Origin of the sequence: Streptomyces sp. NPDC088817, assembly GCF_044750345.1 — a bacterium.
Lineage (GTDB): Bacteria > Actinomycetota > Actinomycetes > Streptomycetales > Streptomycetaceae > Streptomyces.
In genome coordinates this window covers 284,452-341,059 of record NZ_JBIVJN010000002.1, presented here as the reverse complement: position 1 = coordinate 341,059, position 56,608 = coordinate 284,452, and the positions used below count along the sequence as shown (strand labels likewise).

The 56,608-nt window shown below is 73.2% G+C and carries 49 protein-coding genes (2 of these 49 running past the window's edge); 30 read left to right on the top strand and 19 right to left on the bottom strand.

Features of this window, described 5'->3' with window-relative positions; all coding sequences use genetic code 11:
- From ACIP4X_RS05195 to ACIP4X_RS05165, 7 genes are all read left to right on the top strand, one after another.
- Positions 1-1,307: the 3' portion of an acyclic terpene utilization AtuA family protein gene (locus tag ACIP4X_RS05195; protein ID WP_358730947.1), read on the top strand. It extends 412 nt beyond the left edge of the window; the window shows 1,307 of its 1,719 coding nt (coding positions 413-1,719); its start codon lies beyond the left edge, outside the window; its stop codon occupies positions 1,305-1,307.
- A complete protein-coding gene (locus ACIP4X_RS05190; protein WP_391454224.1) occupies positions 1,304-2,902 on the top strand; it encodes a carboxyl transferase domain-containing protein in 1,599 nt (532 codons plus the stop codon). Before ACIP4X_RS05195 ends, ACIP4X_RS05190 begins: the two co-directional genes overlap by 4 nt.
- Positions 2,903-2,910: 8 nt before the next feature.
- Positions 2,911-4,764: a biotin carboxylase N-terminal domain-containing protein gene (locus ACIP4X_RS05185; RefSeq protein ID WP_391454222.1), complete on the top strand. Its 1,854-nt coding sequence runs from the start codon at positions 2,911-2,913 to the stop codon at positions 4,762-4,764.
- A gap of 79 nt (positions 4,765-4,843) precedes the next feature.
- The gene (locus tag ACIP4X_RS05180; protein ID WP_401346708.1) at positions 4,844-6,004 is read left to right on the top strand and encodes an acyl-CoA dehydrogenase family protein; all 1,161 of its coding nucleotides are present in this window, start codon (positions 4,844-4,846) and stop codon (positions 6,002-6,004) included.
- 56 nt (positions 6,005-6,060) lie between these two features.
- Positions 6,061-6,795, top strand: coding sequence for an enoyl-CoA hydratase family protein (locus tag ACIP4X_RS05175; RefSeq protein WP_391454218.1), 735 nt, complete (start codon positions 6,061-6,063; stop codon positions 6,793-6,795).
- The gene (locus ACIP4X_RS05170) at positions 6,783-7,412 is read left to right on the top strand and encodes a TetR/AcrR family transcriptional regulator (protein WP_358730956.1); all 630 of its coding nucleotides are present in this window, start codon (positions 6,783-6,785) and stop codon (positions 7,410-7,412) included. The genes ACIP4X_RS05175 and ACIP4X_RS05170 overlap by 13 nt, the downstream gene beginning before the upstream one ends.
- A 246-nt stretch (positions 7,413-7,658) precedes the next feature.
- Positions 7,659-8,687, top strand: a complete 1,029-nt coding sequence (locus tag ACIP4X_RS05165) for a 2-oxoglutarate and iron-dependent oxygenase domain-containing protein (protein WP_358730958.1) — start codon at positions 7,659-7,661, stop codon at positions 8,685-8,687.
- A 45-nt stretch (positions 8,688-8,732) separates the two neighbouring features.
- Here ACIP4X_RS05165 and ACIP4X_RS05160 read toward each other — a convergent pair whose 3' ends face one another.
- Positions 8,733-9,833, bottom strand: a complete 1,101-nt coding sequence (locus tag ACIP4X_RS05160) for a citrate synthase (RefSeq protein WP_391454215.1) — start codon at positions 9,831-9,833, stop codon at positions 8,733-8,735.
- A gap of 197 nt (positions 9,834-10,030) precedes the next feature.
- Between ACIP4X_RS05160 and pdxH the strand changes: the two genes are divergently transcribed.
- From pdxH to ACIP4X_RS05135, 5 genes are all read left to right on the top strand, one after another.
- The gene (pdxH, locus tag ACIP4X_RS05155) at positions 10,031-10,708 is read left to right on the top strand and encodes a pyridoxamine 5'-phosphate oxidase (RefSeq protein ID WP_358730962.1); all 678 of its coding nucleotides are present in this window, start codon (positions 10,031-10,033) and stop codon (positions 10,706-10,708) included.
- 97 nt (positions 10,709-10,805) lie between these two features.
- Positions 10,806-11,561 (top strand): SIS domain-containing protein, encoded by a 756-nt coding sequence (locus ACIP4X_RS05150; RefSeq protein ID WP_358730963.1) that lies wholly within the window; start codon positions 10,806-10,808, stop codon positions 11,559-11,561.
- 189 nt (positions 11,562-11,750) lie between these two features.
- Positions 11,751-13,235: a PAS domain-containing protein gene (locus ACIP4X_RS05145; RefSeq protein WP_358730965.1), complete on the top strand. Its 1,485-nt coding sequence runs from the start codon at positions 11,751-11,753 to the stop codon at positions 13,233-13,235.
- A gap of 453 nt (positions 13,236-13,688) precedes the next feature.
- The gene (locus ACIP4X_RS05140) at positions 13,689-14,381 is read left to right on the top strand and encodes a metal-dependent transcriptional regulator (protein WP_358730967.1); all 693 of its coding nucleotides are present in this window, start codon (positions 13,689-13,691) and stop codon (positions 14,379-14,381) included.
- 457 nt (positions 14,382-14,838) lie between these two features.
- Positions 14,839-15,738 carry an alpha/beta hydrolase gene (locus ACIP4X_RS05135; protein WP_358730969.1) on the top strand — a complete coding sequence of 300 codons (900 nt, stop codon included), beginning with the start codon at positions 14,839-14,841 and terminating at the stop codon, positions 15,736-15,738.
- A 157-nt stretch (positions 15,739-15,895) separates the two neighbouring features.
- On the opposite strand, the gene ACIP4X_RS05130 is transcribed toward ACIP4X_RS05135, so the two are convergent.
- The 3 genes from ACIP4X_RS05130 to ACIP4X_RS05120 form a co-directional block, all read right to left on the bottom strand.
- The gene (locus ACIP4X_RS05130; RefSeq protein WP_358730972.1) at positions 15,896-17,500 is read right to left on the bottom strand and encodes a transporter; all 1,605 of its coding nucleotides are present in this window, start codon (positions 17,498-17,500) and stop codon (positions 15,896-15,898) included.
- Complete coding sequence (locus ACIP4X_RS05125; RefSeq protein ID WP_358731017.1) at positions 17,497-18,291, bottom strand: ABC transporter ATP-binding protein; 795 nt, start codon at positions 18,289-18,291, stop codon at positions 17,497-17,499. The genes ACIP4X_RS05130 and ACIP4X_RS05125 overlap by 4 nt, the downstream gene beginning before the upstream one ends.
- 113 nt (positions 18,292-18,404) lie before the next feature.
- Positions 18,405-19,082, bottom strand: a complete 678-nt coding sequence (locus tag ACIP4X_RS05120) for a bifunctional DNA primase/polymerase (protein ID WP_358730973.1) — start codon at positions 19,080-19,082, stop codon at positions 18,405-18,407.
- Positions 19,083-19,409: 327 nt separating this feature from the next.
- On the opposite strand from ACIP4X_RS05120, the gene ACIP4X_RS05115 reads away from it, so the two are divergent.
- Complete coding sequence (locus tag ACIP4X_RS05115) at positions 19,410-20,795, top strand: transcriptional regulator (RefSeq protein ID WP_358730975.1); 1,386 nt, start codon at positions 19,410-19,412, stop codon at positions 20,793-20,795.
- 166 nt (positions 20,796-20,961) lie between these two features.
- A complete protein-coding gene (locus tag ACIP4X_RS05110) occupies positions 20,962-22,509 on the top strand; it encodes a hypothetical protein (protein ID WP_358730976.1) in 1,548 nt (515 codons plus the stop codon).
- Positions 22,510-22,536: 27 nt separating this feature from the next.
- Here the strand turns inward: ACIP4X_RS05110 and ACIP4X_RS05105 are convergent, their stop codons facing one another.
- Positions 22,537-23,838, bottom strand: a complete 1,302-nt coding sequence (locus tag ACIP4X_RS05105) for an ABC transporter substrate-binding protein (protein WP_358730978.1) — start codon at positions 23,836-23,838, stop codon at positions 22,537-22,539.
- Between the two features lie 116 nt (positions 23,839-23,954).
- Here ACIP4X_RS05105 and ACIP4X_RS05100 point away from each other — a divergent pair, with 116 nt between their 5' ends.
- Together ACIP4X_RS05100 and purU are read left to right on the top strand one after the other, a co-directional pair.
- Positions 23,955-24,455: a hypothetical protein gene (locus ACIP4X_RS05100; RefSeq protein WP_358730980.1), complete on the top strand. Its 501-nt coding sequence runs from the start codon at positions 23,955-23,957 to the stop codon at positions 24,453-24,455.
- 46 nt (positions 24,456-24,501) lie between these two features.
- On the top strand, positions 24,502-25,386 hold the full coding sequence (gene purU / locus ACIP4X_RS05095) for a formyltetrahydrofolate deformylase (protein WP_358730981.1): 885 nt from the start codon (positions 24,502-24,504) through the stop codon (positions 25,384-25,386).
- 8 nt (positions 25,387-25,394) lie between these two features.
- Here purU and ACIP4X_RS05090 read toward each other — a convergent pair whose 3' ends face one another.
- Positions 25,395-26,558, bottom strand: a complete 1,164-nt coding sequence (locus ACIP4X_RS05090) for a maleylpyruvate isomerase N-terminal domain-containing protein (protein ID WP_358730983.1) — start codon at positions 26,556-26,558, stop codon at positions 25,395-25,397.
- Positions 26,555-27,136, bottom strand: coding sequence for a sigma factor (locus ACIP4X_RS05085; protein ID WP_358730984.1), 582 nt, complete (start codon positions 27,134-27,136; stop codon positions 26,555-26,557). The genes ACIP4X_RS05090 and ACIP4X_RS05085 overlap by 4 nt, the downstream gene beginning before the upstream one ends.
- Before the next feature lie 448 nt (positions 27,137-27,584).
- Here ACIP4X_RS05085 and ACIP4X_RS05080 point away from each other — a divergent pair, with 448 nt between their 5' ends.
- The 3 genes from ACIP4X_RS05080 (at position 27,585) to ACIP4X_RS05070 (ending at position 29,748) form a co-directional block, all read left to right on the top strand.
- Positions 27,585-27,953, top strand: coding sequence for an STAS domain-containing protein (locus ACIP4X_RS05080; RefSeq protein WP_100568943.1), 369 nt, complete (start codon positions 27,585-27,587; stop codon positions 27,951-27,953).
- A gap of 162 nt (positions 27,954-28,115) precedes the next feature.
- Positions 28,116-28,628, top strand: a complete 513-nt coding sequence (locus ACIP4X_RS05075; RefSeq protein ID WP_358730986.1) for an EF-hand domain-containing protein — start codon at positions 28,116-28,118, stop codon at positions 28,626-28,628.
- A gap of 610 nt (positions 28,629-29,238) precedes the next feature.
- Entirely contained in the window at positions 29,239-29,748 is a 510-nt protein-coding gene (locus ACIP4X_RS05070) for an ATP-binding protein (protein ID WP_358730988.1), read from the top strand.
- A 405-nt stretch (positions 29,749-30,153) separates the two neighbouring features.
- On the opposite strand, the gene ACIP4X_RS05065 is transcribed toward ACIP4X_RS05070, so the two are convergent.
- Positions 30,154-31,206: a helix-turn-helix domain-containing protein gene (locus ACIP4X_RS05065; RefSeq protein ID WP_358730990.1), complete on the bottom strand. Its 1,053-nt coding sequence runs from the start codon at positions 31,204-31,206 to the stop codon at positions 30,154-30,156.
- A gap of 72 nt (positions 31,207-31,278) precedes the next feature.
- Here ACIP4X_RS05065 and ACIP4X_RS05060 point away from each other — a divergent pair, with 72 nt between their 5' ends.
- Complete coding sequence (locus tag ACIP4X_RS05060; RefSeq protein ID WP_358730992.1) at positions 31,279-32,592, top strand: MFS transporter; 1,314 nt, start codon at positions 31,279-31,281, stop codon at positions 32,590-32,592.
- A 33-nt stretch (positions 32,593-32,625) separates the two neighbouring features.
- Here ACIP4X_RS05060 and ACIP4X_RS05055 read toward each other — a convergent pair whose 3' ends face one another.
- Positions 32,626-33,840 carry a flavin-containing monooxygenase gene (locus ACIP4X_RS05055; RefSeq protein WP_401346693.1) on the bottom strand — a complete coding sequence of 405 codons (1,215 nt, stop codon included), beginning with the start codon at positions 33,838-33,840 and terminating at the stop codon, positions 32,626-32,628.
- A gap of 119 nt (positions 33,841-33,959) precedes the next feature.
- Between ACIP4X_RS05055 and ACIP4X_RS05050 the strand changes: the two genes are divergently transcribed.
- Both ACIP4X_RS05050 and ACIP4X_RS05045 read left to right on the top strand, forming a co-directional pair.
- The gene (locus tag ACIP4X_RS05050; protein ID WP_391454199.1) at positions 33,960-34,562 is read left to right on the top strand and encodes a GNAT family N-acetyltransferase; all 603 of its coding nucleotides are present in this window, start codon (positions 33,960-33,962) and stop codon (positions 34,560-34,562) included.
- Positions 34,563-34,602: 40 nt separating this feature from the next.
- Complete coding sequence (locus ACIP4X_RS05045; protein ID WP_401346690.1) at positions 34,603-35,478, top strand: GNAT family N-acetyltransferase; 876 nt, start codon at positions 34,603-34,605, stop codon at positions 35,476-35,478.
- Between the two features lie 6 nt (positions 35,479-35,484).
- Here the strand turns inward: ACIP4X_RS05045 and ACIP4X_RS05040 are convergent, their stop codons facing one another.
- From ACIP4X_RS05040 to ACIP4X_RS05025, 4 genes are all read right to left on the bottom strand, one after another.
- The gene (locus ACIP4X_RS05040) at positions 35,485-36,150 is read right to left on the bottom strand and encodes a pyridoxal 5'-phosphate synthase (protein ID WP_358730999.1); all 666 of its coding nucleotides are present in this window, start codon (positions 36,148-36,150) and stop codon (positions 35,485-35,487) included.
- Positions 36,151-36,180: 30 nt separating this feature from the next.
- Complete coding sequence (locus ACIP4X_RS05035; RefSeq protein ID WP_391454193.1) at positions 36,181-37,317, bottom strand: WxL protein peptidoglycan domain-containing protein; 1,137 nt, start codon at positions 37,315-37,317, stop codon at positions 36,181-36,183.
- A 93-nt stretch (positions 37,318-37,410) separates the two neighbouring features.
- Positions 37,411-39,387 (bottom strand): fibronectin type III domain-containing protein, encoded by a 1,977-nt coding sequence (locus ACIP4X_RS05030; RefSeq protein WP_401346686.1) that lies wholly within the window; start codon positions 39,385-39,387, stop codon positions 37,411-37,413.
- A 125-nt stretch (positions 39,388-39,512) separates the two neighbouring features.
- Positions 39,513-40,724 carry a HupE/UreJ family protein gene (locus ACIP4X_RS05025; RefSeq protein WP_391454189.1) on the bottom strand — a complete coding sequence of 404 codons (1,212 nt, stop codon included), beginning with the start codon at positions 40,722-40,724 and terminating at the stop codon, positions 39,513-39,515.
- 171 nt (positions 40,725-40,895) lie between these two features.
- Here ACIP4X_RS05025 and ACIP4X_RS05020 point away from each other — a divergent pair, with 171 nt between their 5' ends.
- A complete protein-coding gene (locus ACIP4X_RS05020) occupies positions 40,896-41,567 on the top strand; it encodes a hypothetical protein (protein WP_358738379.1) in 672 nt (223 codons plus the stop codon).
- A gap of 112 nt (positions 41,568-41,679) precedes the next feature.
- On the opposite strand, the gene ACIP4X_RS05015 is transcribed toward ACIP4X_RS05020, so the two are convergent.
- Positions 41,680-42,312 carry a TetR family transcriptional regulator gene (locus ACIP4X_RS05015; protein WP_391454425.1) on the bottom strand — a complete coding sequence of 211 codons (633 nt, stop codon included), beginning with the start codon at positions 42,310-42,312 and terminating at the stop codon, positions 41,680-41,682.
- A 134-nt stretch (positions 42,313-42,446) separates the two neighbouring features.
- On the opposite strand from ACIP4X_RS05015, the gene ACIP4X_RS05010 reads away from it, so the two are divergent.
- Together ACIP4X_RS05010 and ACIP4X_RS05005 are read left to right on the top strand one after the other, a co-directional pair.
- The gene (locus ACIP4X_RS05010) at positions 42,447-43,172 is read left to right on the top strand and encodes a VOC family protein (protein WP_358736673.1); all 726 of its coding nucleotides are present in this window, start codon (positions 42,447-42,449) and stop codon (positions 43,170-43,172) included.
- Positions 43,173-43,384: 212 nt separating this feature from the next.
- Positions 43,385-45,706: a PQQ-binding-like beta-propeller repeat protein gene (locus ACIP4X_RS05005; RefSeq protein ID WP_401346683.1), complete on the top strand. Its 2,322-nt coding sequence runs from the start codon at positions 43,385-43,387 to the stop codon at positions 45,704-45,706.
- A 295-nt stretch (positions 45,707-46,001) separates the two neighbouring features.
- On the opposite strand, the gene ACIP4X_RS05000 is transcribed toward ACIP4X_RS05005, so the two are convergent.
- The 3 genes from ACIP4X_RS05000 to ACIP4X_RS04990 form a co-directional block, all read right to left on the bottom strand.
- Positions 46,002-46,190 carry a hypothetical protein gene (locus tag ACIP4X_RS05000; RefSeq protein WP_358736669.1) on the bottom strand — a complete coding sequence of 63 codons (189 nt, stop codon included), beginning with the start codon at positions 46,188-46,190 and terminating at the stop codon, positions 46,002-46,004.
- 234 nt (positions 46,191-46,424) lie between these two features.
- A complete protein-coding gene (locus ACIP4X_RS04995) occupies positions 46,425-49,370 on the bottom strand; it encodes a BTAD domain-containing putative transcriptional regulator (protein WP_391454185.1) in 2,946 nt (981 codons plus the stop codon).
- Positions 49,371-49,551: 181 nt separating this feature from the next.
- On the bottom strand, positions 49,552-51,024 hold the full coding sequence (locus tag ACIP4X_RS04990) for a CehA/McbA family metallohydrolase (protein ID WP_391454183.1): 1,473 nt from the start codon (positions 51,022-51,024) through the stop codon (positions 49,552-49,554).
- 97 nt (positions 51,025-51,121) lie between these two features.
- Here ACIP4X_RS04990 and ACIP4X_RS04985 point away from each other — a divergent pair, with 97 nt between their 5' ends.
- Positions 51,122-53,707 carry a bifunctional FO biosynthesis protein CofGH gene (locus ACIP4X_RS04985; protein WP_391454181.1) on the top strand — a complete coding sequence of 862 codons (2,586 nt, stop codon included), beginning with the start codon at positions 51,122-51,124 and terminating at the stop codon, positions 53,705-53,707.
- Between the two features lie 79 nt (positions 53,708-53,786).
- A complete protein-coding gene (locus ACIP4X_RS04980) occupies positions 53,787-54,359 on the top strand; it encodes a L,D-transpeptidase (protein WP_358736662.1) in 573 nt (190 codons plus the stop codon).
- Here the strand turns inward: ACIP4X_RS04980 and ACIP4X_RS04975 are convergent.
- Both ACIP4X_RS04975 and ACIP4X_RS04970 read right to left on the bottom strand, forming a co-directional pair.
- Entirely contained in the window at positions 54,352-54,546 is a 195-nt protein-coding gene (locus ACIP4X_RS04975) for a DUF397 domain-containing protein (RefSeq protein ID WP_358736660.1), read from the bottom strand. The genes ACIP4X_RS04980 and ACIP4X_RS04975 overlap by 8 nt on opposite strands.
- Positions 54,543-55,355: a Scr1 family TA system antitoxin-like transcriptional regulator gene (locus tag ACIP4X_RS04970; RefSeq protein WP_391454178.1), complete on the bottom strand. Its 813-nt coding sequence runs from the start codon at positions 55,353-55,355 to the stop codon at positions 54,543-54,545. The genes ACIP4X_RS04975 and ACIP4X_RS04970 overlap by 4 nt, the downstream gene beginning before the upstream one ends.
- 114 nt (positions 55,356-55,469) lie before the next feature.
- Between ACIP4X_RS04970 and ACIP4X_RS04965 the strand changes: the two genes are divergently transcribed.
- The 3 genes from ACIP4X_RS04965 to ACIP4X_RS04955 form a co-directional block, all read left to right on the top strand.
- A complete protein-coding gene (locus ACIP4X_RS04965; protein ID WP_391454176.1) occupies positions 55,470-55,904 on the top strand; it encodes an ATP-binding protein in 435 nt (144 codons plus the stop codon).
- 140 nt (positions 55,905-56,044) lie between these two features.
- On the top strand, positions 56,045-56,497 hold the full coding sequence (locus tag ACIP4X_RS04960) for a hypothetical protein (protein ID WP_401346673.1): 453 nt from the start codon (positions 56,045-56,047) through the stop codon (positions 56,495-56,497).
- A gap of 10 nt (positions 56,498-56,507) precedes the next feature.
- Positions 56,508-56,608 carry the beginning of a hypothetical protein gene (locus tag ACIP4X_RS04955; protein ID WP_358736652.1) on the top strand. Its footprint extends 166 nt past the window's final position, so only the first 101 of its 267 coding nucleotides appear in the window; it begins with the start codon at positions 56,508-56,510; its stop codon lies off the right edge, out of view.

The following is a 56,608-nucleotide window of genomic DNA, read 5'->3' as shown; positions in this document are numbered from 1 at the left end:
ACCTCGGCGGCTTCGGGATCGCCGCCTGCCTGCGCGCGGGCGCCGACGTCGTGGTCACCGGGCGGGTCACGGACGCGGCCCTGGTCACCGGGCCCGCCGCCGCCCACTTCGGCTGGCGGCCGGGGGAGTACGACCGGCTGGCGGGCGCCGTCGTCGCCGGGCACGTGCTGGAGTGCGGCGCCCAGGCCACCGGCGGCAACTACGCCTTCTTCGCCGACCACCCCCTCGACCGGCTGCGCCACCCCGGATTCCCGCTCGCCGAGCTCCACGAGGACGGGAGCTGCGTGATCACCAAGCACCCCGGCACGGGCGGTGTCGTGGACGTCGGCACGGTGACCGCCCAGCTCCTGTACGAGACGGGCGGTGCCCGGTACGCGGGCCCCGATGTCACGGCCCGGCTGGACACCGTACGGCTCGGCCAGGACGGGCCCGACCGGGTGCGCGTCGAGGGCGTGCGCGGGGAGCCGCCGCCGCCCGCCCTCAAGGTGGGCCTCAACCGCCTCGGCGGCTTCCGCAACGAGGTCGCCTTCGTCCTCACCGGCCTCGACATCGAGCGCAAGGCCGAACTGGTGCGCCGGCAGATGCGGGACGCGCTCGAAGCCGCCGTCCGGGCCCCCGCCGAGGTGCGCTGGGACCTCGTACGGACCGACCGGGCCGACGCCGGCACCGAGGAGACGGCGAGCGCCCTGCTCCGCCTGGTCGTACGGGACCGGGACCAGCGGGCCGTCGGACGGGCGTTCAGCGGGGCCGCCGTGGAGCTGGCGCTCGCCGGATACCCCGGCTTCCACATGCCGGCGCCGCCCGGCAAGGGCACGCCCTACGGCGTCTTCGAGGCGGTGTACGTCCCCCAGGACGCCGTCGAGCAGGTGGCCGTGCTCCCCGACGGCCGCCGTGTCTCCGTGCCACCGCCCGGACGGACGCGCGCACTCGCGGACGTGGAACGGCCACCGCTGCCGGAGCCCCTCCCGGACGGACCCACCCGGCGGGCCCCGCTCGGACTCGTCGCCGGGGCGCGCAGCGGCGACAAGGGCGGCGACGCCAACGTCGGCGTGTGGGCGCGCTCGGAGCAGGGCTGGCGATGGCTCGCGCACGCGCTGACCACCGGGACGTTCCGGCAACTCGTGCCCGAGAGCCGGGCGCTGGCCGTGGCACGGCACGTACTGCCCGGACTGCGCGCCCTCAACTTCGTCGTCGAGGGGATCCTCGGCGAGGGCGCCGCCGCCCAGCACCGCTTCGACCCGCAGGCCAAGGCCCTCGGCGAATGGCTGCGCTCCCGCCACCTGGACATACCGGAGGCCCTCCTGTGACGGTCCTTTCCACCGCCCTGGACACCGGATCCGCCGAGTACAGGGCCCACCGCGAGGCCATGCTCGGCAAGCTCGCCGCACTCGACGCCGAGCACGCCAAGGCGCTCGCGGGCGGCGGCGCGAAGTACGTCGACCGGCACCGGCGGCGCGGCAAACTGCTCGCCCGGGAGCGGATCGAGCTGCTGCTCGACCCCGACACGCCGTTCCTGGAGCTTTCGCCGCTGGCCGGGTGGGGCAGCGACTGGACGGTGGGCGCCTCGCTGGTCACCGGGATCGGGGTCGTCGAGGGCGTGGAGTGCCTGATCACCGCCAACGACCCGACCGTGCGCGGCGGCGCCGGCAATCCGTGGAGCCTGAGGAAGGCGCTGCGGGCCAACGACATCGCGCTCGCCAACCGGCTGCCGTGCGTCAGCCTCGTCGAGTCCGGCGGCGCCGATCTGCCGTCCCAGAAGGAGATCTTCATCCCCGGCGGTGCCGTCTTCCGGGACCTGACCCGGCTGTCGGCGGCCGGCATCCCGACCGTCGCCGTCGTCTTCGGCAACTCCACCGCCGGGGGTGCGTACGTCCCCGGCCTGTCCGACCACGTGATCATGGTCAAGGAGCGGGCCAAGGTGTTCCTCGGCGGTCCGCCGCTGGTGCGGATGGCCACCGGCGAGGAGAGCGACGACGAGTCCCTGGGCGGCGCCGAGATGCACGCGCGCGTGTCCGGCCTCGCCGACCACTTCGCCCTCGACGAGCCGGACGCCCTCCGCCGGGCCCGCCGGGTCGTCGCCCGGCTCAACCACCGCAAGGCGTACCCCGATCCGCCCGCCGCGGCGCCGCCGAAGTACGACGAGGAGGAGCTGCTGGGGATCGTCCCCGGCGATCTGCGGATCCCCTTCGACCCGCGCGAGGTCGTCGCCCGGATCGTCGACGCCTCCGACTTCGACGAGTTCAAGCCGCTGTACGGGACGAGCCTGGCCACCGGCTGGGCCACCCTGCACGGCTATCCGGTCGGCGTCCTCGCCAACGCCCGGGGCGTGCTGTTCAGCGAGGAGTCGCAGAAGGCGGCCCAGTTCATCCAGCTCGCCAACCAGCGGGACATACCGCTGCTGTTCCTGCACAACACCACCGGCTACATGGTCGGCCGCGAGTACGAGCAGGGCGGGATCATCAAGCACGGCGCGATGATGATCAACGCGGTGTCCAACTCGCGCGTCCCGCACCTGTCCGTCCTCATGGGGGCGTCCTACGGCGCCGGGCACTACGGCATGTGCGGACGGGCCTACGACCCCCGCTTCCTGTTCGCCTGGCCCAGCGCCAAGTCCGCCGTCATGGGGCCGCAGCAGCTCGCGGGCGTGCTGTCGATCGTGGCCCGGCAGTCGGCGGCCGCCAAGGGGCAGCCGTACGACGAGGAGGCGGACGCCGCGCTGCGCGCGATGGTGGAGCGGCAGATCGAGGCCGAGTCGCTGCCGGCGTTCCTGTCCGGGCGGCTGTACGACGACGGCGTCATCGACCCGCGCGACACCCGCACCGTTCTCGGCCTGTGCCTGTCGGCCGTCCACAACGCGCCCTTCGAGGGCGCGCGCGGCGGCTTCGGCGTCTTCCGGATGTGAGGGATCCCTTGATTTCCACGCTGCTCGTCGCCAACCGGGGCGAGATCGCCTGCCGTGTCTTCCGTACCTGCGCCGAACTGGGCATCCGGACGGTCGCCGTGCACTCGGACGCCGACGAGGACGCGCTGCACACGCGCGTGGCCGACCTCGCGGTGCGCCTGCCGGGCGTGACACCCGCCGAGACGTATCTGCGCGGCGACCTGATCGTGAAGGCGGCGGTGGCGGCCGGCGCGGACGCCGTCCACCCGGGCTACGGCTTCCTCGCCGAGAACGCCGGCTTCGCACGGGCCGTGCTCGACGCGGGCCTGGTCTGGATCGGGCCGCCGCCGGACGCCGTCGAGGCGATGGCGTCCAAGACCCGCGCCAAGGAGCTGCTGGGCGTGCCGCCGCTGCGCGAGGTCACCGAGGCCGACCTGCCGGTCCTCGTGAAGGCCGCCGCGGGCGGCGGCGGACGCGGGATGCGGATCGTACGGCGGCCGGCGGACCTGGACGCCGCACTGGAGGCGGCGCGCGCCGAGGCGTTGAGCGCCTTCGGCGACGGCGAGGTGTTCGCCGAGCCGTACCTCGGGGGCGAGGCGGGCGGGCGGCACGTGGAGGTGCAGGTCCTCGCCGACACCCACGGCACCGTGTGGACGCTGGGCACGCGCGACTGCTCCCTCCAGCGGCGCCACCAGAAGGTCGTCGAGGAGGCCCCGGCGCCCGGACTTCCCGCGGACACCGAGCGGGAGTTGCGTGAGCTGGCCGTACGGGCCGCGCGGGCCGTCGACTACACCGGCGCGGGCACCGTCGAGTTCCTGGTGGCCGACGGCCGTGCGCACTTCCTGGAGATGAACACCCGCCTCCAGGTGGAACACCCGGTCACGGAGGCCGTGTTCGGGGTGGACCTGGTCGCCCTGCAGATCCGTGTCGCCGAGGGGCACGCCCTGGACGCCGAACCGCCCGCCGCGCGCGGGCACGCGGTCGAGGCCCGCCTGTACGCCGAGGATCCGGCCCGCGACTGGGCCCCGCAGACCGGCACCCTGCACCGCCTGTCCGTTCCCGGCGTCCGCCTGGACACCGGCTACGGCGACGGGGACACCGTCGGCGTGCACTACGACCCGCTGCTCGCCAAGGCGGTCGCCCACGCGCCCACGCGCGCGGAGGCGCTGCGCAAGCTCGCCGGCGCGCTGGAGCGGGCCGCCGTGCACGGCCCGGTCACCAACCGGGACCTGCTGGTGCGGTCCCTGCGGCACGAGGAGTTCGCCACCGGCCGTATGGACACCGGCTTCTACGACCGCCATCTCGCCGAACTGACCGCGCCCGCCCCCGACCCGTACGCGCCTCTGGCCGCCGCGCTCGCCGACGCGCACGGCCGCTCCCGCTTCGGCGGCTGGCGCAACCTGCCCTCGCAGCCGCAGGTCAAGCGGTACCTGATGGCGGGCGCGGAGCACGAGGTGCGCTACCGGCACACCCGTACGGGCCCGGTCCCCGACGCCGTGGGGGTGCGGGTGGTGCACGTGGACGCGCACCGGGTCGTGCTCGAAGCCGGCGGTGTCCGGCGCGGGTACGGGATCGCCCGCTACGGCGAGCGGGTGTACGCCGGACCGACCGCGCTCACCGCCCTGCCCTGCTTTCCCGAACCCGTCGCCCTGCACGCCCCCGGATCACTGTTGGCCCCCATGCCCGGCACCGTCGTGCGCGTCGCCGAAGGAGTGGCGGTCGGCGACGCCGTACGCGCCGGACAACCACTGCTGTGGCTGGAGGCGATGAAGATGGAACACAGGATCGAGGCCCCGGTAACGGGCACACTCACGGCCCTGCACGCCACCCCTGGCCAACAGGTCGAGCCCGGCACACTACTGGCGGTAGTGCAAGCCCCTTAGGGGCGCGGGGCTGCATCGATATGCGGCTCCGCCGCGTGAGCGCGAGCAACCACAACCAACTCGCACCCGGGAGACGACAATGACCCCCGTCACCGAATCCGAGGAACACAGGGACCTGCGCGCCGCCGTAGCGGCCCTCGGCAAACGCTACGGCCGCGCCTACCTCACTCGCACGGTCGCCGAGGGGCGTCCCCCCACCGAACTCTGGTCGGAGGCGGGCAAGCTCGGCTACCTGGGCGTCAACCTGCCGGAGGCATACGGCGGGGGAGGCGGTGGCATCACCGAACTCGCCATCGTCCTGGAGGAGTTGGGCGCCGCCGGCTGCCCCCTGCTGATGATGGTCGTCTCGCCCGCCATCTGTGGCACCGTCATCGCCCGGTTCGGCACCCAGGAGCAGAAGCGCGTCTGGCTGCCCCCGCTGGCGAACGGCACCCGCGCCATGGCCTTCGGCATCACCGAACCCGACGCCGGCTCCAACTCCCACCGGATCACCACCACCGCCCGCCGCGACGGCGCCGACTGGGTGCTCACCGGCCGGAAGGTGTTCATCTCCGGCGTCGACATCGCCGACGCCGTCCTGATCGTCGGCCGCACCGAGGACGCGCGCACCGGCCGCCTCAAGCCCTGCCTGTTCATCGTCCCGCCGGGCGCGGACGGCTTCCAGCGGCGCCCCATCGACATGGAACTCATCGCCGCCGAGAAGCAGTTCGAGCTGATCCTGGACGAGGTGCGGCTGCCTGCGGACGCGCTCGTCGGCGAGGAGGACGCGGGCCTGCTGCAACTGTTCGCCGGGCTCAACCCCGAGCGCGTCATGACGGCCGCCTTCGCGATCGGCATGGGGCGGTACGCGCTCGGCCGGGCCGTGGAGTACGCGCGCGAACGCACCGTCTGGAACGCCCCCATCGGTTCCCACCAGGCCATCGCCCACCCGCTCGCGCAGGCACACATCGACCTGGAACTCGCCCGCCTGATGACGGACAGGGCGGCCCGCCTGTACGACGCGGGCGACGACGTGGGCGCGGGCGAGGCCGCCAACATGGCCAAGTACGCGGCCGGTGAGGCCTGTGCGCGGGCCGTCGACCAGGCCGTGCACACCCTCGGCGGCAACGGCCTCACACGCGAGTTCGGGATCGCCTCGCTGATAACGGCCTCCCGTGTGGCCCGTATCGCCCCGGTGAGCCGGGAGATGATCCTCAACTACGTCTCCCACCAGACCCTGGGCCTGCCCAAGTCGTACTGACCCGCCCGCCGGAAGCGAGGAGGAACCATGATCCGCGGCGAGTGCGAGCAGCGGCCATGACCCTGATCGGACGTACACGCGCGCGTGCCGTCGAGACGCTCGGCCTGGACTCGCCGGCCAACCGCAACGCCCTGTCGGCGGCGCTCGTCGGGGGACTGGCCGCCGCGCTCGCCGACTGCGCCGAGGACGACGGGGTCCGTACCGTCGTCCTCACCCACACCGGCAGCACCTTCAGCGCGGGAGCCGACCTGCGCGACCCTCCCCGGCCCGAGGCGCTGGTGGACCTGCTGCGGCAGATCGTCGAACTGCCCAAGCCGGTCGTCGCCCGGGTCACCGGACACGTCCGCGCGGGCGGTCTCGGGCTGCTCGCGGCCTGCGACATCGCCGTCGCCTCGCACCGGGCCTCGTTCGCGTTCACCGAGGTCCGCATCGGGGTGGCCCCCGCGGTCATCTCGCTGCCGCTGCTGCCCCGCGCCGACCCGCGCGCGCTGGCCCGCCACTGCCTCACCGGGGAACGGTTCGACGCGGCCGAGGCGGTACGGACCGGCCTGCTGACGGCGGCCGGTGACGACGCCGACGCCGTACTGGAGCCGATCCTCGACGGTCTGCGCCGCTCCTCGCCCCAGGCGCTGGCCGAGACGAAACGACTGCTCACGGCTAGGGTGCTGGAAGCCTTCGACCGGGACGCGGCCGCCCTGACCGCGCTCTCGGCCCGGCTGTTCTCCTCCGCGCAGGCGCGCGAGGGCATGACGGCCTTCCTCGAACGACGGGATCCCGAATGGGCGGTGTGACCACACACGACCGCGCGGAACGCGCCCCCAAGCAGGACCGCAGCCGGGCCACCCGGCAGCGGCTCCTGCAGGCCGCCGTGGCCTGCCTCGCCGAACACGGCTGGGCCGGCTCCACGGTCTCGGTGGTCGCCGAACGCGCCGGCGTCTCCCGAGGCGCCGCCCAGCACCACTTCCCCACCCGCGAGGACCTGTTCACCGCCGCCGTCGAGTACGTGGCCGAGGAACGCTCCACCGCCCTGCGCGACCTGTTCCCCGAGGGCGCGGCCGGCGACCGGCGGGCCGTGGTCACCGCCCTCGTCGACCTCTACACCGGGCCCCTCTTCCGCGCCGCGCTCCACCTGTGGGTGGCCGCCTCCAACGAGGACCAACTACGTCCGCGGGTGACCGAGTTGGAGGCCCACGTGGGCCGGGAGACGCACCGGATAGCGGTCGAGCTGCTGCGCGCGGACGAGGCCCGCCCCGGCGCCCGCGAAACCGTTCAGGGCCTCCTCGACATGGCCCGCGGCCTCGGCCTGGCCAACCTCCTCACCGACGACACCGCCCGCCGCGAAGGCGTGGTCGCCCAGTGGGCGGCCCTGCTGGAGGAGGCGCTGGGCCGCGGTCCGGCCACCGCGTGAACCGGGCCACACCGGTATCGCACGCCCCGCAGTACCCTGTGCGCATGTTCTTGCCGCTCGTGCGACGCCGCCACGTGGACTACGTGCGCGTCACGAGCATGGGCTGTCGGCGTTCCGCCTGACCCCGGCCCTTCCGCGGCGGCCGATCGCCCCGCACCTCTCACCCGGTTTCTCTCCTCCGGAACCCGTGCCGCGCGCCCACCCACGGCGGCTGCCCGGGACCCGTACACCCTGCGGACGTGACCCATGACGAACACGGCGACGAACCCGTCGTACGACCAGCTCCCCATCATCGACCTCGCCGCGGCCGACCGCGGTCCCCGGGAACGGGCGCTGCTGCACGAGCAGTTGCACGGCGCCGCCCACGACGTGGGCTTCTTCCAGCTCGTCGGGCACGGCGTCACCCGGGCCGAGACCGACGCGCTGCTCGACGCCATGCACGCCTTCTTCCGGCTCCCCGAGGCCGACCGCCTCGCCCTGGACAACGTCAACTCGCCCCACTTCCGCGGCTACACGCGCACCGGGGACGAGCGCACCGGCGGTGCCCGCGACTGGCGCGACCAGCTCGACATAGGCGCCGAGCGGCCCGCCCGCGTCCCCGGCCCCGGCGAGCCCGCGTACTGGTGGCTCCAGGGCCCCAACCAGTGGCCGGCCGCGCTGCCCGAGCTGCGCACCGCCGCGCTCGCCTGGATCGACCGGCTCGGCGCCGTCGCCCGCAGGCTGCTGCACGAACTGCTCACCGCCATCGGCGCGCCCGCCGGCTTCTACGACCCCGTCTTCGGCGACCACGCCCACCCGCATCTGAAGCTGGTCCGCTACCCGGGCAGCGCGGGCGACGGCACCGACCAGGGCGTCGGCGCCCACAAGGACTACGGCTTCCTCACCCTGCTGCTCCAGGACCGGATAGGCGGGCTCCAGGTGCAGCGCGCGGACGGGCTCTTCCACGACGTGCCGCCGATCGAGGGCGCGTTCGTGGTCAACCTCGGTGAGCTGCTGGAGGTCGCCACCAACGGCTACCTCGTCGCCACCAACCACCGGGTGGTCTCCCCGCCCGGCGCCACCGAGCGGTTCTCGGTGCCGTTCTTCTACAACCCGCGCCTGGACGCCCGTGTCGCCCCGCTGCCCTTCCCGCACGCCTCCACCGCGCCCGGTGTCACGGACGACCCGGGCAACCCGCTGTTCGCCGAGTACGGGTTCAACGAGCTGAAGGGAAAGGTCCGTGCCCACCCGCTGGTGGCCCAGCGGCACCACGCGGAGCTGCTCAGCCCCGCGTGATGCCGTGATGCCGCGCGTGCCGGCCGGGCGCGGTGAAGCGCCCGGTCAGTGCGAGATGTTGTCGTAGCCCGCGATCTCCCGCGGGCCGCGCGGGCCGGGACCGACGTAGCGGGCGGAGGGGCGCACCAGGCGGCCGGTGCGCTTCTGCTCCAGGATGTGCGCCGACCAGCCCGCGGTACGCGCGCACGTGAACATCGACGTGAACATGTGCGCCGGCACCTCGGCGAAGTCCAGCATGATCGCCGCCCAGAACTCGACGTTCGTGGCCAGCACCCGGTCCGGCCGCCGGTTGTGCAGCTCCTCCAGGGCGGCCTTCTCCAGGGCCTCGGCGACCTCGTAGCGCGGGGCGCCGAGCTCCCGGGCGGTGCGGCGCAGCACGCGCGCGCGTGGGTCCTCGGCCCGGTACACCCGGTGGCCGAATCCCATCAGCCGCTCACCGCGGTCCAGGGCGTTCTTGACGTAGCCCTCCGCGTCCCCGGTCCGCTCGATCTCCTCGATCATGCCGAGGACCCGGGAGGGCGCGCCGCCGTGCAGCGGGCCGGACATGGCGCCCACCGCGCCCGACAGGGCGGCCGCCACGTCGGCGCCGGTGGAGGCGATGACGCGGGCGGTGAACGTGGAGGCGTTCATGCCGTGCTCGGCGGCGGACGTCCAGTACGCGTCGACGGCGGCCACGTGCTTGGGGTCCGGCTCGCCCCGCCAGCGGATCATGAACCGCTCGGTGATGGAGCGGGCCTTGTCGATCTCCCGCTGCGGCACCATCGGCACGCCCTGCCCGCGCGCCGACTGGGCGACGTACGACAGCGCCATGACGGCGGCCCGCGCCAGATCGTCGCGCGCCTGCTCCACACCGATGTCCAGCAGCGGTTTCAGGCCCCACACCGGGGCGAGCATGGCCAGCGCCGACTGGACGTCCACGCGGATGTCACCGGAGTGCACGGGGATCGGGAACGGCTCGGCGGGCGGCAGGCCCGGATCGAAGGCGCCGTCGACCAGCAGCCCCCAGACGTTGCCGAAGGAGATCTGACCGACGAGTTCCTCGATGTCGACGCCCCGGTACCGAAGGGCGCCGCCCTCCTTGTCCGGTTCGGCGATCTCCGTCTCGAACGCGACGACCCCTTCGAGACCGGGTACGAAGTCGGACATCAGGCGGCTCCTTGTGGTCTGTGCGGGAGAGGGTGCGACAGACGCGCGGTGGGCTGTCACCCAACCGGATCGACAGCAGCACCATAACCCCGAGTGCCACAAAAGGGGAGTGGAGCGGCACTCAGTGCCATGCTCGATCCCGGTGGGCGGCGAGGGTACCCCGCAGGGGCGCCCGGTGGATACGGCAGGATGACCGCGTGACCGACCGAGAAGCCGGTGAGACCGCACCCTTCGACCTCGCCTCCATGCGCATGCACTACCGGGCCGAGGGACTGGCCGAGGACGAATTGGCCACCACCCCCGTCGCCCAGTTCGCCCGCTGGTTCCAGCAGGCCGCGACCGAGGCCCGGCTGTTCGAACCCAACGCCATGGTCGTCTCCACCGCGGACGCCGACGGCCGGCCCAGCTCCCGCACGGTGCTGCTGAAGTCCTTCGACGAGCAGGGCTTCGTCTTCTACACCAACTACGACTCCCGCAAGGGCCGCGACCTGGCCGCGAACCCGTACGTCTCCCTGCTCTTCCCCTGGCACCCCATGGCCCGCCAGGTCATCGTCCAGGGCGTGGCCCGCCGCACCGGCCGCGACGAGACCGCCGCGTACTTCCGCACCCGCCCGCACGGCTCCCAGCTCGGCGCCTGGGCCAGCGCCCAGTCCTCGGTGATCGCCGGCCGCGCGGAGCTCGACGCCTCCTACGCCGAGCTGGCCGACCGCTACCCCGAGGGCGAGCAGGTGCCCGTCCCGCCGCACTGGGGCGGCTTCCGGGTCGCCCCGCGCTCGGTGGAGTTCTGGCAGGGCCGCGAGAACCGCCTGCACGACCGCCTGCGGTACGTGGCCGAGCAGGACGGTGGCTGGCGCGTGGAGCGGCTGAGCCCCTGAGGCGGCGCTGTCATGGGCGGCGCCGTATTGACACGGCTCTGGTCCAGACCTCACCGTGATCCGCGACACACAGTCGCCCCGAAGGGACGGACCACGCATGAGCGACCGCACGCCGGCCGGCCAGTTCCTCGACGCCGCCATCGGCCTGCTCCAGCGGGTCCGGGACGAGGAGGCCGAGCGGATCGCGGCGGCCGGGACGCTCCTCGCGGACACCGTGACCGCAGGCGGCCGCCTGTTCGCCTTCGGCGCCGGCCACTCCTCCCTCGCCGCCCAGGACCTCGTCTACCGCGCCGGCGGGCTGGCCCTGATGAACCTGCTCGCCGTTCCCGGCACCGTCGGCGTCGACGTCGTGCCCGCCACCCTCGGCTCCGCCCTGGAACGCGTCGACGGCCTCGCCTCCGCCGTCCTGGACACCTCCCCGCTCCGTTCCGGCGACGCGCTGATCGTCATCTCGCTGTCCGGGCGCAACGCCCTGCCCGTGGAGATGGCCGTACGCGCCCGCGCCCTCGGCGTCCGGGTCGTCGGCGTGACCTCGGTGGCCTACGCGACCGAAACCACCTCACGGAACGCCTCGGGGACGTTCCTGAAGGACCACTGCGACATCGTCCTCGACTCCAAGATCGCGGTCGGCGACGCCGAACTCACCCTCGACACCGTCGCGGCCCCCTTCGCGCCCGCCTCCACCGTCGTGACCTCCGCCCTGCTCCAGGCGGTCATGGCCACCACCGCGAGCGTCCTCGCCGACCGCGGCGTCGAACCGCCGCTGCTGCGCTCGGGCAACGTCGACGGCGGCCACGAGTGGAACGCCCAGGTCTTCGACCGGTACGCCGACCGGATCTTCTACCGGCACTGACCCGCACCGATCGACCCGCCCCGCGATCGACCCGTCCCCCTGTCGAGTCCGTCGCGGGGAATTTCCGCGGACGGCAATTCCTTCAATGTTCTGGGAACCCGGTGTGTGCTGGGTCACGTTCGAGTTGAATGATGACCAGTGAGCGAAACGACGCGCCGTACGTGCGGACGCAGCCTGCAGGGGGTCCAGGTGAGTGCTTCCCGGCGTAGTGGGGCCACCGACGAACTGGGGCCCGACGAGCCCGAGCCGGAGCGGGACGGCCCGCGGGGCTCCGACATGCATGACGGCTCCGATCTGCTGGCCGCCCTCCTCGACGGCATGGACGCGGCCCTGTGCGCCTTCGACGCCGACGGCGTCGTCACCCACTGGAACCGCGAGGCCGAGCGCATCCTGGGCTGGACCGCCGCCGAGGCCGTCGGACGGCACGGCTTCGCCGGCTGGGCCGTGCGCAGCGCGGACGCCGAGGAGGTCGAGGGGCGGCTGATGTCCGCCATGCACGCCCCCGGACGCCAGGTGCACGAGTTCGCGCTGCTCACCAAGGACGGCGGCCGGGTCCTGGTGCGGACCCAGTCGGCGGCCGTGCACGGGCCCGACGGCAAGCCCGCCGGCCTGTACTGCGCCTTCAGCGAGGTGCACGCGCAGATCGACCTGGAGCGGTCCATCGCGCTCAGCGAGGCCCTGTTCGAGGAAGCGTTCTGGGGCGTCGTCCTCGTCGACGCCGACCTGCGGCCCGCCGTCGTCAACGCCTACGCCGCCCAGGCCCTCGGCACCGGCCGCGCGGCCGCCCTCGGCCGGCCGCTCGGCGAACTGCTCACCCAGGGTCTCGAGGAGCTGGAGAGCGCGCTCACCCATGTCCTGGCCGAGGGCGCCCCGCCCGCCCCCGCCGAGCTGTGGGTGGGCGTACGCACCCCGGAGGGCGACCGGCGGCGCTGCTGGCGCAGCGGGTTCGTCCGGCTCGCCTCGCCGCTCGCCGAGGAACCGGTGCCGCTCGGCGTCGCCTGGCTCTTCGCCGACGTCACCGAGGCCAAGCAGGGCGAACAGGAGGCCGCGCTGCTGCGGTTCCGCGGCAACCAGCTGCACCGGGCCGCCCGCGCCGCCGCCGAGTGCGAGGACCCGGCCGAGGCGGCCACGGTCCACCTCGACTTCGCCCTGGCCGGCTTCGCCGACCACGCCCTGATCGACCGTGTGGCGGGCGTGGCCCCGGCCGACCGCGTGACGGGCGGGGCCGCCCCGGCCGACCGTCTGGCCGGCGTGGTCCCGGCCGACTCCGGGACGGCGCCCCCGGTCCGGCTGGTCCGCGTCGCGGCCACCCCGTCCGGCGGTCCCGGGCCCAGCCTGCTCACCGGCCGGGCCGGGCTGCCCGTCCGCTACGGAACGGGCCACCCCGCCCTCCAGTGCGTCGAGCGCGCCGGCTCCGTCAGCGCCTCCGCCGGGACCGTGCCGGCCGACCGGGCACGCCAGTGGGCCGAGGCCCGGCAGTGGCCGGGGGACGCCGTGCACGCCCTGTGCGCGGTGCTGCGCAGCCGGGGCCGCACGCTCGGCGTCGTGACCTTCCTGCGCGGCTCCGCCCGCACCCCCTTCGAACGCGCCGACGCGGCCTACGCCGAGGACGTGGCCGCCCGCATCGCCACCTCCCTCGACCTGGCCCTTCTGTCGCACGACGGCCCCGCCTGACCGCATGAGAGGGGGGCCGGGCGCGACGGCGTCCCCACCGCGCTCGGAAAAACCTGTGCTCGGAAAACCTGTGCTCGATAAAACCTGTTGAGTATCGCCGGTCGGCTTCCTAGGGTGTTGTGCACACACGAAGGGAGGTGATCCGGTAGATGAGTGAGACCCGGACGCGTGAGGTGGCTGCGGGCTAGCGGCCCGTCACCCCACCCTGTGCGGTGCCGGACCAGCGCGTGACAGAAGCGTGCGGCCGGCCCAATTTCAAGCAGTCACCCGACCCGCGAGCTGCCGGTACGTCCGGCCGGCTCCTCCGCCGAGGCGGAGGGACCCAGCTCGCGGGTCGTCCGCGTTTCGCGCGGGCCGCCCGGTTGTCAGTGGGATGCGTCAGAATTGACTCCAGGGCCAGCGCACGCGCCGGGGAGCCGTCAGGCTCCCGGCCGAGGTAATCGAGGGGCACGTATGTCCGGACTGATCGACACCACGGAGATGTATCTCCGCACCATCCTCGAGCTGGAGGAGGAAGGCGTCGTCCCCATGCGCGCCCGGATCGCGGAGCGCCTGGACCAGAGCGGGCCGACGGTGAGCCAGACGGTCGCGCGGATGGAGCGCGACGGCCTGGTCTCGGTGGCGCCGGACCGGCACCTGGAGCTCACGGACGAGGGCCGCCGGCTGGCCACGCGCGTGATGCGCAAGCACCGGCTCGCCGAATGCCTGCTGGTCGACGTGATCGGCCTGGAGTGGGAGCAGGTGCACGCCGAGGCCTGCCGCTGGGAGCACGTGATGAGCGAGGCCGTGGAGCGCAGGGTGCTCGAGCTGCTGCGGCACCCGACCGAGTCGCCGTACGGCAACCCGATCCCGGGCCTGGAGGAGCTGGGCGAGAAGGACGGCGCCGACCCGTTCCTGGACGAGGGGATGGTGTCGCTCGCCGACCTGGACGCGGGCTCCGACGGCAAGACCGTGGTCGTCCGCCGGATCGGCGAGCCGATCCAGACGGACGCGCAGCTGATGTACACGCTGCGCCGCGCCGGCGTGCAGCCCGGCTCGGTGGTCAGCGTGACGGAGTCGGCGGGCGGGGTGCTGGTCGGCAGCAGCGGCGAGGCGGCGGAGCTGGACGCGGAGGTCGCCTCCCACGTGTTCGTCGCCAAGCGCTGAGCCGGCCGCCCGTCCGGCTCGCCGCTTTCCCCCGTCCGTGGTTCAGCGCGTCGAAGCGCAGCGCGCGGGCGCCGGGCGTGCGAGGCTGGGCCGGGAGGCATGGGGACCGAAGGGGTGGGGAGATGTGCCGCAGACATGGGGAGAGCCCCGGCGCCGTGCGGCGCCGGGGCCCGTCCTCCCCTTCGGCGACCCGGAGCCCCGAGCTCTCAGGGTCGTCCCCCTCGGACCTCTTTTCCCCGAGTGGTCCGCCTCCCGTTGAAGATCTCCCCATGGGAGCGGCGATCAATCCTGGCCAGGCGTCACTCGAACGAGGGGTGTTGACGGCAGGGCCAGCGTTTTCGAATACGTATTCGATAGCCTGAGTGTCCGCGTGCGGGTCCCACGGCCCGTGCGCGCTACAGAATGTGCACGACGGCATACGGAAGCTGAACACGGTTCCAGGGGGGTGCCAGGACCAATGGTGCGGCGCATCGACGTGACCGGGTCGGGCGGTGTACGGCTCGCCGCCTGGGAGTTCGCGGAGCCCCCGAAGGCCGTGCCGGGGCAGGGGAGGGAGCCGGCAGCCGGGCGGCCCGACGGATCGGGGCGGTCCGACGGCGTGCTGTTACTGCACGGTCTCATGGGTCGCGCCTCCCACTGGGCCGACACCGCCCGCTGGCTCTCGGGCCGGCACCGCGCCGTCGCCCTCGACCAGCGCGGACACGGCCAGAGCGAGAAGACACCACAGGCCGCCTACGGCCGTGAGGCCTACGTCGAGGACGCCGAGGCCGCCCTCGAACAGCTCGGCCTCGGCCCGGCGGTCGTCATCGGGCACGCGATGGGCGCGCTGACCGCCTGGCAGCTCGCCGCCCGCCGCCCCGACCTGGTGCGGGCGGTGATCATCTGCGACATGCGGGCCTCCGCGCTCGGCGCCGCCTCCCAGCGGGAGTGGGAGGACTGGTTCCGGGCCTGGCCGGTGCCCTTCGCCGCCCTCGCCGACGTACGGAAGTGGTTCGGCGAGGACGACCCATGGGTGGAGCGCCCCAACCCGGCCCGCGGGGAGTTCTACGCCGAGGTGATGCACGAGAGCGCCGACGGCTGGCGCCCCGTCTTCGAACCGCAGCAGATGCTCACCTCCCGCGAGGCCTGGGTGTACGACGCCCACTGGGAGGAGCTGGCCCAGGTCCGCTGCCCGGCCCTCGTGGTCCGCGGCCTCGACGGCGAGCTCGGCCGGGCCGAGGCACAGGAGATGGTCCGCGTCCTGCCGCGCGGCCAGTACGCGGAGGTGGCCGACGCCGGTCACCTCGTCCACTACGACCAGCCGGAGGCGTGGCGCATGGCCATCGAACCCTTCCTGGACGCGGTGCTCACCGGATGAGCGCCGCCCCCGCGGCTCCCGCCACGCCGCCCACCGTGCCCACTGCCGTCCAGGGGAGGCGGCCGGGCTCGCCGGGCCGGACGGGCGGGTTCCGTGCGGCTTCACCGTCCACGTGGTGACCGCGCGCCTGCGCTGAGCGGGCCCCTCCCGGGCCCGCTCAGCCCTTGCTCACCGCCGTGAGGATCTCCGGCAGCCGGGCCGCCGTGCGCGGAGCCGCCAGCCGCAGGCCGAGCAGCGTGATCGCCGCCCCGTAGGCCGCGCCCACCGGCAGCAGCACCCAGCTCCAGCTCTCGCCGCCGGCGCTGACGTTCGACCAGATGACCAGGGCGATGAACGGCAGGCACAGCAGGGCCGCCGCGACCATGCCGCCGAAGATGGAGACGAAGGCGAGACCGGCCTGACCGGGAGCCACGTTCTTGTGGCCCTCCTGCGGGATGGAGTAGGGGAAGCGGGCCGACGTCCACGCCCCGGTCGCCAGCATCGCGCCGAGCAGGGCGAAGGACAGACCGAGCACGTCGGGCAGCCGGCGCCACTCGCCGAGCAGGCCCGTCGTCAGCACCGTGACCAGGGTGGCGTACGGCAGGGTGATCAGCAGCAGCGCCAGCGCCCGCGCGCGCAGCTCGACGTAGGCGTCCCGCGGGGCCGAGATCGTCAGCGCGACCAGCCAGAACGCGGAGGTGTCCTGGCCGAACTGGTTGTACATCTGGATGCCGAGCATCCCGGCGGCGAAGCAGGAGAAGTACGGCGAGCCGGTGCCCTGCACCGCGTTGAACACCGGGACGATCAGCCCGATGGCGAGCGCGGTCACCCAGGCCGCCTTGGTCTTCGGGTCGCGCCAGATGTAGCGCAGGCTGCGCTCCATGGCGGTGCCGGTCCGGCCGTCCGGCAGCCACCGGGCCAGGCCGCCGCCCTCGCGGGCCCGGCCGCGCGCGGGAGCGTCGACGGGCTGGAGGGTCGAGGAGTCGGGCGTGGTCATCAGCCGGGTCAGGCTGCGCGCCCACAGCGCGAGGAGGGCGGCCAGGGCGGCCGCGGTCAGCGCGAGCTGGGCTACCGCGACGCCGTAGGAGCCCCTGCTCACCGAGTCCACCGCGCCCACCGCCGACGAGGGCGGCAGCCAGCGCAGCACGTCCGCCACCGGGTCGAGCTGCCCGAGACCGGCCGAGCCGAGGCGCCGCATGCCGAAGTTGACGACCTGCGCCCCGACCGCGACGACCAGTCCGCTCAGCACCGCGAGGTCCCGTCCCTTGCGGCTGGTCAGCAGGCGGATGTTGGCGGCGGCCACGGCCCGCGCCAGGGCCACGCACACCAGCAGCGTGAGGACGAGGGCGAGGACCGCGACGACGGACGCGGCCACCCCGTGCGCCACCGTGATCACGCAGCCCACCAGCAGCAGCACCGTGAACAGCGGCCCGATGCCGACCAGGGACGCCGCCAGCAGCGCGCCGACCAGCGGTCGCGGCCGCAGCGGCAGCATCACCAGCCGGGTCGGGTCGAGGGTCTCGTCGCCGGTGGGGAAGAACAGCGGCATCACCGCCCAGCCCAGCGCGAGCACGGCCACGCCCAGGACGGTCACGGAGCCGATGTGTGCATGGCCGCGCAGCGCGATCAGGCCCGCCATCTGCAACGCGCCGAACACCAGCGCGACGACGGCCGACGCGATGAACGCGGCCCGCCGGTCGCCGGACTGCCTCAGCCCGTTGCGCAGCAGCGACAGCTTCAGACGTACGACGACGGGCGTGATCGAGGGGGCCACGGCGCTCATCGGGAACCGCCGCCCAGCCAGTCCAGGTCGGAACCGGCGTCCCGGCCCTGCGCGCCGACGAGTTCGAGGAACGCCTGCTGAAGGGTGGGGGCCTCGCCGCGCACCTCGGCGAGGGTGCCCTGGGCGCGGATGCGCCCCGCGGCCATCACGGCCACCCAGTCGCACAGGGACTCGACCAGTTCCATGACGTGCGAGGAGAACACCACGGTGGCGCCGGAGGCGGTGTACCGCTCCAGGACGCCGCGGATGATCTGCGCGGACACCGGGTCGACGCCCTCGAAGGGCTCGTCGAGGAAGAGGACTTCCGGGTTGTGCAGCAGGGCGCAGGCGAGACCGATCTTCTTGCGCATGCCGGTCGAGTAGTCGACGACCAGCTTGTGCTGCGCGCCCGCGAGGTCCAGCACGTCCAGCAGCTGCGTGGTCCGCCGGTCCACCTCGTCCCCGGGCAGCCCGCGCAACCTCCCTGAGTACGACAGCAGTTCGCGACCCGACAGCCGCTCGAAGAGCCGAAGTCCCTCGGGCAGCACGCCTATCCGCGCCTTCACCGCCACCGGGTCGCGCCACACGTCGTGCCCGGCGATCTCGACGGTGCCCTGGTCGGGCCGCAGCAGCCCGGTGACCATGGAGAGCGTGGTGGTCTTCCCGGCTCCGTTCGGCCCGACCAGCCCGATGAACTTCCCGGCGGGCAGCTCGAGATCGATCCCGGCGACGGCGACCTGCTGCCCGAACCGCTTCCAGAGCCCCTGCACGCGTACGGCGCTTGTACCCACTGTCACTGCTCCCTCCGTCAGCACGAACCCTACGGGGGACACCCTGACCAGGGGTGTGGGACCGTGCTGATCCGTGACTCCACCGTGCGGGGGCGGGCCGCCACGGGGCCGGAGCGGGAACGGGACGGAGACGCCTAACTCCGGTCCCTGCCGCACGCGTACGCCAGCGGCGGGACCAGCTCCTCGACGTCCGGCAGCCAGCGATTGGCCGGTGTCGGCCGGCAGGCCCACTGCACCGCCCGCGAGCCGTACCGCGTGGGCGGCGCCACCACGTACGCGCCCTCGCCGAGCGCGACCAGGTCGAGCGAGGCCGGCGACCAGCCCAGCCGCCGCAGGAGGTCCGGCAGTTTCACGGACGCGCCCGGCAGCACGAAGAACTGCATCCGCCGCTCGGGGGTCAGGATCACCGGACCCAGCGCGGACCGCAGCCGCTCCAGCCGGGCCAGCGCGAGGAACCCGGCCGTCTCCGGCACGGAGATCGCGTCGAACGTACGGCCCGTGGGCAGCAGGATCGACGCCGTCGGCTGCCGCTGCCACATCCCGCGCACCGTGCTCGCGCTGCCGGTCGCCAGGGACGCCCAGCCCTCGCGCGCCGGGTGCGCGCCGGGCGCGCCGCACCGCGGGTCCCCGCAGGAGCAGCACTGCACCCCGCCGACCGTCACCAGCCAGGTGCCGGGGAACACGTCCCAGTGGCGTTCCTCGGCGTAGCGAACGGCTGTCTCCGGCAGCGACTCCCCGCGCTGCTGGGGGACGTGACCGGCCACCCGGCCGGCGCTGTGTGCGGCTTCCGCGCCCGCGATCGTCTCTTCCACGCCCCACTCAACTGCCGCGCCCACCTGGAGTTACGGGCGGGTCGGGTGGTCGGACGCGCCGGGGAGGAGCACCCTCCCGTGCTCGGGGCGCATGGGTGCATGTGTGGGGGCGCGCGGGAGGATCGCCGGCGGGCGCTGGGTAGAGCCGTGGGGGGCGGCAACCGCCTTCACCCCGGCAATCCTCACATGTCCCGCATTTTCGGTATGTCCACGGGGCATCGATCTTCACGGCCGGAACTTTTCGCCGGGGCGCGGATCGCGTCCGGCCGCGCAAGAGCCGTCAACTCGGTGCGTGAGCGGGCACCGCAGCTTCAGGGGGTTAACGCCATGGCCGCCAGGCCTCTCGTCGCGCGGCAGCCGAACGAACGGCTGCAGGCGCTCATCCAGGAAGCGGGCTGCTCGAACGCCGGGCTGGCCCGCCGGGTCAACATGTGCGGCGCCGAGCACGGTCTCGATCTGCGCTACGACAAGACGTCGGTGGCGCGCTGGCTGCGCGGACAGCAGCCGCGCGGACGGGCCCCGGCGATCATCGCCGAGGCGCTCGGCCGCAAACTCGGCCGTACGGTCACGATCGACGAGATCGGCATGGCCAACGGCAAGAACCTCGCCTCGGGCGTGGGTCTTCAGTTCTCGCCGACGGTGCTGGGAGCCATCGAGCAGGTCTGCGAGCTGTGGCGCAGCGACGTGGGCCGCCGGGACTTCCTGTCCGGCTCCGCCGTCGCCGCCTCCGCGCTGGTCGAACCGAGCCGTGACTGGCTGATCTCCGCGCCGGACCCGCAGGTGGCACGGGCGGCGGGGTCGCGGGTGGGCCAGTCCGACGTGGCCGCCGTACGGGCCATGACGCAGGCGCTGGTCGAGCTGGACCACAGCCACGGCAGCGGGCATGTGCGCCCGGTGGTCGTGCACTACCTCAACAGCGTCGTCTCCGGGCTGCTCGCGGGCTCCTACCGGGAGGCGGTGGGCCGCGATCTGTTCGCCGAGGTCGCCCGGCTCACCGAGCTGGCCGGGTACATGGCCGTCGACACCGGCCAACCGGGCCTGGCCCAGCGGTACTACATCCAGGCCCTGCGCCTCGCCCAGGCGGCCGGGGACCGCGGCTACGGCGGCTATGTGCTGGCCGCCTCCATGAGCCACCTCGCCGCGCAGCTCGGAAACCCGCGGGAGATCGCCCAGTTGGCGCGCGCGGCGCAGGAGGGCGCGCGCGGTCGGGTGACTCCGCGCGCGGAGGCGATGTTCCACGCGGCCGAGGCGCGCGGCCACGCCCTCCTGGGCGACGCGCGGGCCGCGCAGCTCTCCGCCGGGCGGGCGGTGAGCGCGCTGGAGGCCGCCGAACCGCACTCCGGGGACGACCCGGCGTGGATCGCGCACTTCGACGAGGCGTATCTCGCCGACGAGTTGGCGCACTGCCACCGGGACCTGGGGCAGGCGGAGGCGGCCGCGCGGGCGGCGGAGGAGGCGCTGGCCGGGCATCCCGCGTCGCGGGCGCGGCGGCGGGCCATCGGTTATGTGCTTCTCGCCACAGCGCAGGTGCAGCAGCGGGAGGTCGAACAGGCCTGCAGCAACGGGCTGAAGGCGGTGGAGCTGCTGCGGACGCTGCGTTCCGACCGCGGCGCGGAGTACCTGGAGGACTTCCAGCAGCGCCTGGAGCCGTTCCGGGACGAGCCGGTGGTAAGGGAGTTCGGGGCGCGGCTGGAGACACGGGTGGCGGCGTGAACCGGTGCCCGCCGTGAGACCCGGGAATAAACAGCGCGCGGCGGGCGGGTTTTGTTACTGCGGTCACAGGGAAGGAGGTCTCGTCCCGTGCTGCGTGGCACGGGGCTCCGGGGACCCGGTAGCGTGAGCCGACGATTCCGAAGGTCCCCCATTCGTAGGAGTCCCGGTGACGCAGAGTGGACAGGGCGAGGAGCCCTCGGCGCGACCCGCGCACGAAGGCATCGTGCTGCCCTCCGACGGTGGTGAGCCCCTGCTGCCGGGCATGACCGGCGGCCCGGGCGGCCACCAGGCCGGAGCGAGCGGTCAGGCCCCGGCGGCGAACCCGGCCGGCGGTCAGGCCTGGGGCCAGCCGTGGGGCCCCGACCAGCAGCATCCGCCGCAGCAGGACCAGGGCTGGCAGCAGCAGTGGGGCTCCCCGGAGCCGTACGCGCAGGGCCAGTGGGACGCGCAGGGCCAGGCCCCGCAGCACCCGGGCGCGGGCCCCCTGCCCCCCGAGAACGCCCCGTACCAGCAGCCCGGCGCCGACCCCTACGGCGCCTCCGCGCACGCCGGGCACGGACTGCCGCCCGCGGGCGGCAGTCCGTACGGCGCCGGCCAGTCCGCACAGCCGGGCGCGCCCGCGTACGGGGTGCCGGGCGCCGACGAGGGTGCGACGCAGTACATCCCGCCGGTCCCCGCGGGCTCCGCGGACGAGGGCGTCACCCAGTTCCTGCCGCCCGTGCCGGGCGCGGGGGTGGACGAGGGCGCGACGCAGCTCATCCCGCCGGTGGGGCCGGGAGCCCTGCCGCCGGAGGGACCGGGCGGCGGCCCCGTCCCGTACCCGGGCCAGCTGCCCCAGGGCGCCGCGCCCGGTCACCCCGACGCCGAGGCGACGCAGTTCATCGCGCCCGTGGACGCCCAGGGCGGCGGGCGGCAGACGCCCGCCGAGTTCGACAACCTCTTCCGCAACGACGCCGGCGGCGGCGCCCCGTCGACGCAGCAGATACCCCGCTACGAGCAGGGCCCGCCCGACCAGCCGCCCGCCCGGCCCGCGTCCGCGCCGCCCGGCGGGTACGACGACGGCGGCCGGGGAGGCCGGCGCACCGGCTCGCGCGTGCCGGTGATCGCGGCCGTGGGCGTCGGGATCGCCGTCCTCGGCATCGGCGCCGGGGCGTTGCTCAGCGGCGGCGACGGGGACGCCGACAACGGCGACAACAACGCCCCCGTCGCGGCCACCGCGCCCGCCAACGACGACGCCTCCGCCGCGCCCGCCGCCGACCCGGCCAAGGAGCAGGCGGTCGCGCTGGACAAGCTGCTGGCCGACAGCGGCAGCAGCCGCGCCTCGGTCATCAAGGCGGTGGCCGACGTCAAGAACTGCGACAACCTCGGCCAGGCGGCCTCCGACCTGCGCGCCGCGGCCGAGCAGCGCAAGGGCCTCGTCTCCCGTCTGGGAGAGCTGTCCGTCGACAAGCTCCCCGGCAACCCCGAGCTGACGGCGGCGCTGACCAAGGCCTGGCAGGCCTCGGAGTCGGCGGACCGGCACTACGCGGCCTGGGCCGACCAGGTCGGCGGCAAGAAGGGCTGCAAGAAGGGCCACGCCCGGTACACGGGTGAGACCCAGGCCGGCGACCGCGAGAGCGGCACGGCCAGCGCCGAGAAGGCCAAGGCCGCCCAGCTCTGGAACACGATCGCGCAGACGTACGGCCTCACCCAGCGCCAGCCGACCCAGCTCTGAGGCCCGACGGCGCCGGAGGACGCGGGCTCAGCCGGCGTCCTCCAGCGTCTTGGCCACGTTGACGAAGCCCTTTGTGGCCGGCACCAGCCGGCCCTGCCGCACCGTCTGAAGGGACACGTCGGCGTTGGTGAGGCGGGCGAGGCCGGTGGAGGCGAGCAGGTCGGACAGGCGCCACCGCAGCGGCGGGGTCAGCCCGCCGGTGCGGACCTCCAGTCCGCCGTCGAGGGCGCGCCGCACGGTGGTGGCGCTCACCTCCTCGTCGCCGATCCGCTCCAGGACGGCCCGGAGCACCGTGTAGGCGACCCACGTGGTCTGCACCCCGGCGTCCTCCGGGTCGAGGCGGTTGTCGCCGAAGGCCGCCTCGTTGATCACCTTCTTCATCGGGTCCCAGCGCGAGTCGCCCGCCACCGGGTACCAGCCGGTGAGGTACGAGCCCTCGTACGGGCCGGACTTCCCGCCGCTGGCGTCGATCACGGTCTGGTCGACGCTGCCGAGCACGGCGGCGGTGCGCACCTGCGGATAGGCGTCGCGGGTGCGGCGGAAGGAGTCCATGAAGATGTTCGTGCGCTCCCCGAGGGCGGGGATCACGCAGCCCGCGCGCGCCGGGTCGGCGCTCGACTGCCGCAGCGCCTGATCGGCCTGGCCGGAGTACTCGGTGGCGTCCTCGGCGGCCCGCTGGTCGTGGGCCGGTTCGTGGCCGCCGGCCCGCAGTCCCGCGTTGAGCAGCCCGGGCAGCTCGTCGCCCGCGATGCTGTCGGGCCGTATCAGCGTGACCGGGCCGCAGTGCGCGGCGAGTTCCTTGCCCAGACCGGCCAGCAGGGCGGGCTGGCCGCCGTTGACCGGGTAGGACAGGGCGCGGGTGAACTCGGCGGTGGTGACGCCGTAGCCGCCGATGTACGGGATGCCGGCGGCCTCAAGGGGCGGGAAGAAGGAGTCGCTGTACTGGCTGTAGGAGCCCACGACGGCGACGGCGTCCTCCTTCACGGCGCGCCGGGCGCACTTCGCCGCGCCCACGCTGTCGTTGCCCTCGTTGCAGGTCAGGACGTTGAGCTTGCGGCCGGCGATACCGCCGTGGGAGTTCACCCAGCGGGCGTAGGCGCGGGCCATGGCGGGCATGCCGGGCTTGTTGGTCGCCCGGGTGTTCTGCGGCGCCCACGTCATCACGGTGACGGAGCCGTCCCCCGAGCCCCCCGTGGCACCGGGGACGACGCCGCAGCCGGCGGCGAGCGAGGCGCACGCCAGCAGAACCCCCGCCGGCGACAGGGTCCTTCTCACGGACCGGGTGAGGGTGGAGAGGAACGGGCCACGGGAGCTTTGCCTGCCGGTCATGCTCCGCACGATTCCGTCACATCACCAACCCGTTGATGACTCTCGGTCAATGAGTGGTGACGTATGAGTGAATTACGGGGGCAGGTGGGGCCCCTGGGGCGGGGAACGTACGATCGGTGACCGTGCAAGGTTCGGAGAACTCTTCCCGTCGCGGCCGTCGCTCCTCCACCATGGGCGGCATGCCACTCAACGACATGCCGTGGTGGCGCTGGCGCAGCAATGTGCGCTCCGCGCTCCACATGCTCTCCGACCCGGTGTTCCAGCGGAACGTCTGGCTGGCAGGCGTCGAAGGGTACGGCGACGTGACCGACGCCGTCTACCGCCTGGTCGAGGACACCTGGCTGGACAACTGGTCCGCCGAGAAGTACGTCGGCACGATCTTCCGGGACTCGCAGGAGGCGGCGCTCGTCGACACCGCGGTCCTGCGGGTGCTGCGGATCATGCACCAGGTCGGACCGGACGCGCCGGTGTCCGCCTATCTCGACCACGACGCCTGGCCGGAGGCGGTGCGGGCGGCCCGTGACGCGCATGTGCGCCTCGCGGCGAGCGACGGCGAGGACCCGGACACGCCGCCCCGCAGCCTGGAGGTGCTGCGGATCATGACCCGTTCCGCTTAGCGGACGACGCACCGTGCGGGGGCCCGGACGTGAGACGCTGTCCCGCATGAGCGAGCAGTCCTCCCGAGCCGCCGCGGCGCAGGCCGATCAGTACGTCCTCATCCTCTCCTGCCCGGACAAGAAGGGCATCGTGCACGCGGTGTCCAGCTACCTGTTCATGACGGGCTGCAACATCGAGGACAGCCAGCAGTTCGGCGACCACGACACCGGGCTGTTCTTCATGCGGGTCCACTTCTCGGCCGAGGCTCCGGTGACGGTGGACAAGCTGCGCGCCAGCTTCGCGGCGATCGGCGACTCCTTCGGGATGGACTGGCAGATCCACCGGGCCGAAGAGAAGATGCGCGTCGTGCTGATGGTCAGCAAGTTCGGGCACTGCCTGAACGACCTGCTCTTCCGCGCCCGGATCGGAGCGCTGCCGGTGGAGATCGCGGCGGTGGTGTCCAACCACACCGACTTCGCCGAGCTGGTGGGTTCGTACGGCATTCCCTTCCAGCACATCCCGGTGACCAAGGACACCAAGTCCGAGGCCGAGGCGCGGCTGCTGGAGTTCGTACGCGAGGAGAAGGTCGAACTGGTCGTCCTCGCCCGTTACATGCAGGTCCTCTCCGACGACCTGTGCAAGCAGCTCAGCGGCCGGATCATCAACATCCACCACTCGTTCCTGCCGAGCTTCAAGGGCGCCAAGCCGTACCACCAGGCGCACGCCCGGGGCGTGAAGCTGATCGGCGCGACCGCGCACTACGTGACCGCCGACCTCGACGAGGGCCCGATCATCGAGCAGGAGGTCGAGCGGGTGAGCCACAACGTCACCCCGGACCAGCTCGTCGCGATCGGCCGTGACGTGGAGTGCCAGGCACTGGCCCGCGCGGTCAAGTGGCACGCGGAACGCCGAATCCTGCTGAACGGACGCCGAACGGTGATCTTCGCCTAGCACGGGGCTCACATGCGGCTGAGGGAGGCCGCCGCGCACAGGACGTCCTGTATTGCCTCTCGGTCGCCGAGCTGGCCGGCCGCTGCCTCCCGTGGGGTCACGTGTCCCGCCGCCAGGCGGCAGAACTCCACGCCGTCCAGCGCCACATGGGCCACCTCGTGGTCCGCGGAGCCCACCGCTCCGGGCGAGTCGAGCGGGATCAGCCACTGGCCGCCGCCCAGCCCCTCGATCTCCAGCCGCAGGCTGCGCCCAGGATCGCCCGCGGTCACCAGATGCCGGGCCCGGGCGGGGGAGGCGAGCCCGGCCTGCCGCCGGGCGGCCAGCACCCCCGGCAGCATCCGCGCGGCGAGGTCGATCATCCGGTGCAGATGGCGCGGCGCCGGCGGATCGTACGGGTAGTCCACCGCCTCCGCGATGTCCTCCGCGTGCACCCAGCACTCGAAGGCGCGGTCCAGCATCGCGTCGGGCAGCGGCAGCGCGAAGGCGCCGTACGGCACCGACGGCTCCTGCACGCCGTTCGCGGCGAAGGAGACCGCGCGGACCAGGTCGTGCGTCTGCTCCCGCCACGGCGCCCGCACCGAACGGGCCGGCGGGGAGTGCGCGGCCCGCCAGTACGCCTCGGTGCGCGCCGCTGGGGTGGAGCCGTCGGCGGCGGAGGCCGCGTCGCCGAGCGGGTCGTCCAGGCCGAGGGCCACCGCGACCAGCCCGTCGACGCTCATCAGGTGCGCGATGACCCCGGCGACGCCGGTGTTCCGGCCGGCGGCGTCCTCGCCCTCGAACCACCGCAGCCGCACCGGCGCGTCCCACTCGGCGTCGCCCATGTCCTGGAGCAGCGCGTCCAGGCGGGCGGTCTCGGCGTCGTAGGGCGCCGCCCAGCCGGGCACCGGGATGTGCGGCGGCCGCCGTTCGAGACAGCCCTCCAGGACCCGGGTGCGCAGCGCCGGGTCGAGGTCGAGGGTGTCGGGCCGGTGCAGCAGGGTGGCCGCCTCCCGCAGCCCCAGCGCTTCCTCCGCGCACGTGCCGCACTCGCCGAGGTGCTCCTCCACGGCCGCCGTCTCCTCCGGCGAGCACGCGGCCAGCGCCCACGCCCCGAGCAGCGACTTCAGCAACTGGTGCGCCGCCCCGCCACGGTCCTCCGGCCCCGCCGGCTCCCGGGGGTCGTTCGGAGTCATGCGGCGCCTCCGTACTGGGAGGGCGCGCCGGGGATGTCCGTGTGGTGCGCGGTGGACAGGAGCTGGAGGCCGAGGCGCAGGCGGCGGCGGGCCTCGTCCTCGGTGACGCCGAGGTCGGCGGCGGTCTGCCGGTAGTCGCGGCGCTGGAAGCAGGCGAGTTCCAGGGCGGCGCGCAGCGGGGCCGGCATGGCGTGCACGATGTAGTCGGCGCGGGCCGCGGCGGAGGCGCGGCACACCCTGTGCTCCAGCTCCTCGGCGGAGCCCGGCCCGCCGCGGGCCAGCGCGGCGGTCTCGGTGGCGCGCAGCCGCTGCACGGCGAGCCGGTGGGTCAGCCCGGCCACCCAGGCGCGCAGCGGGCCCTGCCGGGGGTCGTAGGCGTCGGGGTGCTCCCAGACGTGGGCGAACACCTCGCGGGTGATGTGGACGGCGGCCTGCTCGTCGCCGAGGACCCGGTGGGCGAGGCCGTGCACCAGCGAGGCGAAACGGTCGTAGAGCTCACCGAGGGCGGCCGCCTCTCCCCGCAGGAGCCGCTCCCGCATGCCGCGGTCCCAGTGGGGCGGTGCGTCCTTCTTCGCCATACGGCCCCCTCCGCGCCCGGCCGTGCCGCGCCCCGCGCCCCGGCCCGTTCCCGTCCAGCTCCGTGTCTGCTGCGTATCCGACCGTGCGTCCGACGGTGTCCAGCGTGTCCGACGTGGTCATCTCGAATGTAGTCGGCACGTCCGACAGCGCACGCCCCTTTATGACAATGTGCGCCCCCTGAAGAGCCCCTGGTGGCAGGGGGAGCGAGTGAGGTTATGGCATCTGTCGGGCGACTTGCCCCTTCTGTCCCGCCTGGCCTTTCGCTTTCAGGTCAACTCGGATAGAACACGACCGAAGCTGACTGAAACAAGCCCCTGGTGGATCGGTCTCGGTTTGCTGTACGGCGTTTGGGGGAACGGCCGCTGGGCAGCCGCGCGGAAAGAAGCGTAGGGACTGGTTCCGCTTCCGGGCGGCTCCGGGGAAGTTCCGGCTGACGGAGGGCGGGCCGTGGCGTTCAAGGTGACCGACGACGAACAGGGCGAGTGGAGCGTGCTCCGGGTCGCCGGTGAACTGGACCTGGTGACCTCGCCGGTCCTGCGTCAGAGAGTGCACGAGGTGGTGGCCCAGGGACGGCACGATCTCGTCCTGGACCTCTCCGAGGTCTTCTTCTGCGACTCCAGCGGCGTCGGCGTGCTCATAGCCGCCCGCCGTCTGATCCGCTCCTGCCAGGGCCGGCTGCGCCTGATCCTCCCGGCCCGCGGCGCGGTCGACGGCTCCCACGTCAACCGGGTCCTCGGCGCGCTCGGCGTCCGGCGTCTCTTCGACGTCTACGCGGACCTGGCGGCCGCGGTGGACGACGAGCCGCTGTCCGCCTGACCGGCCGTCCGCCCCGGCGTTCACCGTCTCTCATGGGCAACTCCCCGTTGTCCAGGAATTCGCCGGGTCCTCGCCCGACCGTGGTGTTCGCGCCCCGGAGCGCTCCGCGCGTCGTACGCTCCCTGCCAGACGCAACCCCACACGTAAGGCGGCCCGTAAGACATGGTCAGCAGCGAGTACGAGCGCAGGATCGCGGCGCGGTTCGCCACCTTCGACCAGGACGGCAACGGCTACATCGACCGCGAGGACTTCAACGTGGCGGCCCGCTCGCTGCTCGCCGAGTTCGCCACCGCCGCCCGCTCCGACAAGGGCCAGGCCCTGTACGCGGGCGCTGAGGCCTTCTGGCAGGGCATGGCGGGGATCGCCGACCGCGACGGCGACCAGCGCATCACCCGCGAGGAGTTCGTGACCGGCGCGGTCAAGCGCCTGCGCGACAACCCCGAGCGGTTCGCCGAGATCGCCCGCCCCTTCCTGCACGCCGCCCTGGCCGTCGCGGACGCCGACGGCGACGGCGCCGCCACGATCGAGGACACCGTGCGCGTGCTCCGGGTGCTCGGCGTGCCCGAGGGGGCCGCCGGGTTCATCGCCGCCGCGCTCGACACCGACGGCGACGGCAGGGTGGGCGAGCAGGAGATCGTGCCTGCCTTCGCCCGCTACTTCACCGTCCCCGAGTAGCGTCGGCCTCTCCCGCCCCCAACCACCTGCGCGAAAACCGTACTTGAGCCCCCTCGGCGGCGCCCCGCCCCACCGAGGGGGCTCTCGCGCGCGTACCGGCCGAGTCGCGCAACACGCCCGGGCGCACGAGCAGTTCGGAACGCCGGTCGGTGCCGCGGCCGCCGCACGCCGGGCCCGCGCGCGGTGACGTCGACGGTCCCGGGCGGCCTCGGCAGCGTGGCCCCCGGCAGGCGAATGTCACCGATCGTGGCATTCGGTGATCACGGAGCGTCGTCGCCGGATGGTGTCCCGCGCGCGACTCGTCACGTCCCGGAGTCGCCGCCGTGCTCGGGTACCTTGTGTGGGATGCGAGTGGTTCCGAGCCCGAGCCGTCCCGTGTTGGGCGTCGCACAGTATGCCGCACGGGTACTCTTTCGCGCGGGAATATGCCCGAAGCGCTTGTTGCGGTGACGGTACGTCAACCATGCTGTCCCTCCAGGGAGTCACGTTCCGTGACGCTTGCTCTGGCTGTTGTTCTGGCCATGCAGAAAATGGCTACGATCGTGGCCTCGTGAGGCGCGAGGCTGTGTGTCCGCCGGTTCGGATGGTGTGAACGGTGCAGGTGCTTCAAGTGCAGCTGGAGATCCGGCCCGACCCCGCGGAGGTGGGGCGTGCCCGGCGTTGGGCCCGCTCCCGGCTCGCCGGGTCGGGAATAGCGGCGGACGAGCCGCTCGCCGAGACCCTCGTCCTGCTCGTCTCCGAGCTGGTCACCAACGCCGTGGTGCACACCGGTTGCCCGGCCGTGCTGCGGCTGTTGCTGTCCGGGGGGCCGGCCGGGGCGGCCACCGTGCGTCTGGAGGTGGCCGACGTCAGCACCCGGGCCCCCGTGCCGCGCTGTCCCGGTGACGAGTCGACCGGCGGCCGCGGCCTCGCCCTCGTCGACGGACTCGCCGACCGGTGGGGCTGGTGCCCGGAGGGCGTGGGCAAGCGCATCTGGTGCGAACTCGACCGCTGTGTCACGGCGGTTGACGCGGCGGAGACATCGGTGCCGGCGAACTGCGGCCGCACCAACTCGGCATACGACGGCTTGGCGTACGGGGGGTACGGGGCCTACGGCGGGCTCGCCTACGGGGCGGTGTAGTCCCGGTCGCCCGTAGCCCCGAAGGTCCGTAGCCCCGGTCGTCCGTAGCTCCGTAGCCCCGAAGGCCCGTAGCCCCGTTGTTCCGGTGGCGAGGCCGTGCGCCGGGAGATGCTTCTGTGCGCGCCCCGTTGCGAGGGGGCATAACGGGTAAATCGACAGGGCGGTGTTGACGCCTCGTGTCCGCTTGATCACGCTGGTGCTCAGCGATTCGCCGCGAGGGGACGACGAGGGCTGGGGCACCGGAAGTCCTCGACGAGTGCGGGTCGTGATGTCGGCGCCGACCGGTCCCTTCAGGGTCCGAGGGGGTGGGACCGGTGCGCCGGGATCGGAGGGCGGCGCGCGCTGCCGTTGGGGAGGCGGGCAGGGGCGCGCCGCCAGCCGGACCCGCCCCGCCCTTCGGGACGCCTAACGCGCGTCCACAGGCTGTGGAAAACTTTCCCGGCCCTGAAACCCGTCCTCGGCCCGAGCGGATCCGCTCACCCGGAAGGTCCGCCGGTAGGCCGTCGGGGTCACCCCGAGTGCCGCCTGGAGATGCTGCCGCATCGACTGCGCCGTGTTGAAGCCGGCGTCCCGGGCCACCCGGTCCATGGACAGGTCCGTGGACTCCAGCAGGTGCCGGGCCCGTTCGACGCGCTGCTGGGTGAGCCACTGCCCGGGACTGATCCCGGCCTCCTCGCGGAAGCGCCGGGTGAAGGTCCGTACCGACATCGCCTCCCGCGCGGCCATGTCCTGCAACCGGATGGGCTCGTGCAGGCGGCCCAGCGCCCACGCGCGCGCGGTGGTCGTGGTGGCGAGCTGCGCGTCGGGCACCGGCCGGTGGATGTACTGCGCCTGGCCGCCGTCGCGGTGCGGAGGTACGACGGTCCGCCGGGCCACCTCGACGGCGACCGCCGTGCCGTGGTCGCGGCGCACCATGTGCAGGCACAGGTCGATCCCGGCCGCGACGCCCGCCGAGGTCAGTACGTCGCCGTCGTCGATGAAGAGCACGTCCGCGTCCACCCGGACCCGCGGGAAGACCCGCTGGAAGTGGTCGGCGTCGGCCCAGTGCGTCGCGGCGCGCCGCCCGTCCAGGCACCCCGCCGCGGCCAGCACGTACACGCCCGTGCAGATGGAGGCGAGCCGGGTGCCGGGCCGGATGTGCGCCAGGGCGGCGGCCAGTTCCCCGGTCAGCACTCCCTTCTCGTAGACCGGGCCCAGCTCGTAAGAGGCCGGGACGATCACGGTGTCGGCGGTGGCCAGGACCTCGGGGCCGTTCGGCACGTGGATCGAGAAGTCGGCGTCCGTCTCCACCGGGCCGGGCGGCCGGACCGAGCAGGTGACGACCTCGTACAACGGCCGTCCGGACGCGTCCAGGGGCCGCCCGAAGATCCGGTGCGGGATGCCCAGCTCGAAGGGCAGCAGCCCGTCGAGGGCGAGGACGGCGACGCGGTGCGGGCGGAAGTCCGTGGCCTGGTCCATGGCCCGATCCTAGCGAATGCTGTCCTTCGGGCCAGTGGGGGAGGTCCGGGCCGTTGCCGGAAGCTCTACGGTGTGAGCCAGACAACCGAACCCGCGTCCGCCACCGCGGCCCGCACCCCGTCCCCCCGCCGTGCCGCCCGTGTCCACCGCGCATGGTTCGTCGCCGCCGTCGCCTTCGTCACGATCACCGGCGCCGCGGCCTTCCGCTCGCTGCCCGGCCTGCTCATCGACCCGCTGCACGAGGAGTTCGGCTGGTCGCGGGGAACGATCGGCGCCGCGGTCTCGATCAACCTCGCGCTGTACGGGCTCACCGCGCCCTTCGCCGCCGCGCTCATGGACCGCTTCGGCATCCGCCGGGTGGTCGCCTCCGCCCTCGTGGTGATCGCCGCCGGTTCCGGTCTGACCGTGTGGATGACCACCGCCTGGCAACTGTGGCTGTGCTGGGGCCTGCTGGTCGGCCTCGGCACCGGCTCGATGGCGCTGGCCTTCGCCGCGACGGTCACCGACCGCTGGTTCACCCAGCGGCGCGGCCTGGTCACGGGCATCCTCACCGCCGCCTCCGCCTCCGGCCAGCTCGTCTTCCTGCCGGTGCTGTCCTGGACCGTCCAGTCGCACGGCTGGCGCCCGGCCGCCGTCACGGTGTCGCTCGCGGCCCTCGCCGTCGTCCCCTTCGTCTGGCTGCTGCTGCGCGACCACCCGGCGGACGTGGGCGTGAAGCCGTACGGCGCCGACGAGTTCGTACCGAAGCCCGTGCCCGTGCCCGGGGCCGCCCGCCGCACCCTGGCCGTCCTGTCCTCGGCGGTGCGCACCGGACCCTTCTGGCTGCTGGCCGGCACCTTCGCCATCTGCGGCGCCTCCACCAACGGCCTGATCCAGACCCACTTCGTGCCCGCCGCCCACGACCACGGGATGCCCATCACGGCGGCCGCCTCGCTGCTCGCGGTCATCGGCGTGTTCGACGTGGCCGGCACCATCGCCTCCGGCTGGTTCACCGACCGCTTCGAACCGCGTCGCCTGCTCGCCGTGTACTACGCGCTGCGCGGTGTCTCGCTGCTGTTCCTGCCGATCCTGCTGGCGCCGACCGTGCACCCGCCGATGATCTTCTTCATCGTCTTCTACGGTCTCGACTGGGTCGCCACCGTGCCGCCCACCCTCGCCCTGTGCCGGGAGCACTACGGCGAGGACAGCGCGATCGTCTTCGGCTGGGTGCTCGCCTCCCACCAGGTCGGCGCGGCACTGGTCGCCTACCTCGGCGGTCTCGCGCGGGACGTCTTCGGCTCCTACGACGTGGTCTGGTACGCCTCGGGCGCGCTGTGCGCCGCGGCGGCCCTGATGGCGCTGGTGATCCGGCGGCGGCCGGGGATCCTGAGCCCCGCGGCCGCGTGAAACACCGACGTGCCTGTCGGCACGTCAGGTGGATCAGGCCGGCAGCCGGGAGACCTTGCGGCCGTCCTTGCGGGCGTTCTCCTTCGCGATGGCCCCGGCGATCCGCCCGGCGTCCAGGGCCAGTTCGCGGAGCATGCCGCTGATGGGGTTGGTGAAGCCGGTGAAGTACAGGCCGGGCGCGTTCTTCGGGGTGCGGTGACCGCGGACCACCGGTCTGCCACGGGAGTCGAGCACGTCCAGATGGCCGACCAGCCTCTCCAGGGCACGGACGTAGCCGGTGGCGGCGATGACGGCGTCCGGCTGGACGCGGGTGCCGTCGGCGAGGAGCACCTTGCCGTTCTCGAAGCCCTCCACGGCGGCCACGATCTCGACCCTGCCCTTGCGGACCGCGTTGAGGAGACCGACGTCCTGGACGGGGATCGCGCCCTCCGCGACCCGTGAGTACAGGCCGGTGCGGGGGCGGGGCAGGCCGTGCGCCGACAGGTCCGGCACGCTCACCCCGGCCACCGGTCGCGCGAGCACGTCGACGAGCCGGACCGGCAGCCGCCGTACGAGCACGCCCGTGTACTGGGCGGGCCACCCGGCCGTCGACCGGCGCACGATGTGCGGGGGAGTGCGCACCGACAGCCGTACCCGCTCGGCCCCGCCCTCCACCAGGTCCACGGCTATCTCCGCGCCGGTGTTGCCGGCACCGACGACCAGCACGTCACGCCCGGCGTACGGTCCGGCGTTGCGGTACTCCCCGGCGTGCACCAGTTCGCCGGGCCCGCTCTGGTACGTCTCCCGGCCGGACCAGTCGGGCAGGCGGGGCGTGTGGTTGTGGCCGGTGGCGACGACCACCGCGCCGCCGGTCAGCTCCCGTCCGCCGGAGGCGCGCAGCAGCCAGCCGGTGCCGTCCGGCGCGGGCTCGACGCGGAAGACCTCCACGCCGGTCACGATCTCGAGACCGTGGTGCTCGGCGTACTTCTCCAGGTAGCGCACCACGTCGTCGCGCCCGACCCACCGGCCGAACCGGCGCGGCATCGGCAGCCCCGGCAGCGCGGACAGACGCCGGGTGGTGTGCAGGCGCAGCCGGTCGTAGTGCCGCCGCCAGGACGCCCCGACCCGGTCGGACCTCTCCAGGACGACCGCGCGTATTCCCCGTGCGCGCAGCGCCTGCGCGGCGGCCAGCCCGCCCGGACCGCCGCCGATGACGTAGACGGGACGGTCGGCGTGCCGCGCCGCGGAGACGGTGGTCGAGTCGGTCATGGGCATGAGAGTAATCGCCCGACCGGTTGAGGGGACTCGGTCAAGGCTGGTATCGGTTGCGGATTGATCACGAATGAACGCTTGTGCGAGCCGGATGTCGTGAGGTGTCTAATGGGCCGGTGACCGCCGACCTGGATGACATACGCAACCTCGCCACGGCACGGATCTCGGGGGACGGGCTGCTGCTGCGTCCGTGGGATCCGGAGTCCGACGCCGACGCGCAGTCGTGGCTGCGCGGCATCACCGACCCGGAGTTCCGCCGCTGGAACACACCGCTCGTCCCCGTCACGGACCTCACCGGCGCCCGCGACTCGCTGCGGGTACGCGCCCTGCGCGCGGGGGAGGGCACGGCCGCGTCCTTCCTGATCGCGGACGCCGGGAGCGGCACGACGCTCGGGCACATCGGCGTCAACGACATCCGCCCGCCGCTCGGCGCCGCGACGACCGGCTACTGGGTTCTGCCCGAGGCCCGCGGTCGCGGGGTCGCGACCCGGGCGCTGAGGCTGGTGGCGAACTGGGCGTTCGGTGAACTGGGCCTGCACCGCCTGGAACTGGACCACGCCGTGGGCCACGGGGCGTCCTGCCGGGTCGCCGAGCGCTGCGGTTTCCGGCACGAGGGCACGATGCGCGGCGCGATCTTCGAGCCGGACCGCCGGGACGCCTTCCGGGACGCGCACCTGCACGCGCGTCTGGCCACGGACCCGGAGCCGGACGCCCCGTAAATTCGCGGGCGCCGGACGGCCTCGGACGGGACCATGGGGCATGACTTCCGGGACGACCACCGAAGACTGGCACCTGACCGACGACGTCGAGCGATTCCTGGCGCGCGGAGGGGAGTTCCTCCGCTCGCGGCCCGCACCGCACACCGTCCTCCTCACGGTGGCGGAGAACCTGCGCCTGAGCGGCGACCGGCTCTACGGCGACGCCGCACCCGAGTTCGGCCTGCTGGACGGGGACAGCGGGGCGGGCACGCGGGCCGCCTTCCTCCGCACGCCGCCCCATCCGCTCCTGCTCACCGCCCTGACCGAGGAGGAGGCCGCCGCGCTGGCGGCCCGGCTGGCCGGCGCGGGACACGAGGTGTCCGGTGTCACCGCGGACCGCGACACCGCCGCAGCCTTCGCCGGGGCCTGGCGCCGGATCACCGGCGCCGAGGTGCGCCTGCGGCAGCGGATGCGGCTCTACCGGCTGGGCGAGCTGACGGTGCCGCGGGCGGTCCCGCCGGGCCGGGCCCAGGTGGCGGGCGAGGCGGACCGCGAGCGACTGGCCCGGTGGTTCGAGGAGTTCTCGGTCGCCATCGGCGAGCCGGGCGTCCAGGACCCGGAGCGCTGGGCGGACGAGCGCGTGCGCCGCGGCGACGTCATGTTCTGGCACGACCCGGACGGGACGCCCGTAGCCATGGCCGGCACGACCCCGAAGGTCGCCGGACAGGTGCGGGTGGTCGCGGTCTACACACCGGCGCACCTGCGGGGGCGCGGATACGCGGGCGCCGTCACGGTCGAGGTCAGCCGGGCCGCGCTGGAGTCGGGGGCCGAGGAGGTGCTGCTGTTCGCCGACCTCGCCAACCCGACCAGCAACGGCCTCTACCAGCGGATCGGCTACCGGCCGGTGTCCGACTTCGCGATGTACGACTTCGGCTGAGCCGGGTCAGGGCCACAGCAGTTCGCGCGCCCAGCCGTCCGGCGTACGGCGGTAGCGCAGCCGTACGTGGCGCCGCCGGGCGTCGCCCTGGAAGAACTCGGCCTCGGTGGGCCGGAGGCGGTAGAGGGTCCAGGAGGGAACCTCGGTGTCCGGGGCACCGGCGGCCCGCTCCCAGGCCGACTCCGAGGCCCGGGCCAGTTCGTCCAGGGAGTCGAGGACCTCGCTCTGCCGGCCGGTGAGGGCGGCGGCCAGGGCACCCGTCGAGCGGGCGTGCAGGTCCGCGTGCGCCTCCTCGGGCGGGGCGGTCGTGACCGGGCCCCGGACACGGACCTGGCGGCCCAGGACCGGCCAGTAGAAGGCGAGGGCGGCGTGCGGACTCGCGGCGAGCTGGCGGCCCTTGCGGCTGCCGGCGTGGGTGGCGAAGGACCAGCCGTCGGCGTCCGCGCCGTGCAGCATCACGACGCGGACGTCGGGCCGACCCTCCTCGTCCGTCGTCGCCAGCGACATCGTGTGCGGCTCGGGCTGCCCGGCCGCCGCCGCCTCCGTCAGCCACCGCGCGAAGAGGGGCAGCGGGGTGGCGGGTGCCGTCGCGGGGTCCAGGGCGGGCAGCTCGGTGAACTCCGGGTCCCAGACGCGAAGTGACGCCAGCAGCTCGTGAAGATCCGGTTCCATGCCCCGAGTATCGCCCGCCCCGTGCGGGACTCAGCTCTTCCGGGCCTCCGGGGCGTCCGGGGCGTCCGTGGCCTCGTCGGCCTCGTCGGTGTCCTCGGCCGTCTGCTTCTCGCGCAGCGCCTGTTCGACCGCGTCCCGCACACGGGCGTCCTCGCGCAGCTTGCGCCGGGCGCGGACGCGGCGGGCGCGGACGACCGCCCCGACGGCGATCGCGATCACCAGGACGAGGAGCAGCAGCAGCGTCCACGGGACGGCCCAGCCGTGCGCGGTGCCCGTCACCGGGTCGAGCGCGGTGGTGGAGCCCGACGCGTCGGTGAGCAGGGGGGTGAGGGTGGCGGTGGCGGTCAGGACGACGCCGGGCGCCACGTCGTGCACGGGCACCTTCATCTTCCAGCTCTCGCCCGGGAGCAGCTCGGGCGGCGAGGGGATCCGGCCCGCCTCGGCGCTCAGCCATCCGAACGGGCCCGAGACCGACACCGACTGCCGGGCCGAGAGCACGGCGTTGCCCGTGTTGTGGACGGTGTACGTGACGGTGGCGTCGCCCGTGGTGAACGGGTTGGCGGAGCCGGAGTAGTCCACGCGCAGGTTCTCGACCGCCAGGGCGGGCCTGAGGTCGCCGCTGACGCGCAGCTTGACCCGGATGCCGAGGCGCCGGTCCACGTTGATGCCCTCGGCCTCGTCGGACTGCCGCAGCGAGGTCAGGACGCCGCCCACGTAGTCGCCGGGCGTGGCGTTGTCGGGCACGGTGACCGTGAAGGGGACCTTGACGGACTTGCCGGGCTTGAGGACGACGCTCGCGCGGTCGGCGTGCACCCAGGCGCCGACGCCGACGGACTTCTTGTCCTTGGTGAGCAGGTCGAGCTGGCCGGTGTCGGTCGTGAAGCCGTCGGCGGCGTACACGGCCAGGGTGAGCGGGGACTTGCCGCGGTTGGAGACCACCATGGCGTCCTCGACGCGTCCACCGGGGTTCACGGCGTAGCCGAAGCTGGACCGGTCGGCACCGTAGGTGTTCGGCGCCGTCCTGACCGTCCAGGTGACGTCGCCGCCGTCCGCCGCGGCCGGGGTGGCCCGCAGCCCGGTGAGGGCGAAGGCCAGGAGCAGGGCCAGGGCGGCGGTGCGGGCGAGTGCGGTGACCGTGGTCTTCCGGCGCGTTGCGGGCAGGGGCATCTCGGGGTCCTCGGGCGGTCTGGTGCGGGTCTGGAACGAGTGGCGGGGGGTGGGCACCGGAAGGTGCCCACCCCCCTGGTCAAGCGGTTACGGTCAGCTGCTCAGAGCGGTGATCGTGAGGGTGGCGCGGTAGGCGCCCTTGTCGACGCTGCCCGGGATCTTCAGATCCAGGTCGGCGCCCAGCTTGGCCTTGCCCTTGGGGTGACCCTGGTCGGCCCAGCCCAGTCCGCGCGAGACGGACAGACCCGCACCGCCGTCGTAGCCGGAGGCCACCTCCCCGCTGGCCTTGGCGCCGGCGCCCTCCTCGAGCACGTTGGGCTTCCACCCGAGGTACGCGCCGGAGAACACCTTGTCGGCGTCCTTGAAGTCACCCACACTGGCCGAGATCGACCACGGGGCGAGCGAACGGCGGCTGTCCGACACGAGGATCGGGTTGATCCTGCCGGTGGCCTGGAAGTAGTCGCCGTCGTGGTCCTTGGCGGTGCCGAGGTCCACCAGGCCGTTGTAGCCGTCGATCGTCCAGCCGAACTCGCCCGGGGCGGCGTTCGGGACGTTCACCTGGATGTCCTGGCCGTCGCCGTGGTACGGGTGCACGGTGACCTTGTCGACGACCGAGCCGACCGGCTGACCGGAGGGCGTGTTGACGCAGGAGGACTGGCCGAGCTCCACCGCGGCGTTGGGCGCCGCGCAGGTGCCGCTGCGCAGGTTCTCGACGACGAGCCTGTCGTTGCGGACCTTGACCTTGACGTAGCTGCGGACGTTCTCCTGGTTCTGGACCGAGTTGTACCAGTAGTTACCAGGGTTCAGCGGGTCGGCACCGTTGCCGGCACCGCTCGTGCCGCTGGTGTCCGGCTTGGTGATGCCGTAGTACTTCGAGCCCGAGGCCGAGTTGGCCGTCACGTACAGCACACCGCCCGGGCCGGGGTACACGTCCGCGGCGCCGGGCTGCTCGTCCTTGTTCTGCTTCTCGCTGTTCTTCAGCAGGTAGCTGCGCGAGTAGGCGTGGTCGTGGCCGGCCAGCACCAGGTCGACACCGAGCTTGGAGAAGGCGGCCGGCAGGTCGCCGCGGCGGACCTTGGCGTCGGAGTCCTTGGCGTGGGACGCCGGCGAGTACATGGCGTGGTGGAAGACGAGCACCTTCCACTTGGCCTCGGAGCCGTGCTTCTTGATGACGTCCGTGACGTAGTCGATGTGCGCCGCGTCGCCGCCGCCGCCCTGGCTGGTGGCGTAGCTGTTGCTGTTGATGTCGACGAACAGCACATCCTTGTAGATGTACCAGTAGTTGCCGCCGGACGTGTTGGAGGCCGGCTGGCCGTTGGAGTACAGCGGCGCCGAGCGGTCGGTGTTCGGCGTGTAGAGGTGCTGCTCGTACGCCTTGCCGCCGACGTCGTGGTTGCCGATGGTGGCGGCCCACGGGTACTGGCGCAGCTGGTTGGGCGCGAGGAAGGCGTTCCACTGGGACTCGGTGTTGGCGGTCTCGACGTGGTCGCCGCCCGACACCAGCAGCTCGCTGTCCGGGTTGGCGCCGAGCGCGACGTCGAGGGTGTCCTGCCAGCCGGCCTGGTCCTTGGCGGTGTTGCCGGACGAGCCGATCTGCGGGTCGCCGAAGAACAGGAAGTCGTAGTCGCCCTTGAAGTCCTGCGTCTTGAAGGAGTACGCGGGGGACCAGTTGCCCTCGGAGCCGACCCGGTAGGAGTAGGCCGTGTGCTCACGGAGACCGGTGAGCGTGGCGTGGCGGTTGTAGCCGCCGCTGGTGGAGATGTTCTCCCCGCCGAGAGCGTCGAAGGTGATGGCGGAGGCCGGGAACTCGCCCTTGTCCAGCTGCGCCGTCGGGGCGAGCTGGACCTTCTGCGTGGTGTCCGCCGAGGAGTACCAGGTCACGGTGCGCTGGGACTCGTTGGCGCCGACGCCGAGGATGATGCCGGTGAACGTGCTGGTCTCGGCCGCCTGGACGGGGGAGGCCAGGCCGCTGCCGAGGGCCACCGTCAGGCCCAGGAATGCCGCGGCGGTACCCGTGGCCACGCGGCGCCGCGCCGACCCGGAGGCCGACGAGGAGGGTCTCGAAATCATCAGATTCGTTCCTTTGGTGCACGGAGGTGCATGGAGTGGAGGCCATCAAGGTCTCCGGATTGGGTAAATCAATCGCAAATGCGATCTTGGGATCAGCTGAACTTCCCGCTAGACCTGGGCTGTTCTCAGCCTTCGAGCACCCGCTGCACGAACCACACCAAACCCATCGCGGCCACCCCCGCGCACAGGGCGCCGGTCGCCCACATGCCCGCCCTCGGCGCGCGGTGACGCAGCAGCGCGAGAAGCGGGAAGACGATCACGATGATCCCCAACTGCACCGCTTCGATACCGACGTTGAACACCAGCAGGGACCACAGCAGGGTCCACGACCACGGCTCGTCGATCCCCAGGGCGCCCGCGAACCCCAGGCCGTGCACGAGGCCGAAGCAGAACACGACCCCGAGGCGCAGCCATCCGGCCCGGTCCAGGCCCAACGGGCCCTGCTCCGCCGGTCCGGCGAGGACGGCGGCCCGGTCGTCGTGGCGCCGGAGCCGCCACAGGTGCCAGCCGGCGACGACGGCGATCGACAGCGCGATGACGGGCTCCACGATCCGCCCCGGCGCCTCCACCAGGCCGAGCGCGGCGAGCAGGAACGTCACCGAGTGGGCCAGGGTGAAACTCGTGGCCGCGAGCACGATCTCCCGCAGGCGGCGGGACCCGGCGATCAGCGCCAGCAGGAACAGGATGTGGTCGACACCGGTCAGCAGGTGCTCGGCGCCCAGGCGGAAGAACTCCCAGAATCGCTCGTACCACGACTGACTGATCGAGAAGGACGGATGGCCGGCGTCGAGCGCGGCGCTGCCGGAGATGCCGGTGAGGTCGTAGGTCGCGATCGTCCTGGTGTCGCGGACATAGCCCTCGGAGCCGGGGAAGAGCGTGCTGCGCACCTCGCGGTCGCCGTCCCCCGCGGGGCAGGCCCACTCCAGCGGCAGGGAGGCGTAGGGGACGCCCTCCCGTCGGCCCATCGTGACGTCGCCGGCCCGCGACGGTGTGCAGGCCTTGCCGCGGGCGCCGACCGAGAAACGCTCGGTGACGTACCTGACGGCCGAGTCGGAGTGCGACTCGATCGCCGCGGCCTGCGCCCGGGCGTCCTCCGCCTCGAAGGCGGCGGTGCCGGCCCGGAACAGGGGGTCGTCGTGCTCGGCGTCGGCGGCGGACACGACGAAGAGGTCGTACTCCAGCTCCAGCACCGTGCGCACGCGGCCGCCGTCGCCGCCCGTGATGTGGACGTACACGACGGACGAGAATCCATGGGCGGAGGCAGGTTGCCCGAGGCCCAGGAAGGCGATCACTGCCGCGGTGATTCCGACGAGGGCGCGGCGAACCCGAGATGACATGGTGGCTCCTTGGGGTTTCCCGTGCACGGTGCATGTCATCGGTGAACAAACTCCGGCCCGTCGGCGAACCGTTGAGAAACAACCCCCGCATCGGCGCTCCCGGGGGCGACCCGCGGCGGTCGCGGATAGCAGGATGGCGGCGCACCCACCTTCACTCGGAGGACGATCGCCTTGCGCTCCCCGCTTCGGGCCGTTGCCACGCTGGTCGCGGCCGCCGCACTGGTCACCGGATGCGGCTCCGGCGACGACTGGTCACAGCCGCACGCGAAGCCCACCGCCGTGGGTATGCTCGGCGCGGGGTTCACCGACCCCTCCGCCCCGCCCACCCCGGAGGCCACGGTCACGCCGCGGCCCGGTTCCTGGAGGGACGTGCACCCGCCGAAGGGCTACCGCGTGGTGCTGCTCACCGCGGGCGACGACCGTCCGACCAGGGCCATGGTGTCGGCGGTGCGGGACTGGGCGGCGAGCGAGCACGTCGACCTCAGGACGGTGACCGCCGACGGCCCCCACGACCTCGTTCCCGCCATCGAGCGGGCCATCGGCATGAGCCCGGACCTGGTCGTCGGCGCGGGCAACGATCTCGTCGACCCGCTCGCCGTGGTCACCGCGAGCCATCTGTCGCAGCAGTTCCTCGTCGTCGGCGCGGAGCTGGCCGAACCCACCCACAACGTCACGGCGGTCGACTGGTCCGGTGCGTCCTTCCGGGGCGAGGGGCTCGGCATGTCCTCGACGTACGACCCGGAGTCGTTCACCGCCGGACGCTGCGCCGCCGCCGTCCGGGCGGGCGTCGCGGCCGTCCTCCACGACCTGACGGGCATCGTGGTCTGGCTCGACCGCGTCTGAGGCCTCTCGCGTCTCTCCCCCGACATGGCGGCAGGCGGCGGTCCACCCGGGTGGACCGCCGCCTGCCTGACAGGACTTGGGGCCTGGACGGAGTCCGAGGCCGGGGTGCGGGCTATCGCGTCGGCTTCTTGCCGGTGACTCCCAGGTGCACCAGGAGCGCCAGGTTCGGCCTCAGTTCGGCCTGCTTCACCCCCGGGGCGAAGCCCTTCTGGTGCGAGGCGACCGCCGCGAGCATCGCGACCAGCGAACCGGCGATCGCGGCCGGATTCACGTCCTTGTCGACCCGGCCCTTGGACTGGAGTTCGGTGACCGATTCCGCCAGGGAGTTGTTCACGGAGTTCAGGATCTTCGAACGGATCTTGTAAAAGCGCTTGTCGCCCTCGGCGGCACCGAGATCGATCACGCGCAGAATGGCGTCGTTGTGGCGCCAGAACTCGAGAAACCCGTCCACGAGTTCCTGCGCCGTCTGCCAGCCGGCCTTGCCGGTCCACGACCGGCCTTCGAGCAGCTCGGCCAATCCGGCGCCCTCGGCGGCCATTTGCTCGGCGATCTCCAGAACGGCGCCCTCGACGTCGGGGAAGTACTGATAGAAGGTCGCGGGTGAAGTGCCCGCCTTCCTGGCGACATCGATGACCTTGACGTCCCGGTAGGGGGAGGAGCTGAGCATCTCGCTGAGGCAGTCGAGCAGCTTCTGCCGGGTCGCCTGCCCACGTCGACCGGCCACGCGGCCGTCGACGGTACGCACTTGTCCTGTCATGTCGTCAGCTTACCGAGCAGTGATCGGAGCGCGATTCGGCCGACTGCAAATGGGGTGCATGAGCTCTCAGAGGCTGGTGTGCCTGGTCTGCGGGCCGCGCGTGACCCGGCTACTTTGGCGACATGGCCGAAAACAGGGCATCCGCGAGCACAGAGGGCGTCCCCTGCTGGGTGGACGCGCAGCTTCCCGACGTCGAGGCGGGAAAGCGGTTCTACGGTGAGCTCTTCGGGTGGAGCTTCGCGGAGGAGACGTACGGCGCCTCCGTGCCGGCCCGGCTGCACGGGGAGCCCGTCGCCGCGCTCTCGCCGAAGACGGACGGCCGTATGCCCACCGTCTGGACCGTGTACTTCGCGACCCCGGACGTCCGGGCGCTGGCCGAGCGGATCCGGGCCGGCGGCGGGCAGATCGTGATCCCGCCCGCCCGGGTCGACGGACTGGGCCTGGCGGCCCTCGCCGCCGACCCCGAGGGCGCCGTCTTCGGGCTGTGGCAGCCGGACAGCCACCAGGGCTTCGGCAGACGCCACGAGCCGGGCACCTTCGTCTGGACCCAGCTCTACGCCCGCGACACCGAGACCGCCAACGTCTTCTACGGCGGACTGTTCCACGACGCGCTGTTCGGGCCGGGCGCCGAGCCGGAATTCGGCCGGGCCGCCGTCTCCGACGTCTTCCCGGCCGAGATGCCGCCGCACTTCCTCGTCCACTTCCGGGTCGCGGAGCTGGAGGCCGCCCTCGCCACGGTCGCCCGGCTCGGCGGGCGGGTGCAGGTGCCGCCCTTCGGGACGTCGTACGGAACCGTCGCCGTCGTCGCCGACAATCAGGGGGCGTCCTTCGCCCTCCTGGAGAGGTGAGGGAGAGGCGATCGGAGAGGTGAAATCCGCCCCCCGACCGGGAAGAGGGGGTTTTGCGGCGTGACATCCCGATGTGTCGCCGGGTTCGCAACCTGTGCGCCGGACAGGAAGAATCAGGGTCCGTGCCGCCACGGCGGTGCGGTGGTGAGACGCTGCACTTCGGTCGCGTACATATGTGGGTGGCGCGGCTCGTACGGGGAGGTGGCAGGCAAGTGGTGGATCAGCTGACGCAGCACGACCCGCGGCGGATCGGGCCGTTCGAGGTGCTGGGACGGCTGGGTGCCGGCGGCATGGGGCTGGTCTATCTCGCACGCTCGGCGTCCGGCCGGCGTGTGGCGATCAAGACGGTCAGAACCGAGCTGGCCGAGGACCAGCTCTTCCGGGTCCGCTTCACACGCGAGGTGGAGGCCGCACGGGCGGTCTCCGGCTTCTACACGGCCGCGGTCGTCGACGCCGACCCGCGCGCCGCCGTGCCGTGGCTGGCCACCGCCTACGTCCCGGCGCCCTCCCTCGAGGAGATAGTGACCGAGTGCGGTCCGCTCCCGGCCCAGGCGGTGCGCTGGCTGGCGGCGGGCGTCGCCGAGGCCCTCCAGTCCATCCACGGCGCCGGACTCGTCCACCGCGACCTGAAGCCGTCGAACGTCCTCGTCGTCGAGGACGGGCCGCGCGTGATCGACTTCGGTATCGCCTCCGGTGTCTCCAACACCCGGCTGACCATGACGAACGTCGCCGTCGGCACGCCCGCGTACATGTCCCCGGAGCAGGCCAAGGACTCGCGCAGCGTCACCGGCGCCAGCGACGTCTTCTCGCTCGGCTCGATGCTGGTGTTCGCCGCCACCGGGCACCCGCCCTTCCATGGCGCCAATCCCGTCGAGACGGTCTTCATGCTGCTGCGCGAGGGCCCCGACCTGGAGGGACTCCCGGACGAGCTGCGTCCGCTGATCGACTCCTGCATGCAGATGGAGGCCACCGCCCGGCCCAAGCCGGCCGACCTCCAGGCCCAGCTCGCGCCGCATCTGTTCGGCTCCGGCTCCGACGACAGCGGGACGGCCTCCGCCTGGCTGCCCGAGCCGGCCGTCGGCCTCATCGAGTCCCGCCGCGGCGGCCGCCTGGCCCTGCCGCCCGCCCCGCGCGCCGCCGTACCGCCCCCGCCCTCGCACAGCCCCGCCGTCCCGGCCCCGGCCCCGGCCCCACCCGCGCCCGTGGGCGTCCCCGACTCCGGTCCCGTGCGGCTGGCCGGCGCCCAGGTGCCGATCGGACCCGGTCCGCGCGTCGCCGACGCCCGTGCCGCCGCCGTCAAGGCGCCACCGCCCGAGGCGGGTCTGGCCGCCACCTGGTCCAGGCCGCGCCCCGGCGTCAACGGCGCCGACCCCGCCGTACCGGCCGCGCCGCCGGAGACCCCGGCCGGGTGGCGGCCATGGCGCTTCCGCATGTCCAACGACGTCTGGGGCACCCCGTCCGTCGCCGACGACCTCGTCTACGTCACCTCCTTCGAGGTGCACGCCCTGGACGTGGCCACCGGCCGCCGCCGCTTCAAGACCCGCGACGTGGCCTGGTCCATGGCGGTCGCCGACGGCCGCGTGCACGCCTCCGACGGGCCCACCCTGTTCGCCCTGGACGCCCGCGAGGGCACCGACCTGTGGCGGGTACAGACCGACGCCTGGGTGTACTCCCTCAAGGCCGACCGCGGCACGGTCGTCACCGGCACCCGCGGCGGGGGCGTCCAGGCATGGGAGGCCGCGGGCGGCCAGAAGCTGTGGGAGATCTCCGGCTGCCAGACCGACTTCGAGTCCCCCGAGGCGGGCCCCGTCGTCCACGACGGCACGGTGTACGTCTGGCAGGACGCCCGCCTGCGCGCCCTGGAGGCCCGCACGGGCGAGGAGCGCTGGTCCTACCCGATCGGCGACGCGGCCTCCTGCGGCGGCGTGCCGGTGCGCGTCACCCCGGCCCCGGACGGCTACGTCTACGTCTGCGCCGGCACCCGCGTGCTCGCCGTGGACGTGGCCAGTGGCCATGTCCGCTGGCACTTCGAGGCGCCCGCGGTCTTCCTCTGCCCGCCGGCCTTCGCGCCGGGCCCGTCCGTGAGCGGCGGCGGCGTCTACCTGGCCGACTACCTCGGCACCGTCTACGCCCTCGACGCCACCGACGGCCGCGACCGCTGGCGCATCGCCACCGAGTCCCGCGCCTCCGTCGCCCCGGTCCTGGTCGCCGCCGGGCACGTCCATGTCGGCAGCGGACGGGGCCTGTACACCCTGGACGCGGTCACCGGCACGCCCAAGTGGCGCTTCCAGGCGGGCGGCGAGATCGTCGGGGCCCCGGCGGTCGCCGAGGGCCGTATCCACTTCGGCTCCACCGACCACCTGCTGTACACGCTCAAGGCCGACGACGGCCGGCTGCGCTGGAAGCTCGCCACCGGCGGCGAGATCACCGGCTCGCCGGTGGTCAGGGACGGGGTCGTGTACGCGTGCAGCAAGGACCGCTGCGTGTACGCCCTGGACGCGGAGAAGGGGACGGGCACCGCCCGCACCACCTGACCCCGCGCCGGGGCGGTGGGGTGACGGCCGCCGTACGGGATGCGCGGAAGGGGCGCTCGGACGACGGCCGTCGGTCCTGACCGGCTTCGCTTCCGTCACCGCCGGCGCATATGACGCTACTCCGCGTGCGACCCCGTCGCCACGCGAGCCGCACCGGCCCGCCACTGCGCCGACCGGGTGACCCCGGCGGGGCGGACCCCACGGCTCCCACCACCGCCCGACCCGCCCCCGGACACACCTCGGCCGCGGCGGCTCCCCCTCGGTGCCACCGCGGCCGGTTCTCGTGTGCCGAGGCCTACTTCGTCGGCTTGAACGGCTCCGACGTGGCGTGCATGTCCTTCGTCGTGACGGGCTCGTCGGTGGCGTGCATGTCCTGCGTGGTCACGTCGTCGCCCGCGGACTGGGCGGCACCGGCCGCGGCCTCGGCGTTCGTCGTGCCGGTGGCGTGCATGTCCTGGGGCTTGATGACCGGCTTGTCGCTCATGTCCTTGCTCCACTCGGTGTGTTCGTCGATGGTCCGGCGAAGCCCGCCCGGTCACTCCCCCGAGGGTGGCCGGACGGGCCTTCCTGGGCCGCTCACACTGGTTCGCCAGTGCGAGGTCCCCCGTTCCCTCCTCAGCCGACCCCGCGCCCCCCGACGCGAAGGACCGACTGCCTTGAGAATGGCCCGAGGTGATAAACGAACGATGAACGGGCCCGCGGGGGCTTCGCGCGAGCCTCACGCCGCCTGTACGGGGCTCAGCAGTTCGCGCACGGCGCCCGCCTCGGGCGAGCCCGCTTCCTCGTAGATGCGCAGGGCCTCCCGCCAGCACACCCGGGCGCGGTCCGTCTGCCCGACGCGGGTGAGGGCGTGGCCGAGCACGGTGAGCACGTTGCCGCGCCGCCACTCACCGCCGATGCCGCGCAGCACCGTCAGGGCCATCTCGGCGTTGGCGGCGGCGTGCGCGGGGCGCTGCGCGGCGATGTCCACCTCCGCCAGGCGGAAGAGGGTCATGCCCTCCCACAGCCGCTGACGGCTGTCGCGGAAGACGTCCAGGGCCTCCAGGAGCCGTTCCGCGGCGCTGTCGAGCCGGCCGCTCTGGGTGAGCGCCATGCCCAGGGCGTAGCGGCCGTTCGCGCCGCGCATCGAGTTGCCCATGGCGTCGTAGACGTCGATGCCCTGCTGGGCCAGGGCGACCGCGCTCCCGGTCCGGCCGGTCGCCAGGTGGATGCGGGAGAGGTTGCACAGCGCGCTGGCCTCGCCGGGGCGGTCGCCGAGCATCCGGAAGAGCCGGATGGCCTCGGAGAGGTGCTCCTCCCCGTCCGCGTTGCGGCTCTGGTACAGCGCGATGATGCCGCGCGCGTTGCGGGCCCAGCACACGGGCAGGAGGTCGTCGGCCTGCCGGGCGAGACGGATCACCTGCTCCGCCTCCTGGTCCGCCATCTCGAAGCGGCCGCCGTCGACATGGGCGTGGGCCAGCGTCATCAGCGCCCGCGCCTCGGCATGGGCCGAGCCGAGCCGCCGGGCCTCGTCAAGGAGCGCCTTCGCCGTGGCCTCGTACTCCCTGGAGTTCGCCCCCGACTCGGAGATGTCGAGCGCCGCCCAGAGCAGGTCGATCGACCGCCGCAGCATCGACGGCAGGTCCGCGGGCCGGCGGGCGGTGGCGAGGAGGCAGTTCGCCTCCCGGTACAGCCAGTCCCGGGCACTCCGGCGGTCCGGGAACCGGAGCCCGGGGTACTCCGTCGGCTGGAGGTGGTCCACCAGCCGGTCGCCGGGGCGTTCGATCGCGTAGACGTGCGCCGCCGTGGCCAGGTAGAAGTCCAGGAGCCGCGACATCGCCGCCTCGCGTTCGCCCGGCGGGTGTTCGTCGCGTTCCGCGCAGGCGCGGGCGTAGAGGCGGACCAGGTCGTGGAAGCGGTAGCGGCCGGGCGCCGCCGACTCCAGGAGCGAGGTGTCGACCAGGGACTCCAGCAGGTCCTCGGTGTCGTCCGCCGGCAGGTCGAGGACGGCGGCCGCCGCGTCCAGGGACACGTCGGGGCCGTCGGCCAGGCCCAGGAGCCGGAACGCACGCGCCTGCGCGGGCTCCAACTGCCCGTAGCCCAGCTCGAACGTCGCCTTCACCGCCAGGTCGCCCGCCTGGAGCTCGTCCAACCGCCGCCGCTCGTCGGCGAGTTTCGCCGCCAGGACCGAGACCGTCCAGGTCCTGCGCGCCGCCAGCCGGGACGCCGCGATACGGATGGCCAGGGGCAGGAAACCGCAGGCGGCGACCACGTCGAGGGCCGCCTCGCGCTCGCCCGCCACCCGCTCCTCGCCCACGATCCTCGTGAACAGGGACAGCGCCTCGTCGGGGCTCATCACGTCCAGGTCCACCAGGTGCGCGCCCGCCAGGTCCACCATCCGCACCCGGGACGTGATCAGGGCCGCGCAGCCCTCCGTCCCCGGCAGCAGTGGTCTGACCTGGGCCGCGTCCCGCGCGTTGTCCAGCAGGACCAGGACCCGGCGGCCGTCGAGGACCGAGCGGTACAGGGCCGCGCGTTCCTCCAGGGAGTCCGGGATCGCGGAGTCCGCCGTGCCGAGGGCACGCAGGAAGGAGCCGAGGACCGTCTCCGGCTCGGCCGCTCTCGCACCCGCGCCCTGGAGGTCCACGTACAACTGGCCGTCCGGGAAGGCGGCCCGCGCCTGGTGGGCCACGTGGACGGCGAGCGTCGTCTTGCCCACGCCGCCGATCCCGGCCAGGGCCGACACGGCCATCACCCGGCCCTCGGCCGAGCCCAGCACCTCGCTCAGCTCGGCCACGAAGGCGCTGCGGCCCGTGAAGTCCGGCACGGTCGCCGGGAGTTGCGCGGGACGTACGGCGACCACCGCCGGTTCGGCCACCGGGGAGGACGGCTCGGCGAGGGCCGGGTCGGCCTGGAGGATGCGCTGTTGCAGTTCCCGCAGTTCGGGGCGGGGGTCCACGCCCAGCTCGTCGGCCAGGAGGCGTCTGGTGTCGGCGTACACCGCCAGCGCCTCCGCCTGCCGGCCGCTGCGGTACAGCGCCAGCATCAGCAGTTCGCGCAGCCGTTCCCGCAGCGGGTGGGCCGCCGTCAGCGCCGTCAGCTCCGAGACGGCCTCCGCGTGGCAGCCCTGTTCCAGGTCCATGTCCAGGCAGGACTCAAGGAGTTGCAGGCGCCACTCCTCCAGGCGCACCCGCTGTGCCTCCGCGTAGGGGCCGGGCACCCCGGCCAGCGGCTCCCCGTCCCACAGGGCGAGCGCCCGCCGCAGCAGCTCGCGCGCCCGGCACAGGTCACCGGCCGACCGGGCCTTGTCGGCGCGCGCCGCGAGCTCCTGCGCCTCGGCCAGGTCAAGGGCGCCCTCGTCCGTCCCGCGCACCGCGTATCCGCCGGACTCGCTGACCAGCACCCCGGGATCCAGCGCCTTGCGCAGCCGGGAGGCGTACGTCCGCACCGCCGCCAGCGCCTGCGACGGCGGCTCCTCGCCCCACAGCGCGTCGATCAGCTCGGCCGCGGTCGCGGTACGGCCCTCGCGCAGCAGCAGCGCGGCCAGCAGGGCGCGTTGCTGCGGGGAACCGGTGGGAAGGGGCTGCTCTCCGCGCCAGGCGCGCACCGGGCCGAGCACGCTGAAGCGCAGCGTCGCCGATTGCTCGGGACACCGCTGCTCAGGCACTCGCGGTACACCTTCCATCGCTGCCCCCTGGCCCCCTGCCGAACCGTCAACAATCAGGGCTAGTTTGCCTTGTTCACGGTAGATGCGTCAGCTCCCGAGACGGCGATCACAGCCCCGCACATCGCACGACACAAGGCCCACACATCCTCTCCGCACGCTCTCTGCCCCGACGGCCGGGCGAGCGGGCGCCGACCGCCCGTCAGTCGTGTCCGCCCGTGCCCAGAAAGATCGGGTTCGTGAGCGCCGCCATCACACCGGGCAGCGGCCCCACCGCGGTCTCATGGCGCACCTCGGCCCGTACGTACGCCGCGTACGCCGGGGTCGTACGCCACTCGACGGCACCCGAGCCCGACACGGGGAACGGGTCGCTGGTGAGGAGCACTCCCTGGTCGGTCACGAGACGGACCGTGCAGCGCGGTACGCCGGAGGCGTCGAGGCGGACCGTCACCGGGGTGTCCGGGGCCACCCGCAGCCGTTCCCCGATGTCCGCCCGCTCGCCCCCGGCCGCCGTCGCGGTGAAGGCGAGCGACACGCGCCGGGACTCGGCGACGTACGAGCGGCCCGCGCGGATGCCGTCCTGGACGGCCTCCCGGGTGAGGTCGTCGGCCAGGACGACCGTCTGGGGCAGGCCCACGGAGTCCGGCGGCCGGTGGGCGTCGCTGCCGCCCATCGCGGGCAGCGGGCGACGGTCCCCGTGTGCCGCCGCCACGAGCGTGGCGTCCCACGCGGCCACCGCCATCTCGTCGTCCGGGGTGAAGGGCCCGTTCCACACCTCCACGGCGTCCGCCTCGGCGAAGCCGAACTTCCAGGCGCAGCCGACGCAGCCGGCGTGCGGGTGGGCGGGCACGACCAGGCCGCCCGCGCGGCGGATCTCGCGGGCGAAGCGGGCGAAGCGGCCCTCCCGCGCCCGGTAGCGCCAGTCGACGAAGGTGCCCGGGTCGGTGCCGAGGGCGAGGACGTGTCCGTTCCTCGTCGTCACCTCCTCGCCCAGCATGATCAGCAGGTCGTCGCCCGCGTGGTCCGCCCAGTGCGCGTGCGAGGCGTGGGTGTTGTGGTCCGAGCTGTTGATGAAGTCGAGGCCGGCCGCCCTGGCCCGGGCGGCGATCTCGGCGGGGGTGCGGCGCCCGTCGGAGTACCAGGAGTGCAGGTGGCAGTCCCCCCGGTACCAGGCCCGCCCCCGCCCCCTGGCCCACTGCGGCGGGTACACCGGCGGTACGGCCGTGCCCGGGGCGCCGTGGGTCAGGGTGACGTCGAGCGCGTACGACAGGCCCTGCGGGGCGACCGTGTACGGCCCGAGCACGATGTGCCAGACCCCGGCGCCGACCGGCCCCGCGATGTACCCAGGCGTCGCGTCGTCCGCGCGGATGAAGAACTCCGAACGCGCCCCTCCCGACCAGCCGCGGAAGCCCCGGCCGCCCGGCTCGATGCCGCGCTGGTCGAAGATGCCGATGTCCAGCGCGTTGCCGGGCGTGCCCGCGGGAACGGCCGGCCGGTCGTAGGTGTACGAGACCCTGATCTCCCGCACCCCGTCCGGAACGTCGACGGGAACGTACACGTAGTCGGCCGCCCCCGGGGCCAGCGTCCCCCGGACCGCCCGGGTCACCTGCCCGCCGTCCGGGCCCCTCGCGAAGGTCACGCTTCCCAACGTAGGCGCCACGGAGGCGGCCGTCACGACGGGAGTGCGCCGTCCGGGTCCGCGGCCGGACCACCGCGTTGCCGGCCGGTCCTTCCTTGATCGGCCCTGGTGACCGCGACCGTATGCTCGAAGGATGACGACTTCCGTGGTCTCCGGAACCGGTCCCACCGAGAACTCGCTGCGTCGTGCGCTCAAACGTGCCCGGGAAGGGGTCGCGCTCGATGTCGCCGAGGCGGCGGTGCTGCTCCAGGCGCGGGGCGAGCACCTTCAGGACCTCGCCGCCTCCGCGGCCCGGGTGCGGGACGCCGGTCTGGAGGCGGCCGGCCGTCCCGGCGTCATCACCTACTCCAAGAGCGTCTTCATCCCGCTGACCCGGCTGTGTCGCGACAAGTGCCACTACTGCACGTTCGTCACCGTGCCGGGCAAGCTGCGCCGCGCCGGGCACGGGATGTTCATGTCCCCCGACGAGGTCCTCGACATCGCCCGCCGGGGCGCCGAACTCGGCTGCAAGGAAGCCCTGATCACCCTCGGCGACAAGCCCGAGGACCGCTGGCCGGAAGCGCGCGAGTGGCTCGACGCGCACGGCTACGACGACACCATCGCCTACGTGCGCGCCGTCTCCATCCGCATCCTGGAGGAGACCGGCCTGCTGCCGCACCTCAACCCGGGCGTCTTGACCTGGACGGACTTCCAGCGCCTCAAGCCCGTCGCCCCCTCGATGGGCATGATGCTGGAGACGACCGCGCGCCGGCTGTGGTCCGAGCCGGGCGGCCCCCACCACGGCTCCCCGGACAAGGAACCGGCCGTACGGCTGCGGGTGCTTGAGGACGCCGGCCGCTCCTCCGTCCCCTTCACCTCCGGGATCCTGATCGGCATCGGCGAGACGTACGAGGAACGCGCGGAGTCCCTGTTCGCCCTGCGCAAGGTCGCCCGCGCCCACCACGGCATCCAGGAACTGATCATCCAGAACTTCCGCGCCAAGCCGGGCACGGCCATGCGCGGCATGCCCGACGCCGAACTCGACGAACTGGTCGCCACGGTGGCCGTCGCCCGGCACATCATGGGCCCCTCCGCCTGCCTCCAGGCCCCGCCCAACCTGGTCGACGCCGAGTACGAACGGCTCATCGGCGCCGGCGTCGACGACTGGGGCGGCGTCTCCCCCCTGACCATCGACCACGTCAACCCCGAACGCCCCTGGCCCCGGATCGAGCAGCTCGCCGAGAAGTCCGCCGCCGCGGGCTTCGAACTGCGCGAACGGCTCTGCGTCTACCCCGAGTTCGTCACCCGCGGCGAACCCTGGCTCGACCCGCGCCTGCTGCCCCACGTCCGCGCCCTGGCCGACCCCGCCACGGGCCTGGCCCGCCCGGACGCGGTCGCCGAGGGCCGGCCCTGGCAGGAGCCCGACGAGGCCTTCACCGCCACCGGCCGCACCGACCTGCACCGCACCATCGACACCGACGGCCGCACCGCCGACCGCCGCGGCGACTTCGACGAGGTGTACGGCGACTGGGGCGCCCTGCGCGAGGCCGCCGCCCCCGGCATGGCCCCGGAACGCGTCGACACCGACGTACGGCAGGCCCTGCGCACGGCCGCCGACGACCCCACGAAGCTCACCGACGACGAGGCCCTGGCACTGCTGCACGCGGACGGCCCGGCCCTGGACGCGCTCTGCCGGATCGCGGACGACGTCCGCAAGTCCGTCGTGGGCGAGGACGTCACGTACATCGTCACGCGGAACATCAACTTCACCAACGTCTGCTACACCGGCTGCCGCTTCTGCGCCTTCGCCCAGCGCCGCACCGACGCCGACGCCTACACCCTCTCCCTCGACCAGGTCGCCGACCGCGCCCAGCAGGCATGGGACGTCGGCGCGGTCGAGGTCTGCATGCAGGGCGGCATCCACCCCGACCTGCCCGGCACGGCCTACTTCGACATCGCGCGCGCGGTGAAGGAACGCGTCCCCGGCATGCACGTGCACGCCTTCTCCCCGATGGAGGTCGTCAACGGTGCCACCCGCACCGGCCTGTCCATCCGCGAGTGGCTGACCGAGGCCAGGGCGGCGGGCCTGGACAGCATCCCCGGCACGGCGGCGGAGATCCTCGACGACGAGGTCCGCTGGGTCCTGACCAAGGGCAAGCTGCCCACCGCCACCTGGATCGAGGTCGTGACGACCGCCCACGAACTGGGCATCCGCTCCTCGTCGACGATGATGTACGGCCACGTGGACCAGCCCCGCCACTGGCTCGGCCACCTGCGCACCCTGGCCCGCATCCAGCAGCGGACGGGCGGCTTCACGGAGTTCGTGACGCTCCCCTTCATCCACACCAACGCCCCGGTGTACCTGGCGGGCATCGCCCGGCCCGGCCCCTCCGTGCGCGACAACCGCGCGGTCACGGCGATGGCGCGGCTCCTGCTGCACCCCTGGATCCCCAACATCCAGACGAGCTGGGTGAAGCTGGGCGAGGCCGGCGCCGCCGACATGCTCCGCTCCGGCGCGAACGACCTCGGCGGCACGCTGATGGAGGAGACGATCTCCCGCATGGCGGGCTCCTCCTACGGCTCCTACAAGTCCGTCAAGGACCTGGTCGCGGTGGCGACGGCGACCGGACGCCCGGCGAAGCCGAGGACCACGCTCTACGGCGAGGTCCCGGAGGAACGGCAGCGGGCGGCCGCCGCGTCGGACGGCCACCTGCCGGACCTGCTGCCGGTGCTGGACTGAACAGAGGTAGACGCAGCTCGCAGTACGATGATCCGACCCCCGCCGGAGGGGTCGAGTAGCACCGAGGAGATGCGTGCCCATGGCGGCCCGAATACCTTCGTGGGCCTGGGTCAGCGGCCTGACCGTGGGCGCGGTCGCGGCGGTGGCCGTACTGGCGGCGAAGGCCGACCAGGGTGCCCACCCCACGGCCCCGACCGCCGCCCACCGACCCGTGTCCTCCGCGAGCGCGAGCCCCTCCGCCAAGCCCAAACCCAAGCCCGTGGCTCCGCCGGCCGTCCCGGCCGACTCGGGCGTGGGCCACCGGATCGTCTACGCCCTCGCCCAGAAGCGGGTGTGGCTGGTCGACGAGAGCGACAAACCCACCCGCACCTTCCCGGTCTGGCCGGGCACGGTGAGCCCCGACCCGGGCGCGTACGTGATCTCCCAGCGCGTCCCCTCGACGACCGGCTCGGACGGCGTCCAGATCGAGCACATCATGTACTTCGCGGGCAAGTCCGGCGTCTTCATCGCCTTCAGCAACGCCGTGGACGGCGCCTCGCCCCCACCGGCCGCCGCCGACGCCAAGACGGGCGGCATCCGCATGGGCAAGCCCGACGGCACGGCCCTGTGGACCTTCGCGGACCAGGGGACGAGGGTCGAGGTCGTCAACTAGCGACGTCATCGAGGAACGCGCTCCACGACGCACCCCCGAACACGATCCGCGCCCCGTCCCGGTCCTTGGAGTCCCGGACGTGAACGGCGGCGGGGGAGGGGGTGGGGGCGGATATGGCGACCTCGACACAGTCGGGGCCGTCGTTGCCGCTGTAGCTGCTCTTGAACCACTCCAGCGCGGGGGTCATGCCAGTTCTCCCAACATTTTCTCGATGAACGCCCGTGACTCCCGGGGCGCGAGAGCCTGCGCGCGGATCATGCCATAGCGCATTTCGAGGATCTGGGCTTCCCGTGGATCAGTGATCACCCTGTCGTGCAGCTGGCCTTCCGAGTGCCCGAGCGTCTTGCCTCCCTGGAGCTTCAGCAGCCGGAACGAGCCCATGATGGCCGCGTGGTCATCCCGGTCGGTGGGCATCACCTGGATCTCGACATGCCGCAACTCGCTCATCTCCAGCAGGTGTTCGAGCTGCCGCCGTAGCGCCATTCTGCCCCCGAACGGCCGCCGTAGCGTCACCTCTTCCTGGACGAAGGTGATCAGCGGCCGTGGCACGCGCTCGAAGACGGCCTTGCGCGCCATACGGGCGGCGACATGGCGCTCGATCTCGTCCTCCGTGTAGGCAGGACGTCGCATTCCGTACAACGCCTCGGCGTACTCCGGTGTTTGAAGCAGCCCGTGGATATGGAGAGCGGCATACGTCCCCAACTCGACGGCCTCGCCCTCCAGCTTCGCCAAGTCCCGTACCTTCTTGGGGTACCGGGCCCGCTCCACGTCCGCCTTCATCACGGACAGCTTCCCGCCCGCGCCGAGCACCTCGTCGGCCTTGTCGAGGAAGTCGGGCTTGGGGATGCGGCGTCCGCGTTCGACGGACGACACCATCTCGTCGCCGTACCCGATGGCGGCGCCGAGTTCGCCCTGCTTGAGCCCGGCGGCCTCGCGCCACATCTTGATCTGCCGGCCGACCGTCCTGAGTACGGCCTCGGCCTCTTCGTCCTCCATGGGATTCCCCTTTCGATGTACGAACCGGACGACTCCGCAGTGCGTTCGTACAGTCACGTTGCGTACCGCGATGATGGCTGTTCAGCCTAGGGATGGATGACGACTCTGGGTGACATGAGTAAGAAATTCCCCCTGCCGATCGCTGCTCCGCGGGCCCAGTTCGCCGTGCAGCTCTCCGCGACGCGCAGAGGTGCGCGACTGGCCCGTCTGCTGGCCGAACGGCAACTGGACGACTGGGGAGTGGGCTTGGCGGACGCGGTGCAGATCGTGGCGGAGCTGGCGGCGAACGCGGCGTTCCACGGGCGGGTCAGGGGACGGGACTTCCGGCTGGTGATGAGGCTGCACGGGGAGGGCGTCCTGCGTATCGAGGTGACCGACGCGCGTGGGGACCGGCTCCCGAGGATCGCGGACCCGGTGGCGGCGGACGCGGAGTCGGGACGGGGCCTGCTGCTCGTGGCCGCGCTCGCCGACCGCTGGGGCGTCACCGAGGCCCCCGCCCGCGGCAAGACGGTCTGGGCCGAACTCGCACCGCGTCGCGGAGACCGGTGACCCGGCGGCGCCCGACGCCAAAGACCAAAGAACCGGGGAAAGAACCGAACCCACCCCCACCGCCCCCGTCGATCACCCGGCGGAGTGAATATGCCCGGCTCGGCTGGCGCGGCGAGGTGAACGTGGTGCAATCGGGCCGAATGACGACTCGAACGACCTCGTACAACAAGCCGGTGCGTGCCGAGGCCGCCCGGCCCGTCGAGCCCGCTCGTCCGGCCGCCCCGCCCGCACCCCGCACGGCGAGCGACCTGCCGGCCGGCCTCCGGGCCCACGACTCCCGCCTGCTGACAAGCAGCCTGACGCCCAAGCCTGAGCTCACACCGGAGGCACTGCGGGCGGAGATCGCGCGCATCGCTCCGGCCCGGATTCCCGCTTTGACGCAGCACCTGGTCGAGGCCACGACGAACGCGCAGCAGACACAGAGCCTCGCGCCACTGAAGGCCTTCGTGCACTCCTGGGCGGTGTTCGTGGCGATCGAACGGCACCCGCAACGGGCCGCCCGGCTGCGTGAGCTGGAACGGATCCTGATCAGAAACTCGCCCGAGGTCATGGTGGCTCTCGAGGACGCTCGAGCCGGAGGAAACGGCACGTAGGGAAGTCCCGTTGGAGGAGGCCGAGCTCGCCAGGAAGGCGTTCGGCAGTCCGACGGAGGGGGAACGGGAAGTCGTCCGGGACGCGCTCGCGGTCATTTGCCGTGAGCCGGG

Coding starts and splice junctions, on each gene's coding strand:
- ACIP4X_RS05040 (WP_358730999.1), bottom strand. CDS start 36,150: ATGGAACCGGATCTTCACGAGCTGCTGGCGTCACTTCGCGTCTGGGAC.
- ACIP4X_RS05160 (WP_391454215.1), bottom strand. CDS start 9,833: ATGTCCGACTTCGTACCCGGTCTCGAAGGGGTCGTCGCGTTCGAGACG.
- ACIP4X_RS05140 (WP_358730967.1), top strand. CDS start 13,689: ATGTCCGGACTGATCGACACCACGGAGATGTATCTCCGCACCATCCTC.
- ACIP4X_RS04995 (WP_391454185.1), bottom strand. CDS start 49,370: ATGGAAGGTGTACCGCGAGTGCCTGAGCAGCGGTGTCCCGAGCAATCG.
- ACIP4X_RS05180 (WP_401346708.1), top strand. CDS start 4,844: ATGACCCCCGTCACCGAATCCGAGGAACACAGGGACCTGCGCGCCGCC.
- ACIP4X_RS05105 (WP_358730978.1), bottom strand. CDS start 23,838: ATGACCGGCAGGCAAAGCTCCCGTGGCCCGTTCCTCTCCACCCTCACC.
- ACIP4X_RS05175 (WP_391454218.1), top strand. CDS start 6,061: ATGACCCTGATCGGACGTACACGCGCGCGTGCCGTCGAGACGCTCGGC.
- ACIP4X_RS04970 (WP_391454178.1), bottom strand. CDS start 55,355: ATGGAGGACGAAGAGGCCGAGGCCGTACTCAGGACGGTCGGCCGGCAG.
- ACIP4X_RS05130 (WP_358730972.1), bottom strand. CDS start 17,500: ATGAGCGCCGTGGCCCCCTCGATCACGCCCGTCGTCGTACGTCTGAAG.
- ACIP4X_RS05115 (WP_358730975.1), top strand. CDS start 19,410: ATGGCCGCCAGGCCTCTCGTCGCGCGGCAGCCGAACGAACGGCTGCAG.
- ACIP4X_RS04985 (WP_391454181.1), top strand. CDS start 51,122: ATGACGACTTCCGTGGTCTCCGGAACCGGTCCCACCGAGAACTCGCTG.
- ACIP4X_RS05025 (WP_391454189.1), bottom strand. CDS start 40,724: ATGTCATCTCGGGTTCGCCGCGCCCTCGTCGGAATCACCGCGGCAGTG.
- ACIP4X_RS05045 (WP_401346690.1), top strand. CDS start 34,603: ATGACTTCCGGGACGACCACCGAAGACTGGCACCTGACCGACGACGTC.
- ACIP4X_RS05085 (WP_358730984.1), bottom strand. CDS start 27,136: ATGGCGAAGAAGGACGCACCGCCCCACTGGGACCGCGGCATGCGGGAG.
- ACIP4X_RS05135 (WP_358730969.1), top strand. CDS start 14,839: ATGGTGCGGCGCATCGACGTGACCGGGTCGGGCGGTGTACGGCTCGCC.
- ACIP4X_RS04980 (WP_358736662.1), top strand. CDS start 53,787: ATGGCGGCCCGAATACCTTCGTGGGCCTGGGTCAGCGGCCTGACCGTG.
- ACIP4X_RS05000 (WP_358736669.1), bottom strand. CDS start 46,190: ATGAGCGACAAGCCGGTCATCAAGCCCCAGGACATGCACGCCACCGGC.
- ACIP4X_RS04960 (WP_401346673.1), top strand. CDS start 56,045: ATGACGACTCGAACGACCTCGTACAACAAGCCGGTGCGTGCCGAGGCC.
- ACIP4X_RS05030 (WP_401346686.1), bottom strand. CDS start 39,387: ATGATTTCGAGACCCTCCTCGTCGGCCTCCGGGTCGGCGCGGCGCCGC.
- ACIP4X_RS05165 (WP_358730958.1), top strand. CDS start 7,659: ATGACGAACACGGCGACGAACCCGTCGTACGACCAGCTCCCCATCATC.
- purU (WP_358730981.1), top strand. CDS start 24,502: ATGAGCGAGCAGTCCTCCCGAGCCGCCGCGGCGCAGGCCGATCAGTAC.
- ACIP4X_RS05170 (WP_358730956.1), top strand. CDS start 6,783: ATGGGCGGTGTGACCACACACGACCGCGCGGAACGCGCCCCCAAGCAG.
- ACIP4X_RS05035 (WP_391454193.1), bottom strand. CDS start 37,317: ATGCCCCTGCCCGCAACGCGCCGGAAGACCACGGTCACCGCACTCGCC.
- ACIP4X_RS05010 (WP_358736673.1), top strand. CDS start 42,447: ATGGCCGAAAACAGGGCATCCGCGAGCACAGAGGGCGTCCCCTGCTGG.
- ACIP4X_RS05075 (WP_358730986.1), top strand. CDS start 28,116: ATGGTCAGCAGCGAGTACGAGCGCAGGATCGCGGCGCGGTTCGCCACC.
- ACIP4X_RS04965 (WP_391454176.1), top strand. CDS start 55,470: ATGAGTAAGAAATTCCCCCTGCCGATCGCTGCTCCGCGGGCCCAGTTC.
- ACIP4X_RS05055 (WP_401346693.1), bottom strand. CDS start 33,840: ATGACCGACTCGACCACCGTCTCCGCGGCGCGGCACGCCGACCGTCCC.
- ACIP4X_RS05090 (WP_358730983.1), bottom strand. CDS start 26,558: ATGACTCCGAACGACCCCCGGGAGCCGGCGGGGCCGGAGGACCGTGGC.
- ACIP4X_RS05065 (WP_358730990.1), bottom strand. CDS start 31,206: ATGGACCAGGCCACGGACTTCCGCCCGCACCGCGTCGCCGTCCTCGCC.
- ACIP4X_RS04975 (WP_358736660.1), bottom strand. CDS start 54,546: ATGACCCCCGCGCTGGAGTGGTTCAAGAGCAGCTACAGCGGCAACGAC.
- ACIP4X_RS05150 (WP_358730963.1), top strand. CDS start 10,806: ATGAGCGACCGCACGCCGGCCGGCCAGTTCCTCGACGCCGCCATCGGC.